The organism is Candidatus Poribacteria bacterium (genome assembly GCA_021162805.1).
Lineage (GTDB): Bacteria > Poribacteria > WGA-4E > B28-G17 > B28-G17 > JAGGXZ01.
The window spans coordinates 1-56809 of sequence record JAGGXZ010000139.1 but is presented as its reverse complement, the minus strand read 5'-3'; the positions used below and the strand labels follow the sequence as shown (position 1 = coordinate 56809).

The window sequence follows — 56809 nt, the reverse complement described above, 5'->3', positions numbered from 1 at the left end:
TTTGAAAACGTCGGCATAGATAACCCTGCTGTCCTTGGGATCAACGGCTATGGTGATCGGCGGAGTTCGATACGGCCATATCTTCACCCAACTCCATCCCCCGTCATCGCTTTTGAAGAGTCCTTTAAACGTTCCGGCATAGATTATCCTCTCATCCTTCGGATCTATCGCTATGGAAATCACGGTGGGAGCCGGTCCTGGGCCGACTCGGATGTTCCGCCAGCTTTTCCCTTCATTCACCGTCTTGTACATCCCTTCGTTAAACACGCCGACGAACATCGTATGTGTCATGGGGTTCAGGGCTATACAATCGGTGTTCTTGTATAGCACCCTCTCCCACGAAGCGCATAAGGGGAAAGCAAACGCAAATAGAAGGAGAAAGCCCGCCACCTTTCGTCTGACCATCAACTTGATATGGCTTGAAACCATTTACCTTCACCTCCTTCCCTTTATCCTCCCCCATGTCACCAATCGCTTGCCTTCGATATCGACCGAATAGGGCTTCACGGGAGGAAGTTTACACCTCCAAGCCCCTTTCTCCGTGCCGATATAAAGATAATCCGGATCTAAAGGATGTATACCATAACATCTGATCGATTTGTCTCCTGGAAATTCATCGAGGAGCCTCCATTCCTCCCCTCCGTTTTCGCTGATGTAGATCTCCGTCGTGGCGTTTAACCCTCCAAGACATTTGCCCACCATGCCATATATCACGTTCGGATTGATCGGATTCACTAACACGTCTGTCCCTACGCCGGGAGGCAATTCCATACCTTTCTTCATCAACTTCCAGCTCTCCCCTCCGTTTGTGCTCTTGTATATCCCCTGCCAGGATGACCCATAGAGTATGTCGGGGTGAAATGGGTCGATGGAGATGCGGAATATACCCTTACCTATCTTCTTCCAGCTTGCCCCTCCATCCGTGCTCTTGTAAAGCTCGGGAGGTTCCAGCCCTATAACCCTTCTGACATAGAGGATACCGGATCGCCTCGGATCTACGAAGAGAAGCGGACCTTTCATTTTTATCTTGGGGGGTATGTTCATCTCCTTCCAGCTTCTACCTCCGTCTGTGCTCTTGTAGGGACCCGCATATATGATCCTGGGGTTTACCGCATCGAAATGAACGGAGAAGATGGAGGTCGTCCCGATCTCTTTGACAGGTGTCCAGCTCTCTCCGCCATCGATGCTCCTGTAAAGCCTCAGCTCGGTGCCGACGAACATCTGATCGGGATCATGTGGGTTTATGGCGATGGAGTATATCCACGCCAGTTGATGGATGCCGTTGTCGGTTCTCTTCCATGTTTCGCCTCTGTCCGTTGTCTTGTATATCCCGTAGTTGATGGTTCCGACGAAAATGATCGGTTTGGTGGGATGCATGGCCATACACTCGATGCGGTAATCGGCCATGATTTGTTTCCACTCCAGGGCTGAAGCGGGGGTTATGATAAAAGCGATAAGGAATAGTAGGCTCATCCATTTCATCAGCATCTTCCTAAGAGACATCAGCGATCGCGAAGGTCTATCACTATGGCTTCGGAGTCGGGAGGTTCCGCCTGTCCTGGCAGGGGGAACCAGTAATAGACCCTCCATTCCGCTCCGAGGGCAAGACCTGGCCCTAAAGCCTCTATCTCCTTCAAAATTCTAACCTTCTCTCTCCCAGGAATGTTAGGGTCCATCAATTTGCGGCACAACTCAGCGTGACGTTGAGATTCCTCCGGCGTGTAGGGGTGAGGGTTAGGATTCCACCTGGAGCCTATGATCAGGTATTTCTTCCCACGCTCCAATCGAAGCTTGTGATTACCAGCCATGATCGTCACAAACCGCCCGGAATCCCCCTCTGATTCCTCGCCGGATGTAGGTGGAGCGGAATTCCCCTCCTCCTGGAGTTCTCTCTGGGATTCCTCCGGCGACGCATCGCCTTCCCTACGGTGTAGATGTGAGATCGATTCAGCCTCACCTACCTGTGTCTCCTCGGAGACCGTCTGGGTTTCCCCATGTTCGGAAAAGGAGACAGATGGCATCTTCGCGTGGGACAATACGGCAGATCTATTTACCTTGGGAGCGTTGGCTTTATAATCGGATCCTACCCGGACAGCCTTAGCGGTCCTATCGTTCTCCCGTCTTGTCACATAACGCACGACGCCGAACCCGATGACGCTTAAGAGCGTAATGATCAGGAGAACAGATAGCTTTTTAGTCATGGGTATCCTCTTTTCCTCACCCATTTCGTCACAAGCGTTCTCATATCTCCTCGCTTCCCTGTTATTATTGGGCTGTCCGTGCAGCTCTCCATTCCTGCACTACCGAATCTCTTATAGATTTGTAGATATCTTCAAAATACGGAAACCACGACTCCGGAATCTGCCCGAAATGAGCTTTTACCCTCACCCAACTTTTGTAAGGTCTGTATAGTTCATCCAGCTCTTTCGTGATCCTGAACATCTCCTTGGCATCCTTCATCTCGACCGCCCTGTTCAACTCCTTCGTTAGCTCTTTGCCTCTCTCCTTAACATACTCAGGTATGGGCTTATTACCCCCTTTCCCGACATATTCCACCCAGATATATACCCCATCGGGATCCCCCTTAGGTTTCTCATAGATTATGGGAACATCTTCCGGTTTATACCATCCATGTGAGTGCATACGGGCGAGCTTGAACTTCTCCCAATCCGTCACGTTCCCGTTCTCATCAATGTATTTCCTCCAATCCGTCCCTACCTCCTCCTCGGCAGACGTCTCTCCCGTCTGTGAGCTTGAACCCTCGCTATATTGCCGCTCACCTTGAGGATATGTTAAATCGGATGTTGATGTCTCCGTCCTGACAAGACCTTGATGCTTAGCCTCCTTCCTTATCCCCCTGCCGACGGGGGTTGAAGATGTGCCCTCGCCCTCAACCCTTTTTATCCTTTCCACCCTCAGCTTCTGAGCTGCCGCTGTCGATTTGGCCTTCATCTGTTGTGTTTTGTGGTGTGTCCAGATCTGAAGGCCAATGAAAGAGGCAAGGGCGATGATTGCGAGGACGATCATTATCTTCGCCGATCTCTCCATCCTTAGAACCCTCCTAAGAGTATTTGAAGTCCTCCCCTCTGATGAATTATCCCCCACCGATTATCAGGGTAGGTTAGCGCAACAATCGTGCCAGTGATGAGCTCCGATTTAATGCGGCCTGCGGATGGGATAAGTGCCCCAAATCGTGCACCTGTACCCTAAAAGTGCCCCATTTCGTGCAGTTAAGTAGGATGAACTGGGAGATCTTCCTCTCTACCTCGGTAGAACCCTTCTGGTCATAGACCCAATACGCGGGGATATCATTCCGGTCTTGCATTTTTTATTATCTCCTCCCTCATCCACTCCGGATATTGGCTCCAATCAATCCATCCGGCGACGAACTTCAACACCGTTCCGTCGGGTTTTCTCACCTGCCTTATCAAAGCTCCGTCTTTTCTCCTATACCAGGTTATCACTGTGCCATCCTTAAGATAATGGCTGACCTCTGTAGTTCCGTAAGTGGCTCTGGCAGATGGTGAGGGACGCAGAGCTTGTTCGTTTATAGCCTCCAGCTCAGCCACTATCTCCTCCAGCCGCATCCTATCTTCCTCATCAACGTTCGGCAACTTTCTAAAATCCTCTATATTATCGACCTCATATTTTTGAAGTATCTCATACCCCTTCTTTTCCAATTCATCCATTCTCCTCTTCTCCTCCGGTGTCGGCTGGAATTCTCTAAGGTCCGCCTGATCTGAAACATCTATCGGGACACCTATCATGTCTAGATTCCACATGATTTTCCTGCCGCCTATCGTTATTTCAATCCCGTAGAACAACTTATCATATTCAGAGTAATCGTATTCCTTCCCTTCATCCCTGGGAGAGGGTATAGTCCCCTGTTCATCCAGCTTTTCTTTCAAGGCCTCTTCAATGGCCTTGGCCAATTCCTCATCGCCGGATACCTTCGCTCTTTCACTGGATCTCGCCTGTCTCCCGCCCTCCTGAGCCCTTTCAGAACGGGGAATCGGATTTGACTGAACTTTCAGAGATCCTTTAACCTCTTTGGATGTCGCCGGGAGGGGTTCTTCAGCTTGAACTGACATTCCCTGTTTTTCATCTGGAGGAGGGTTATATCCTATGTAGATTAAAAGGGATATGACGAAGAAAGTCACAGAGATTACAAGGAAAAAGCTATGAGTAGAGGTCCTATCTTGAATTTAATCCTCATCTGAATCACCTCCTCTAGTGAATGAGACCGCGAGTAAAAGGCTCAAAATTATCGCTGACACATGGATCACTTCCTATGGCGATCTAACAGGAAAATCCGTATGCTACTTTTGAGCCGGTTTTATGATCATCTTGATCGGTGTTCCTTTGGGCGGGATAAGGGCGGAGTTGACCTTATAGACCGTGTCGTCGGCACCGCCGGGCAGAGGGTTGTTTATCAGAGCGTCCGGATCGCGGTAGGTGGCGATGAAGCTCTTCGTCGCCTGTGCCCTCAGAATCCCCCCCATCACCCTCGATCCGGTGAAGACCCAATTTGTCTCCTGCATGGGCTTGCCGGTTGTAACGTCATAGACGAGTTTCTCCGCGCGAGCCGATTTTTTTACGCCGTTCTCCTCCCACTCCACGGTGATCTCGACCTCATCTCCTTTTGGCCTCCGCGGGTCGCCTCTCGTTCTGACGGCATCCCCGGGCTTAAGCCCCAACCTCAGAAGGGCTAAGTAAAGGTGAACCGGTTCGGCGTCCAGGACAAGCACGCTTTCATGAAGCTTCCCGTATCGACCGCAGGCCAGATACTCTATCACCCCGGCAATCTGATTCACCCTGCCGGGGATCTCTATCCTATTTCGATTGGTATCGAGGATCAGGCTCCCGAGCTTGTAAACCCCTTTGGAAATCCTCTTTATCTGTGAACTCACCTTTTGAGCTCTACCCGTGCCCTTGACCTCCATCTCCTGATAATCGATGTTGTTCCACTCGAAGAGCTCATCGAACTCGTTCTTGGGATCGAGCCTGACGAATATGCGGTGATATCCGGGCCTCTCTGCCTTCCAGTTTATGCTGGTCGAGACGAGCGACATCTCCCTTGGCAGGGTGAGCTGAACCAGCTCTATCAGCTTCCCGTTCACGCTCGGATCGCCGTCGTAGATACCGACCGGAATCCTTCCCTCGAACTGTTTTCCCCCTTTGCAGACGGTGATCTTGATGTTAACCGGCTTCCCCTCCTGGGCCACCTTCGGGTTGATCTCGATGCCCTCGGACGAGACGCTGAAATCGGGTTTGACGGGTTGTGGCAGGTATCTCAGCAGAAAGAGCACGGCGAAACAGGTGGTGGGGAAGTACTCCTGGCCTGCCATTCCCGGGGCTTCGACGTCGACCCATCTGCCGTCAGGCTTTTGACTTTGCACTATGAAGCTCGCCGCCTCCTCATACCAGTTATGTCCGGCTAAGGTCTCCTGTTTGGGCGGTATATCCATGGCCCTCATCAGCGAGAGCAGATAGTAATAATGCCATGAAAACGATCCTGGATTGCTTGTGACGGTGTAATGTCTTTCGAGCCATTTTATCCCCTTCTGGACGTGCTCGTCTGTGAAGGGCACGCCCGAGGCTTTCAGCGCCATAAGTCCCGTGGCGGTCATGCTTCCATATGGCCCTTCGGCGAATGGGCTCTGGATCAGGTTGTAGTTCCACCCACCGTTGTTATGCTGGGTGGTTTTAATCCATTTGACCGCCCTGAGCCACGTGCGCTTTGGAATTTTTATCTCCGGCCATTCTTTGGCCGCATATAGGGCATATATCACATACTGCATATGAGCGCCGTCAGCCACCGCCCCGTATCCCCATCCCCCATCATCCCTATCGGAAAATCCTTTCTCAGCGAGCAACTGTCTCGATGCCAAAAAGTCGACGGCGTGTTGGACCATGCTCAGGTATTTCCCTTTATCGCCGGTGGCAACCAGCGCTGGTATGAGCATAGCATATGAGTAGACGTCGTTCACCCTGCTCCAGTCATATTTGATCAGATAATCCAGTCCGCTTTTGACGGCCGGATCGTTCTCATCCAACCCGGCCGCCAACAGGGTCATGACGGCCAAGGCCGTAGCGCCAACGCCTCCGGAGACGGGGTCCCACGCCCTGCTCGGCCTCCTTTCGACCGGCAGCCCCAGAAGCGTTATCCTGTCATATTTACAGATCGGCATCACAATGGGATTTTCAGAACCGTCCAGAGGACATCTCCTGAAGAACTCCCCCTGTTGTGACTTGATCCATCTGACCCCTTTTCTGATCGCCTCATCGATCTGTCCCTTGGAGACGGGTTGGAAGTGGAAGGGTTTGACGTCTATCTCCAGGAAGGCCTGGTTGTTCGTCTCATCCGTTTCGGGTATGAGATTTTCGGGGTCAAGCTTGGCGTAGATCCTTTTGACGCCGTATCGGGCGCGCCATCTGGACCTTATCACCTTGCTCCTGCCCGCTCCCAGGCCGGTTATGGTGTTGAGCGTCTGTATTCTGAGCGAATCCTCATCCTCCGGCGGGCCTTCATAGAGCCATACCTCTATGTCCTCAGCCTGAGAGACCGGCTCGCCGCCGACGTTATGGACTGTGATCGTGATCTGAACGATCTCGCCCTCTCTGGGCGATGGGTTTGAAAGTGAGATGTCCTCCGGGCCGATAGCTATGTCCGTTATTGCGAAGGAGAGGGGAGACAGGAGATAGGAGACAAGAATTAATAAGGGCAACAAAAAACATACCCTCCTGTCTCCTGTCTCTTGCTTCCCTTCTCCTTTGACCCGATCCATCATTTCTTCTCCAGATAGGAAACTGTGACGAAGGATGGGTTTTTGAGTATCTGACGCGGTATCTGTATCTTAGGTGTGCCGTTGGCGTCGAACTTGAGCACCTGTCTGATGATCTGGTCTATCACCCAGATCCCGCCGTCGTTGGGATCGACCGTTACGAATGTGGGGAACATGATCCCTACGCTGCCGCACATCTGTTGAGAGATCTCCTGGATTATCTTGCCGCTGGGATCGACCTTGATGAGACGGCCGTTTTGCGTATCGGCTATCCAGGCGGTTCCATCTCTGGGATTGACGCTGACGGATGAGGGGAAGTTAAGGCCCTGCACCTTCGCCACGATCCTGCCGTTGGCGTCCAGCCTGACCACCTGATTGCCCTGGCTGTCGACCACCCAAGCGCTTCCGTCGGCTGGGTTCACCGCCACGCCCTTGGGCTCGGTGAATCCCTTGTCCACGACCAGAAGCTGGCTTCCATCCGGGGCGAGTTTCAGCACCCTGCCGGGCGGATTCCCGCTTTTCCCGGAATCGGTGACCCAACATGTGCCGTCCTTGGGGTTAACGGCGACATATGCCTCGATAACCCCGCCCATCCTGAAGAGCCTTTTGCCGCCGGCCGAATATTTGGCGACGCTGCTTTCCATACCAACCCATATCGATCCATCCCTGAGATCGATCGATATGCTCGACGGGGTTTTGACGCCCTCTATCATGGCGGCCTGCTTTTTGTCGGCGTCGAACTTTATTATGACCTGTGCGGCCGAGTCGGCGATCCACAGGCTCCAGTCCTTCGGGTTGACCGCTGCTACCACCGGCTGTTTGAAGCCGGATATCGCCTGTGGATCGATCTGATTGCTCGCCATTATCCTGATTATCTGTCCGGCACCCTGGTCCACGAGCCAGGCGTCGCCGATCTGATATTGCGCCCAGAGCGTGCTCGAAAGGGCGAGCATTAAACCTACTAGGATAAGGATATGGGTTTTCATCTCGATCTTCTCCTTCCTTTGCGTTTTGTAAGGGATTACCCGGCCAATCTGCTTCCAGCTCTTTCATCCTTTTCAAGCCTGATGACGTTCTCGGTGATCGAGTCGAAGGAGTCATCGTGGCTGATGATGAAGAGCTGGGAGAAATTCCTCACGGCGGAGGGTATCGCCCTTGCGAGGTTCAACCTCCTATCCTCATCGAGATTGACCGTCGGCTCATCGAATATGCCCAGTCGGGCGTCGGAGAGGAAGCTCAGAAGCGCCAATCTGATCGCCAGGGCGGCGCTCATCTGTTCCCCGCCCGATAGCTGCTTGAAGTTCCTCTCCCTCTCATCCCTCCCCGTCCTGTCGACCAGGGTTATCTCGAAGCTATCATCCCATCTGAGGGTAACCGGCTCACCGGAGATCTCCCTGTAAAGTCTTGAAGCCTCCAGGGCGATGCTCTCCCTGTATTTGGAGGCGATTCTGTCGCCAGCCATGTTAAGCACCCTGTTCCTGAGAAAGCTCAACAGCTCGAGCGCCCTTTCGCTCCCCTCCCTTTGATGGGATGCCTCCTCGATCTGTCTCTTTATCTCCTCCATCTCCTCGATCTGCCCCTCAAGTCTCTCCCTCTCACGCCTCAATCCCCTCACCCTTTCCCTGACGGCGGCCAGGTCTCCGCTCAGTTTGTTCACCTCGTCTTGAAGCCTTGAGAGCAGATCAGGATCGAATTTCGACCTGAGGCTTTCAAGCCTGACGTTGAGAAGCTCGTGATCCTGTTCGAGCTCGCCCAGCTCGAACTCCTTGCTCGCCAATGCTCTTCTGAGCTCGTCGATCTGACGGGCCGTCCGCTCGTTACGGATATACCGTTCATGTCCCTCGCGCACCCGCTCGCGCTCATCCCTGAGCCTGGAGATCTCCTCTTCCAGACCTTCAAACTCTCTCAGCTTCTCCGAGAGACGTTCATAATCCCGCTCCTTGGCTCGTATCTCCTCATTTAGGGATTCGATCTCGGCCCGTGTCTTCTCCAGTTTATCGTGCTGTGATCTGACCTGTCTCAGCCTTTTGAGCCTGGAGTTCCTATCGGCCTTCAGCGCCGAAAGGTGATTGCTCGTCTTCTCCCGATCCTTCCTGATCTCCTTTAATGCGTCTTCCACCTCCCGGCCGACCGATCGGATGATACCGTCCATTTGTGCCGCCAGATCATCCGGCCTTTCGATCTGCGCCCGCGGGTATTCGATCTCCGCTCTTATCCCTACGGCGGCGAGTTTATCCCTCAGATCGGCCAGCTCTCCGTTGATGTGGGATATCGGGATGGAGGAGATCCGTCGATTCAGCCTTTCGGAGATCTCCTTCAGCTCATCCTCAACCTTCCCCAATCTATCCCTATCCCCTTCGAGTTTCATCAGCTCCTGGCGTAGGGTCTTTAGCCTTTGAACCTCCGCCTCCAGCGGCTCCATCTCCGCCTTACATTTTGATATATCCGCCTTGATGGATTCGATCTGGTTTTGGAAGAAGGCCTTGAGATCGCCGCCCTCGATGGCCGGGCAGGGGATGGAGAGCAGGGGACATCTGCCGCCCTTCGCCAGCCGAGCGTTTTTGCGGGCGGCCTTCAATCTCTCCTGAAGCGCCGCTAGCTCCGACCGTTTCAGGTTCAGCTCCTCCTCGATCCTCTCGCCCCGAGCTACCTCATTCTTCAGTTCGTCAAAGCGGCTCACCCTTTCCCTCAGGCTTTCCCTCTCCCCTTTCAGCTCCTCGATCCTCTCCCTCATCTGAGAGACGCTCTGTGATATGCGGTCGAGTTCCCTCTCAGTTTCCCGGAGCTCATTCAGCTTCGCCTCTATCTCGTCGAACCGCTTTATCCGCTCATCGATCTCCTCCAACTTCCGCGAGGCCTCTACCATCTGCGACTCGATTCCCTCGATCTCCTGAGAGAGCGTCTCGATCTCCGCCTCAAGCCGTTGGCTCTCCTCCGAGTAGAACCTCGCAAGCTCGTTTGACTTCGCCCTGAGGGTCGATACGGTATTTTGTAGCCTCTGTGCCTCCTTTTGGAGCGAATCCCTCTCCTTCCGTTGTTCCTCGATCCTCTCAAGCTCCGATTCTATCTGGAGATATCGTTTATGCTCCGGTTCGGTGAGCTTCAGCACCTCGGCGGCCTTCTTGGCCTCTGTGATCTTATCCTCTATCCCCTTCCTCTCAGCCTTCGTCCTCTCGATTCTCTTCTCCAGCCTCGCCATCTCCTCCTCTCGGGACTTTATCTCCTCCTGCAGCTCCTGCTGTATCTCCAACAGTTTTTTCCTTTCAGCTAAGAGGGAGCTTAAGCGCCCCTCGCTCTCCTCGACCGATCTGAGCTCAGATCTGACCTCCTCCAGTTCCTCTTTCATCCCCTCATATCCCTGGCATCTTTCGGAGAGGATCTTGATCCTCTCTGAAAGCAGCTCGATTTCGGATCTGATGAGGCTTTCCGCCTCCCTCGTCCTTTCGAAGGCCTCTCTGTAGCTTTCCAGGTTGAGTATGGAGTTGAAGTATCTCTCCCGCTCTTTGGGTGTGGCGAGGAAGGGGGCGACGAAGGTTCCCTGTCTGACGCCTATGACCGTTTTGAAAAGGCTTTCAGGCTCGACGCCGGACGACAGCCCCAGGTTTTCCCTCAGCCAGTCCTTGACGTCCGTCTCGCCGCTCTCCAGCTCCATCCCCGTCTCCTCGTCGAGTATCAGCCAGGCTTGACCGCTTCGGGAGGTGAACCGTCGTATCACGCGGTATTCCCTTTCATCGTTGGCCTCGATCCATATCTCTATCTCGCCGCGTCGTTGGCCGTGCCGTATGAAATCGCTGAACCTATATTCGGGTTTACATCCGAAGAGGGCGTAACCTATGCTTTCGACGATGGTGCTCTTCCCGGAGCCGTTGGGACCGGAGATAAAGTTGACGCCCTCATGGAATGAGATCGTCTGGTCGAGGTAGCTTTTGACGTTTTTTAGCCTGATCCTTTTGATCTTCATCGAACGATTCCCATCTGCGCGGCGATTCTTCTGAGACGACGTACTCGCTCCTCGGTCGGTGGATGGGTTCTGAACAGCCCTGACAACCCGCCTTTAAGCGGATTGACGATGAACATGTGAGCCGTCGCTTCATTTGCCTTAAGCGGATAGTATCGGGCGCCTTGTTCGATCTTCACAAGGGCGCTTGCCAGAGCAAGCGGCTTACCCGACAGCTTTGCGCTTCCCTCATCGGCGGCATATTCGCGGGACCTGGATATCGCCAACTGGATCAACATCGCCGCTATCGGCGCGACGATCACCATGAAGAGCAGAACCAGGATGTTTGCGCCACCTCCCTCATCGTCATCCCTGCCGCCGAAACCTCCGAAGATGGCCGCCCATCTCGCCCAATGGGCGAGCATCATGATCGCACCGGCGAGCGTGGCGGCTATGGTCGCTATCAGGATATCCCTGTGTCTTATATGCGACAGCTCATGTGCCAAAACGGCCTCCAGCTCATCGTCGTCCAGCATGTGAAGTATGCCCTCTGTCGCCGCCACGGCGGCATGTCTCGGGCTTCTCCCCGTGGCAAATGCGTTGGGGGAGTCTGTCGGAATGACATACACGCGCGGCATCGGCATGCCGGAACGGGCTGCCAGCCGCTCAACTATCCTGTAGAGCCTGTGACTCGGCCCTACCTCCCTGGCCCTGTACATGGCAAGCACGATCTTATCGCTGAGCCAATAGGAGAAGAAGTTCATCCCTCCGGCGAAGATCAGGGCGATTATCGCCCCGTCCCTGCCGCCCAGCATGCCTCCGATGAACATCAACAGAAGCGTAAGCGCTATCATTAAAAACGCCGTCCTGGCGGTGTTCATCCTTCATCCCTCCCTATCTCGGCATGAATTTCAAGATTATCCCGTTATCCCCCGTTATCCAGCCGTGTTTGGGATCGGTGAAGTATATCGAGTTGAGGTTATACCTCGTGCCGCTGAACCTCTTGCTCCAATTTCTCCCTCCGTTTCTTGTAGCAAGTATCGTGCCTTCTCCGCCCACGACCCATCCGACGCGGCTGTTCAGGAAGAAGACATCGCTGAGTGAGTTTTTCACCCCGGAGTATTGTTTAACCCAGTTCCTACCCCCATCGGAGGTATGGATAATGGTTCCGCCGACACCAACGACCCACCCCTCTTTTCTGTTTACAAAGTGCACGCCCAGAAACCACACATCGAAATTCCCCTGTCTGATCCAGGTCTTACCGCCATCCTCGGTGTGCAGTATCACACCGCCATCGCCTACAACCCAGCCGTAGTTCCTGTCGATGAAGTATACATCCATCAGATCCCTATCGACGCCGCTCTTCTGCTTCATCCACGTTTCACCTCCGTTCTCCGTGTGGAGGATCTCACCGGCGTTTCCGACTACCCAGCCGAAGCTCCTATCGACGAAATAGACGCCTAAAAGTGCCTGCTTGGTTCCGCTTTTCTGCAGCTTCCACGTTTTCCCGCCGTCGGTGGTATGGACGATGGTTCCCCATTCCGCCACGCCCCAGCCGTTCTTCTCGTCGACGAAATACACATCCCCGAAGCATTCGCCCGTGGAGCTATCCTGAGGATACCAGGTCCTTCCGCCGTCATCCGTGAAGAGCACCTCACCCCTATCGCCCACGGCCCAGCCGATCTTCCCGTTTATGAAGCAGACCCCTGAGAGCAGATAGGCCTGTCTCGACTGAAACTCCCAGCTCTTCCCGCCGTCGGATGTATGCATTATGGTTCCGAACTCCCCCACCGCCCATCCTTCGAGCGGATTGACGAAGCGGATTCCCTGGAGCACCACGTTTCCTCCAGGGGTTTGAATCGGCCCGCCTGCCTGATGTTTCCACGTTTTTCCGCCGTCATCGGTATGCAGGATCGTCCCCATATCACCGGCGATCCACCCGTGCTCTCGATCGGTAAAGCTCAGGTCATAAAGCATGAAGGTATGGAGCAGCTCCTCACCCGGTTTGCGGACGTGGCCGTACACCTTGACGTGTTTCTCATTTGTCCCCTTAGTCGGATACAACCATGTTTTTCCGCCATCGGTGGTGTGAAGGATCGTCCTGTAGTTTCCTATGACCCATCCCTCATTCGAGGTGACGAACAACACTCGCCTTAGCTCGTACTCCACGCCGCTTTTCTGCCTCGACCATGTCTTACCGCCGTCAGCGGTATGAAGGATCACCCCCTGCCAGCCGACAGCCCATCCCAGCTTCTCGTCCCAGAAGAAAACCCCTCGCAGGGATTCCCTCTTGATCCCCTCTCCGATCCGCTTCCAGCTCTTACCGCCGTCTTCCGTCTTAAGAAGCGTTCCCCAATCCCCTACCGCCCATCCGATATCATGTGAGACGAAGAAGATGTCATAGAGGTTATTCTGGGTGTGAGCCTGTTGTTTTGACCATGTCTCGCCGCCGTCGGAGGTATGCAGTATCGTTCCGAAATCACCGACCGCCCATCCGGTTTCCCCGTCCACGAAGAAGAGCCTGTGGAGCGGATTTAAGGTTCCACTTCTCTGCTGAACCCATGTTCTGCCGCCATCAGTGGTATGGGCGATAACGCTTTCGGAATTGCCCGCTAACGCCGGTCCAACAGCCCATCCGGTTTTATCGTCCACGAAGAAGACCGACTCGAAATGCGTCTCCCAATCCGCCCGACGGATTATCTGCCAGTATCCCCTTCCGACATCCCCACCGCATCCGATCAAGATGAGAACAGGGATGACCAGGATCAACGGCAAAACCGGCCTGAATTTCAATTTCTCCTCCTCTTTAGGATGAAATCCGGCGAAATTATATCACCGGCTCGGTGAAAATTCAACCCGGCCCCCTTCGGGAGGGTTCCTCGCCTCTTTCAGCGGGACAACTTCAGAATGATCGGACTCCATGGGTCTAATCGCATCTCCACCCTGTCGGTTATCCCCAGATCCTTTCCATTCCTCACCTCCTCCACGCGGGCTCGGCGCGGGAGGATAACCTGTATCTGAACGTTCGCCTCAAGCTCAGAGTTATCGGGATATCCCACATCTCGAAGCGAATCGACATCGAACTCGGGGTTTCGCATCAGAGCGATGTAATACGAATCCTCACTCCGATACCGCCATATTTCAACACATGGTACCGGTTGTCCGGTCGTCGCATCGAGCACCTTCACGGGGGCATTTATACCGGACTCGCTCAGCAGCCGCCCGAAGAGAGCGAGGTAATTCTCGCCTTTGGGTGGGGTGAGCCTGAGCTTGCCGTAGTCATGCATGTCCAGGTTGAGATAGATCGTCCGTCCCTTTCCCACCTTGTTCTCTATAACGGCCGGGCTTTCCCCGATTAGGTATAACGCCTTGCCGGTAGTCACGGCTATATTAGGCTCATAAACCTGAAGTGGAGCAGCTTCCGGCACCTCCGATGGCAGTGACCCGCCCTCCGCTTTTGGTCTCCATCTTACCTCCTCGCGTTTGATGCCGAACAGTTCATCCATCTGTCCGTATGGCAGCCGTTTACAATGCTCATCCATCGTAGCGGTCATGTTATCGGCTATCACCGTTCCGCCGGCTCGAACGAACTCCTCTATTCGTCGACATTCCTCCCTCGACATCGCCACCGATTGAGGTAGAAACAGCACCTTATATCCGCCTTTAAGAAGTTCGCCGTTTTCGATCTCCTCGTAGGAGACGAATCTGAACTGCAATCCCAGATCCTCGATGATCCGTACGAAGCTATCGCGCACGCGGGCAAACAGAGAGTGAGCGGCTTCGTAGGACGAGAACCGGCGCGGCCATGAGTCACCGTCCTCCCGTGAGTCAAACATCCAATGCGCTCGGATGCTGGCCTGGGAGTAGTGGATCGCTATGGGATCGATCACGGGTTGAAGCTTGAAGAGCATCGGCGCGATGGATTTCAGCTCCTCGAATATCTCGGCCAATCCTCTGCCGCGTTCGGTGATCGGCATACCGTCCTTGGCCTTCTCGATACAACGGCTTTTCTCGTCGTCCCAGATGATACAGCCCCGATCTCCGTGTAGGAGTAGCCACCAGAGCTTTCGTCTGATCCGGGGCATATCGCTTCCGAACACCGTTGACACCACCGGTGCATCAGATGGCAGGAAGGAGCGGAATATTTCGCGGCTGTTGGCGATATCGTAGGGTTCTACCCAATCGATGACCTGTGACAGTCTCCACAGATCATAACCGCCCCAGGCGCTGGGCATCTGTGTGCCTTCTATCCCAACAGGCGTGGTCGGATCCAGCTCGCGGATGAACTCCCGAAGCCGGGCCAGCGTGCGGGCAAAGGATAGATCCATGAACTCCCTGTGATCAGCCCAGGGAGCGTAGTTTTCCAGTTGTCCCTCGGCCAATGCTTCTCGCTCTCTCCTCTTGATCTGATAGGTGGTCATCGGTTCGACCTCGTCCCACGAGGCGAATTGAGTCTCCCATTCCCGATTCAGCGCCTCAAGCGCCCCATATCTCTCCCTGAGCCATCGGCGGAACTCACGTAGGGTGTGTGGTCCGAAGCAGTAATCCATCGGCGATGCGAATGAACCGATGGAGAGCTCATCCTGGAGGTTATAGAGCAGCGGGTCATGGGATACATAGGGGCGCACTAGCTCCTGAAGCCGTGGTTTTATCTCCTTCCAGAAATCCGGATCATGTAGGCACGGCCTACGCACGAGAAAACGCCTATCTTGAGTGGAGGTGTAGTTACGGAAATCCTCGTCATATAATTTCCGACGGGAATGGAGATACGCCAGTTCGGGGACAAGGTTCTCAACGTAGAATCCGAAACGGTATCGGACAAACGGAGTCGGGTCACGGTCTCGATAACACTCTTCAGCCGTGCATCCCATCTCTTTCAGCCGTTCAAACCAGGTTGATAACTCCTTAGGAGCACCTGTGCTCCACATGATGACCTGGTATTCCTCCCAGCCTTTCCAGATTTTAGATCCCATGGTATCGCTCCATTACATGCGTTAAGTTACTGCCAAGGCGGGCGAAGCCCTTTACATCTCCTCGATGTCATGATGTTATCCCTTCACAGCCCGTATAAACTCATCCTCGTTCAGCTTAAGCCGGAGCGGCAGTGGATCCTTCCACCCCTTACGGAAGGCGAATCCAACGATGATCCACAGCTCGCCGGGGCGGCGTTCGAAAAGATAAGGATAACTCAGCTGTCCCCCTTTCTGTCGGGCGATGACGACAGGTTTCGTCCAGTTTCTTCCGTCATCCTCGGAGAAGGCAATGGACAGCTCCTCCCGATGCCAGGATGCCGGCATCTCCGATGCCGGGCCGGGTTTGGATCTGGGGAAAACGCGCCCTTCGGGATTCAGGCGATTCCAAACCAGCACAAGTCGGCCGCTATGCAGTCGAATCAGATATCCGGGAGAACTACTGGCATCTATCCGGCTCGGCTGGATGATACGCCAATATCTTCCGCCGTCTTCCGATATCGCCTGCCAGAAACGGTCGAGATTTGTTCGGATGAACATGAGCAAGCGCCCGTCACTCAGCTCGGCGACGGTCGGCTCCGTCGCCCCGTCATGATGTCCATGCCCGCCCAGATCGATGAAATTGTTCCGTTTCCACGTCTTGCCCTCGTCATCTGAGATGAAAGAGCACACGACCCATCTGCCCGGATCGCTCACAAGATGTTCGGCGACGACCACGAGCCGGCCCGCACTCGTTTGGATGAAACCGAAGAAGTTAGCGTTGTAACCGTCCAGAAGCCTCTGTTTATCAACCCAGTTTCTTCCACCATCCAGGCTGCGGATAGCCCACAGCTCCAGTCGACAGTCCTCCTTCGGCTCGCCCACCTTATCGTCCCAGCTAAACCTGTAAGTGGTGAAATCCAGGTAGACCATGACGAGAACGCCGTTCTCGGTTCGCAAAAGGTAATGGGAACCCGGTTCCCTATCGTTGATGCCGGGACAGACGGGATGCGGCGGCGACCAGGTCTTTCCGTCATCCGAGCTTATCCGCATTCCCTCACCGCCCACCGTCAGCAGGTTCCCGTCCGGTAATGCCACAAACGGCCCGTTTTCACTCACATCGAGCGGTCGACATAGCGGATACACCCAACGCTCGTCCGAAACGTCTCCGATGTCAACCGTTAACGCCGATGCCAAGAGACAAATCATAGCGCCTCCACCCTCATCTGATTTTTGTCGGGAATAATTATAGGGCAGGTCAATTTCCACGTCAACCACGCAGACTCGACTTGACCTGAGAGGCCTTTCAAGCGATAATTATCCGGACGCTCAAATGATGAGAACGGAGGTGGTGAGGCGTGAAGATAGGGGTTATATCCGATACCCACGACAATATACCTAAGATCGAAAAGGCTGTGGAGCTGTTCAACGACGAGGAGGTCGGAATGGTGTTGCACGCCGGCGATTTCATCTCGCCCTTTACCGCGGGTCCTTTCGGGAAACTTAGATGTAAGCTTATAGGGGTGTTCGGCAATAACGACGGCGAAAAGTTCGGCCTGAGGGCCAGATTCGAGGGGATAGGGGAGATCTCAGAGGATTACGTCGAGGTCGAGGTCTCAGGCAGGAGGATATTCCTGACCCACAAGGATGCCCTCGTCGAGACGATCGCCGAAAGCGGACGGTATGATGTCGTGATCTACGGCCACACACATGTCCCGGAGGTGAGAAGGATCGGCGAGACGCTCCTGATCAACCCGGGTGAGGCGGGCGGATGGCTTAAGGGTCGGTCCACCGTAGCGATCCTCGATCTGGACACGATGGAGGTCGATCTGAGGGAGATATAAGAGGGAGGAGAGGATATGAGGAAGATAAATTCGCCACTCAAATGTCTGCCCAACCGCGTCTGGCGGTCATATCTGGGAGGTAGATTGATAGATGAGCTGCGCGGCAAGCCAAATCCGAAGGATGGGAACTACCCCGAGGAGTGGGCCGCCTCGATCACAAGGGCTATAAACGGCCCTGGACATCCGCCTGACGAAGGGCTGAGCAAGGTCGTTTGGGAAGGGGAAACGGTCACCCTGCTCGATCTAATCCATCGTTTCCCTCAGGACATGCTGGGCGAGAGACACCTGAGCCGGTTCGGCGAGACGACAGCCCTGTTGGTAAAGCTCCTGGATTCGGCCGAGAGGCTCCAGATCCAGGCACATCCCGATAAATCCTTCGCCAGAAGATATCTCAACTCCGATTACGGCAAGACCGAATCGTGGATAATCCTACGCGTTAGAGAGGACATGCCTGAACCCCCATATATCCTGCTCGGATTCAAGCCAAGCGTGAGCGAGGAAGGATTCAAAGAGGCCGTTGTGAGACAAGATGTGCCGGCGATGGAGAGCTATCTACATAGGATCCCCGTTCAACCCGGAGATGTATATCTCGTCAAAAGTAGAGTGCCTCACGCCATCGGTCCCGGCGTTTTTATGGTGGAGGTTCAGGAGCCCACGGACTTCGTCGTGCTGGTTGAAAGGAGGGGGAGCGGCGGAGCGGTGTTAACCGAGGAGGAATGCAGTATGGGGCTGGGGATGGAAACAGCTCTTAAAGTCTTCGAGTATGAAGGGATGAGCGAAGAGGAACTTGAAGGAAAATATAAGCTTGAGCCGAAGGTAACGGAGGAAAGCCCCGGTGGCAGGGTGACGAGGTTGATAGACGAGGAGATAGCTAAGTGCTTCAGCGCTGAAAGCCTCGAGGTGAACGGTGAGCTCTCCCTCGCGAGGGAAACCTTCTACATAGGGGTCATCGTTGAGGGGGAAGGAGTTATCAGAGGCGATTTCGGATCCCTTCCACTCAGGCAGGGTGATTGTATCTTCATACCCGCATCGCTTGAAGAGCATGAATACAGGGGTCGGATGAAACTCATAGCGTGTTATCCGCCTACAAGGGGGATAGAGCGAACTTAGGAGAGGAGAGAGATTGATGGGGAAGGACGTAAAGGCTTTCGACAGGCTCGTCGATGTGGTCGCGGCGCTGAGAGGCGAAAACGGATGTCCCTGGGATAAAGCTCAGACACACGAGACGCTCAAATCAAATCTGCTGGAGGAAACATACGAGGTGCTGGAGGCGATAGACTCCGGCGATCCGGATAAGCTGCGTGAGGAGCTGGGGGATCTGCTTATGCAAGTGATGTTGCACTCCCAGATCGCAAGCGAGAAGAATCTGTTCGACGCATATGACGTCGTTCGGACCATAACCGAGAAACTGATCAGACGCCATCCTCATGTCTTCGGCGACGTGCGCGTCTCCTCACCTCAGGAGGCGCTCTCCAATTGGGAGGCGATCAAGCGCAGGGAGAAGGGATATCAGGACAGACGATCGGTACTTGACGGCATACCGGCAAGCCTTCCCAGCCTTCTGAGAGCTCGAAAACTTCAGGGGAGAGCCTCCAGGGTGGGGTTTGATTGGGGCAAGCCCGAGGAGGTGTTGCCGAAGATAGAGGAGGAGATAGAGGAGCTCAGGGAGGCCATCTCCTCCGGTGAACTTGGGGAAATCGAGGAGGAGCTCGGCGATCTGTTATTCGCCATCGTGAACCTCGCCCGCCTTCTCCAGGTCGAGCCCGAGGAGGCACTCCGAAAGGCTAATGAGAAGTTCATACGACGGTTTAGGGAACTCGAAAAGCGGGCTGAAAGTATGGGCAGAGACCTGAGAGACATGTCGCTGGAGGAGATGGACGAGATATGGGATCAGATTAAGGAGGGGTCAGATGCACCTGAAAACTCTGGTTCTTAGCATCATCTTTTGTCTCCTCTGCTCGGTCATCTTCGCTCAGGCGGAACGGAGCGTGAAAGTGATTAAGGCCATCAGGACGGATCGTCCGCCCAAGATAGATGGGTTTCTCACCGATGATGTTTGGAAGAAAGCAGCGAAAGTCGATGATTTCATACAGGACGAACCTCAGCGCGGTGGAAAGCCTTCCGAGAGAACAGTTGTCCACCTCCTCTATGACGATAAGTTTCTCTACGTCGGTTTCGAATGTTTCATGCATGATATGGAGAAGGTACAGGCAAATGCAACCAGACACGATGAGGAGTTCTGGAATGACGACTATGTCGAGGTGATGCTGGATACCTTTCACGACAGGCGCAACGCTTATATCTTCTCGGTCAACCCCCTTTCAACTAAATCTGAGGAGCGATACACGAGGGCTAGGAGAGGGCCGTTCCGAAGGGGTAAAAGTTGGGATTGCGAGTGGTATGCCCGATCGCAGAGGTTGGAGGATCGATGGACGGCCGAGATAGCCATACCCTTCTGTGAGCTCAGATTCGAAAAGGGACCTGATGAAAGCTGGGGGATAAACTTCCTCAGAAACATCGAGTGGCTGGATGAGGAGGACGTGTGGGCGTATCCGGGCGAGAGCAGCCATGATCCGGCATATTACGGTGACCTGGTTGGGCTTCCCACCGAAAGGCTGGTGACATCAAGACCCATGGAGTTTAAACCGTATCTCACCTCAAGCGGCAACGTCGAGGAGGGATCGGTGGACGCAAATGCGGGCGTGGATGTGAGGATACCGCTCCCAAACATCACGGTCGATCTGACCGTCAACCCTGATTACGCCCAGATCGAAGCGGATCCTGAAAGGATCAATCTCTCGGACATACCGATCCGTTTCCCCGAAAAACGCCCCTTCTTCATGGAGGGAGAGGAGCTTTTCAGAACGCCACTCGATATCTTCTACACCCGTAAGATCCTCCAACCCCTCGTCGGAGCCAAGGCGGTGGGCAAAGTCGGCGGATATAGCTTCGCCCTTTTCGACACACAGGCCGAAAAAGTGGAAAATGAGGAGGGTGAGGAGATCGAACCACCGGCGAACTTCATGGTGGCCAGAATCCAGAGAGATGTAGGACAAAGATCGACGATCGGCCTGCTGGCAGTAAATAAACAATACTCCGGGGGCGCAAACAGGGTGGGAGGCGTGGACTTTTCGCTGAGATTTCCCCATGAACTGAGCCTCTCAGGTCAGATGGCGGCCAGCCAAACCGACAGAGGCGAAAAGGGAAAATCCGATACGGCTTTCACGATAAGGGGCGGCTGGAATAAAGATCCGGTGGGTATATCCATCGGCCTCCAGCAGGTGGGAAAGGATTTCTCCGCAGAGGCGGGATTCCTGCCGGATATCTTCATAGGTAGAAGGGGAATCAGGCTTGAGGGGGGATTTCACAGGAAATTCAAGAGCAGGCTCCTGAGGCATTTGGGATTCGGATCGGGCTATTCCTACGGCGAGACGATCGACGGCATCAGGACAAACGAGAGATGGGAGATCGGGGGAATGATAGGTCTGTGGGATTTCTTCCTGAGAACCGGCCTTTCGAAGGAGTTCAGAACGGACCCGGAGGACATCTCGATCGGATATAACGATCGCAGCATAGACGGCTTTTTCGGCTGGTTCCCACCCAAGTTTGTGACGCTCAATATGGATTTCAAGATCGGCACCAGGGATGAGAGGAACGTGATCTTTCTTGGCCCCGGATTGAGCCTCAGGCCGGTTGAAATGGCCTCCATCAGAATTGAAGGGCAGTGGCTTAGGATGGAGGGCGAGGAGGATCAAAGGATAATCCGATCCGTCCTCGACTACAGGTTCACCCAGGATATGACCTTGAGGGTCACCGCAGAGGGGAAGCTCGACGGCCATAGAAGCCTCTTCGCCCTCTATTCCTGGGAGTTTAAACCCGAAAGCAACCTCTTCCTCGTTTACACCTACAACGAGGAGGGGGATAAAAGGGAACAGGTGGGATATTTCAAAGTGGCCTATAGGATGAGGTGGCAGCCGAAGCTGTAGGAGATCGTCTGATCGAGCTCTATAGATCGCTCTATGAGGCCTACGGCCCACAGAGATGGTGGCCCGCGGAGACACCTTTTGAGATGATCGTAGGCGCGATCCTGACACAGGCCACCGCATGGAGAAATGTAGAGCGTGCCGTCGAAAACCTCAAATCGGCCGGGGATCTCATCCCTCACCTCATCCTTCAGCTCGATGAGAAAAAGCTCGCCGAGCTTATAAGACCGGCGGGATACCCCAATCTGAAAGCCAGAAGGCTTAAATCTTTCGTGGAACATCTCTTCAGGAGGTATAACGGATCGCTTGAGGGAATGCTCTCTCAGGATCTCGATCCTCTGCGCGATGAGCTCCTCGGTATCCACGGTATAGGCCCGGAAACAGCTGACTCTATACTCCTATATGCCGCCGGGAAACCCTCTTTTGTGGTGGATGCCTATACCAGAAGGCTTCTCCGACGTCTGGGATTGATCGAGGATGAGGGGATAGAATACGAGAAACTGAGGGCGCTTTTCATGGAGAACCTCCCGCGCGATGTGGCTCTCTACAACGAATACCACGCTCTTATAGTGAGACACTGTAAAGAGGTATGTAGGAAAAGGCCTCTCTGTCACAGATGCCCTATCAGATATCGCTTCGCCTCTATTTCCCTCTATTCTCCTTGATCCCTGCGCCACTTCCACGTCGTCTCGATCGTCGAAGCAGATCGCATAGGGGAACTCGCTCCTCGAAGATCTCGAATGGCCTTGGCGATATCTCCGCTTTTGAAGATCGCCGTGCCAGATACTATCACGTTCGCTCCCGCCTGGATCACCATATGGACGTTCTGCGGATTGATCCCGCCATCGGCCTGGATGAATCTGGGGGAACCCATCCTGCATGCGGCTTTACTTATCTCTCTTATTCTATCTAGCTCTTCCACCAATAACTTCTGACCGCTGAAGCCGGGGTTGACGGTCATAGGTAGAATAAGATCCATCCTTTTAAAGAAAGGCTCTAGGGGATGCCAGTCGGTTCCGGGTTTCAACGCCACCCCGGCCATAACCCCACGCGATTTAACCTCATCGATAAGATGTTCGATCTCATCACAGGATATGGCTTCCAGATGTATGGTGATCAGATCCGCCCCTGCCTCCACAAACGGATCTATGAAATCCAGGGGGTTATCCACCATAAGATGGACATCGAAGAGGAGATCCGATCGCCCTCTGAGATCCGATACCACCTTCGGGCCGAAGGAGAGGTTCGGCACGAAGTGGCCGTCCATGACATCTATGTGAAGCCAATCCGCCCCCGCCTCCTCCACTCTTCTCACCTCATCTTCGAGTTTACCCGTGTCGGCGGCGAGGATTGAAGGTGATATGAGAATCCTCATCTAAGGACCTCCTCCTTGACCGGTTTTTCCATATCGTCCTCATAGATCCTGACCACAGCCTTACCGACGACAAAGGCCAGCCTTTCGATCTTCTCGCTTGGGGAGAAATACCCATCTACGAGCCTCTCTATCCCCCGCTGATGCTCCACTACGATCCTGACATGCACTTCACCCTCGGCATTGGGATTGACGATATGCCTTATAACCACCGGGCGTGAGGAAAGCCTCTTTTTCACCTGCGGCACGCTCACCACAAGATCCACCTTATCCCCCGCCTTGATCGGGCTTCCAGGCGATGGGTTCTGCGAGATGATCGTCTCCGCCTCACGATCCTTCGCCTGTTGGAAACTCACCTCCCCGATTGAGAGCCCGCTATTCCGGATCGCCTCCTCAGCCTTCTCCAGCTTCATCCCCTTGAGATCGTTCATTATCAAGGGTTCGGGATAGATTCCGTCGCTTATCAACAGATCCACGGGATCTCCCCTGGCAGCCACGCTCTTGGGCGGCGGATTCTGGGCTATGATGATCCCGGATGGCTTTTCCGAATACACACGTGATCTCACCCCCACCCTTAAACCCACCTCGCCTAACATCGATTCGGCCTCGTCTATCATCTTGCCCGTGAGATCGGGCACGGTCACCTTATCCCTGCCGAGGCTGACGACCAGATTCACCTTGCCACCAAGTTTAACCTTCATACCTGCCTGGGGCGATTGGGCTATGATGTGGTTTTCGGGGACGGTGTTGCTGAACCTGCGTGTCTCTACAACGGGACGAAGCCGCAGGCCGATCAGTTTCCTTTCGGCCTCCTCGGCTCTCCTGCCCACGACGTTAGGCACCTCAACCACCTTACCTCTGATCTGGCGGGGAAGGATGATAAAGACGAAGATCATCCCCACAAACAGAATCAGAACCAGAGATATCAGGGATATCTTCACCGCTTTGACGAGCGCTTCCTCACTCATCTTAACCTATCACCGGTTTTGACCCTGTATCCGTTTACAAAATCAGGGCCGCTCATTCTTCTTTTCCCCTCAGGCTGGACGGAAAGGAGCCTAACCCACCCGTCCCCTGTTCTAACGAAGAGATCGTTACGCGGTGAGACGTAGATCTGCCCCGGTTCCAGATCGACCTCCGGTCCCTCATCCGGTTGGGAGGAGATCGCCTCATGGATTTTGATCATCCTGCCGTCCTGGAGGTAAGAGTATGCGCCGGGCCATGGTTTCGTTCCCCTGATCAGGTTACATATCCGAGCGGAATCCGCCGTCCAATCTATATGGCCATCCTCCTTTTTCAGCTTAGGGGCATAGGTGGCCTGGGCATGATCCTGTCTCCGTCGACTCACCTTCCCTCGATCCATATCTCTCAGCACCTCAACCAGAAGCTGCGCACCGATCTGTGAAAGCCGGTCGTGTAGGGTTTCAGCGGTGTCACCTTCACCGATCCTCACCCGTCTCTGTGCGATTATATCGCCCGTGTCCTCCCCCTCATCTAAGAACATCACCGTCACACCCGTCTCCTCCTCCCCGTTGATTATGGCCCACTGGATCGGAGCGGGACCTCGATATCTGGGCAAGAGTGAGGGATGAAGATTCACACATCCTTTGAGGGGAATCTCGAGAACTTCCGGCTTAAGTATCTGTCCATACGCCACGACCACGATCACATCAGGCGCCATCTCTCTGAGTTTCGGGATGAACTTAGGAGAGGAAACCCTTTTCGGCTGATATACCTTTAATCCGAGTTTCTCGGCCGCCGTTTTTATGGGAGGCGGCATATGTCTCATCCCCCGTCCCCTAGGCTCATCCGGCTTCGTTACGACGGAAAGTATCTCGATGAAATCCGATTCATACAGAGCTTTAAGCGAAGGGAGGGCAAATTTCGGGGTTCCCATGAAGATGATCTTCAGCATCGCCCGGTTGCATCCTCCTTTTTCTGGTTGGAATGGCGAAGATACTATACCTTAGAGCGGTGAGCATGTCAAGCGGATATACTTGACCGTCGTTTGCCCAATGTAAGATAATATCTCCGAGTAGGTGAGGCCCTTATAAAGGTGAAAAAATCATGAGGCTCAAACCTAATCCCCAACAACAGGAGGCCATAACACACCCGATCGATTCACCCCTGAAGGTGATCGCCGGGGCTGGGACGGGCAAGACTACCATCCTCACACACCGGTTCGTCCGACTTCTGAAAGACCATCCCGATCTCAAACCGCACAATATCCTCGCGTTGACCTTCACCAACAAAGCCGCCGATGAGATGGCCGGCAGGATCATCAGATTGGCCAGGGAGGAAGGGATCATAAAGAACCCGCTGGATTTCACGGGACTTTGGGTCAGCACCTTCCATTCCTTCTGCGGTAGGGTGCTTAGGGAGAACGCCTTCGAGGCCGGGCTGGATCCCGAGTTCGAGGTTATGGATGAGCTGGAGGCGAGGCTGCTCTTCCACCATGTGGTGGATGATCTCTTTAACCTCCGTATACCCTTCAGCCCAGAGGAATACCCTAATATCGATTTCACCGATACTGATCTATTTTACAGGCACCTCTTCAATTTCATCCTCCACCTCAAGGATAGGTTGATATCCCCGGAGGATTTCAAAAGGATGTCGGCTTCGGGAAGAAGCAACTTCAGGGATAAACTGCACAGACTGCGAGAATCGGACCTGGTAGAGGAAATGCCAGATCGAACCCGAGATGCGCTTTCAAGAAGGCTTAAACCTGTGGAAGATCAGCTGAGATATGAGAGAGAGATGGAAGAGGTGATATACTTGATCTACAGCGAATATCAGCGAAGGCTTGCGGAGGAGGACAGGCTCGACTTCGCCGACCTCATCTTCAGGGCATACGATCTGCTCTCGGAAAACGATCGGATAAGGGAGAAATATAGATCTCAGTTCAGATACATCCTTGTGGATGAGTTTCAGGATACCAACGAGGCACAATTTAAGCTGCTGAAACTGCTGGCGGCCGATGAGAGGATGTCCAACGTGACGGTGGTGGGCGATGACAAACAATCCATCTACGGTTGGCGGGATGCAAGGGTGGAGAACGTCGAGGATTTTCGAGCGGAGGAGTGGGGGGGGAAATCGCTGGATATCACCAAAAACTACAGATCTTACGGCGAAATCCTCGAAGTCGCCCATCATTCCATAACGCTCGACCCGAATTTCGCCCTAAGGGCCGTCAAACTAGAACCCGAGCTTAAAGGTTACGCCAATCAACCACAGGTCCAAATCGTCATAGCACCCGACAGAACCTCTGAGGCGGAGTTCATCGCCCGGTCGATCCGGGATCTGATAGAGAAGGAGGTCAAACCGAACGAGATCGCCATACTCATGCGAAGCGTGAAACATGCCAAAGCCTATGAAGACGCCTTAAGGAGGGAGCAGATCCCATACCTGACCGTCGGAGGCGTGGGATTCTATGACAGGGAGGAGATCAAGGATATAGTCTGTTATCTGAGGCTTTGCCTCGATCCAAACGATGATCAGGCGATGATCAGAGCGTTTAAATCCCCCGCCGTGAGCTTAAATGACGAATCGATATACAGACTCAGAAGGATCGATCCCGAGTCCTTCTTCCGCGCTATCTCCGATCCCGTAAGGTTAAACGAGGAGTTCGGACGGGACATAGCCGAGCGGCTGGTGAGGCTTCGACACACGCTGATCGACCTCAGCCGGCTGATAAAGGAGGAAAATGTCTCGGTATACCGAATCGCCAAATGGGTTATCGAGTTGAGCGGATACAGCTTGTTGTTGGAAAGGCTTTCGGAGAGCGAATCGATCAGGGTGGCCGCTAATCTGCGGAAGATCCTGCATCTGGCAGGGAGATTTGAGGCCAAAAACATCCAACGTCGGACGGCAGTCGGCGGATGGCAGAGGCTTGAGGATTTCATCAGTTACATCCAGTTTTCCGTCGAAAGGGAGATCGGGGAGGAAGAAGCTGAGGTGGAAATGGAGGAGGTGGTGCGGATCATGACCGTTCATCAGGCCAAGGGGCTGGAATTCGACGTGGTCTTCGTGGTCAACGCCAAGGAGAGGATCTTCCCCGCACAGTCCAAGATACCGAAGCTGATGTTCGATGAGGAGGACGGCCTGCTGATAAACACCAAGGTGGATGGCCAAAGACCCTTTAAATTGGATCCATACGTTGATTCCAGGGAAAGACTCCTAAGCGTATACGATGAGATCGGGATAAAGAACCACTGGAGGATCGAGAGGGAAAAGCAACTGAGAGAGGAGAGGCGGATCTGGTACGTGGCGTTGACAAGAGCGAAGGAGAAACTTTATATAACCACTCCATCGCTCAACTTAAAGGAGCGGACCTTCATAAAGGAGATCTTAGAAGGGTTTGAAGGCCGCGGAGAGATCTGCGAGGTGGTGAGGATCGGGGTTTCAAATTAACCTTGCTACCGACGATCTGGTATGGTATACTGAAACTGTAATCTCTTATCAGGATTGTGAGGGGATTTCTCGTGAACAGAAATGCCAGAGGGATGCTTGTTTGGCTCATTCTGGTATCTATTCTCGTCTTCGCATCCTATCAGATACTTAGACCTCAAAAAGCTCAGACATACGATAACCTTCCCTTCAGTGAATTTCATAAGCTCATCGAACAGGGGAAGGTAGCGAGGGTATATATAGGTAAGGAGTGGATCGAGGGGGAGTTCACCGAACCGCAGTATCTCCCCGTTCAGGGAAGGCAGGTCATAGAGTCCAGGCCGTTTGAGAGGTTCAGGATACCGAGGGATCCGTTCTCCAACTATCCGCTTGAGGAGGAGCTGTTGAAATACGGTGTGACCTTCTACATAGAGCCTTCCTCGCACTTCCCTCAGTGGCTGACGATGCTCCTCAGCGGCCTTCTCCCTGTGGTGTTGTTCATAGCCGTCATGATCTTCATCTCCAGACAGATGCAGGGGGCGGGAAACAAAGCCCTCTCCTTCGGCAAGAGCAGAGCCAAAAGGTTCAGCGAATCGCATCCGAAGAAAACCTTCGATGACGTGGCCGGATGCGAGGAGGCGAAGGAGGAGCTACGAGAGGTAGTGGATTTCCTCAGAGATCCGAAGAAATATCAGCGTCTCGGCGGAAGGATACCAAAAGGCGTGCTTCTGGTCGGTCCCCCCGGCACAGGGAAATGCGTCGTAGGTGATACCCTCATTCTTACCAATAAAGGTCTAATTGAGATACAGGATATTCCGAGGTATTTCTGGGTTGATCCCCATACAAATATGGTTGAAGGGGCTTATCTTCCTACGATAGATCTGAATACGTTGAAGCCCAAAGTTAATCGGGCGTCGCATTGGTATCATCTTGGGAAACAACCTACGATCCGGATTACGCTGAAACAGGGGGTGACGATTGAAGGTACTCCGGAACACCCCATCATCATGATGAACGAGGATGGGAGGTTGGAATTCCGACCGCTCTCCGAGCTTAAAGAGGGGGACATCGCAGCGATTAAATTTAACACTCAAATCTTCGGCCATTCGAGCGAAGTGGATGAGGAGCAGGCTTATCTGATGGGATTGCTGACGGGCGATGGCAATATGAGCGTAAGCAACCGAGTTGAGTTAACGACTCAGGATGCGGAGATAGCGGATGACAAATCAGTTCCCGACACCGTTCTACAAGCTCCTAAAGAGGTGCAGATATCGTTCCTTCAGGGATTGTTTGACGCTGACGGTTACTTCCAGCGGTATGCCTTCGGTTACAGCACGACGAGCAAGAGGTTGGCCGATCAAGTAACAGCGATGCTGTTGAACATTGGTATCGTTCCCAAGCTTCGCGTCAAATCCGAGGTTGGCCGAAACCATCCGCACAGGGTTTATGAGATAACCATCTCCGGTGTTTATCTGCCCAAATTCGCCAGAGAGATCGGGTTTAGGCTGAAGCGTAAACAGAAATTGATGGATGAATATCTGCAGAGGGCAAACGTTGGAACCAACACAAATGTGGACCTATTTTACAACATCAGCGATATACTCGTTGAATGCTGGAAGGAGCTTAGCTTATCCGGAAGAAGCACAAGTCGATTGGCAGCGCTTATTGATAAAGTGCGAGATCGAGGCCGCGTTTCCCGCAATACACTAAAGGAATTCGTGCAGGCCTTCGGAGATATAGTTCGCAAGGATGAAGTGGAATATCTCTCGCGATTAGCAAGTATCGATCTGTTCTTCTCCCCGGTTCAATCTATCGAATATGGTTATGCAGATGTCTACGATTTCACCGTTCCCACCGATCATTCCTTTATTTCGAATGGATTTATCTCGCACAACACCCTGCTCGCACGTGCTGTGGCGGGCGAAGCCGGTGTTCCCTTCTTCAGCATAAGCGGCTCCGATTTCGTGGAGATGTTTGTAGGTGTGGGAGCATCCGTCACAGGGGATACCCCCGTGTTGATTCGATCGGAACGGGGTACCAGGTTGATGCCTATAGGCGAGTTCGTAGATCAGTTCTACCGGGATGGCGAAGAGGGATTTATCGTTCCAGTTAAGGGCGTTCAAACTTTAGGTTTCGAGGAGAAAGAATCCAAGTTTAAGGGATCGTCTAAAAGGTTCTTCGGGTGCAGCGCCTGGAAGAGTGTCTATGGGGTATATCGCCACAAGGTAAATGAAATCTATGAAATCCGATATCTCGGAGGTAAGGTGAGAACAACGGGCGATCATAGCGTGTTCGTCCGAACCCGCAACGGTATTATAGCTAAACCCACGCGTGATCTTAAGCCCGGTGATGTATTGGTCTCACTGCCGTTCAAGGTGAGAGGAAAACACTCCCCGGAATATGGTACCCCTCACCATGTTAGAGCTCATAGGTTTGAACCAGCTGAAGAGCCTGTAGTGTTGCTGGTCGCTGAGGAGAAGTTTGAATTTGCTGAGAAGTATAAGTTCGCTTTAGAACATGCTGAGGACATGTCTCAACGCCAAATAGCTCAGATCATAGGCGTATCGCAGGCGACCGTAGGAAATTGGCAGAGGGGAGTTCATATTCCACGCCCCTTGACCTATAGATCCTTTGAGATCGGCCTCCCGGAGAAAGTGACCGTTACACCGGCTCTAATGAAGCTTCTGGGATATTACACCGCTGAGGGGAGGTCCCCGGGCCAATTCGTGGAATTCATCTTCGGCAAACACGAGACGGAACTACATCTCGATTTGATTCACCTGGTGAAAAAGATATTCAATCTGGAGCCGAAGCTTACTGAGACGACGGATAACACGGTACGCATCACCTATCATTCTGCTCCTCTCGGCAGGTTTTTCGCCACGCTTTGTGGAAACGGCAGCAGAAACAAACATATCCCTGAGATACTATGGGATCTACCGTTCGAATATTTCAGGTCGTACCTCGAAGGTTACGTGCTCGGAGATGGCTATACCACCAAAGAGGGGAAACTCTCCGTTACTTCCGCCAGTCGTCAGCTAATTCTCGAGTTAGCATGGTTGTGTTCAATGCATGGTATCGCCGTTGGGATCCAGGAGATGAACCAAAAACCAGGGCGTATCATTAAAAGTAAGCCGCTTCCTGGAGGTAAATACTGGAGGCTTATAATAGGAAAAACGTGTAACCCGCTGGCGGATGAAGAGCCGGATATACCCAACCAATGGAAGAGCCCGATCGTTAGGGAAGTTGTGGCTATGCCGTATGATGGATATGTCTATGACCTATGTGGGTGTGAAAATGAGGCGTTCTTCGGCGGTGAAAAACCCATATTGCTTCACAACAGTCGTGTGAGAGATCTCTTTGAAACCGGCAGGAAGAACGCACCTGCCATAATCTTTATCGATGAGCTCGATGCCGTCGGCAGATACAGGGGAGCAGGTATCGGCGGGGGGCATGATGAGAGGGAACAGACGCTCAACCAATTGCTCGTCGAGATGAGCGGGTTTGACTCCTCCGAAGGCGTGATCGTCATCGCGGCCACGAACAGACCGGATATACTTGATCCGGCGCTCCTGAGGCCGGGAAGATTCGACAGACAGATCGTCGTCGATCTGCCCGATGTGAAGGGTAGGGCTGAGATCTTCAAGATACACCTGAAGAACGTCAGAACGGCACCGGAGGTCTGGGATAATATTGAAATCCTGGCAAAGGGAACACCCTATTTCTCCGGAGCCGACATCGAGAACATGGTCAACGAAGCGGCTCTTATAGCTGCCCGAAAGAACAAGGAGTTCGTGGATATGGAGTGCCTTGAGGAGGCCAAGGATAAGGTGATGATGGGGCCCGAAAGGAGAAGCATGCTGATAAGCGATAAGGAGAAAAGGGTTATCGCCTACCACGAGGCAGGTCACGCCTTGGTCTCACATCTGCTGCCCGAAGGAGACCCGAATTATAAGTGCAGTATTATCCCCCGAGGAAGGGCCCTTGGCATCACCCAGAAGTTACCCTTGGAGGAGAGGCACAACTACGGCAAGAGATATCTGCTGGCCGAGATAACCACACGTCTTGCAGGGCGCGTCGCGGAGGAGCTGATATTCGGCGATCCGACCACAGGCGCAAAGGACGATTTTGAAAGGGCAACGGAGCTGGCGAGAAAGATGGTATGTGAATGGGGGATGAGCGAGAAACTCGGACCGGTTACCTTCGGCAAACGGGAGGAACAGATCTTCTTGGGTAAGGAGTTGGCAAGACATAAGGATTATAGCGAGCGAACGGCACTTGAGATAGATAACGAGGTGAAGCGGATAATAAACGAATGTTATGACAGGGCGAAAGGCATAATCCAAAACAACATGGACAAGCTCAAAAGGCTGGCCGAAGCTTTGCTGGAGAAGGAGGTGCTCGACGCCAAGGAGATCGAGGAGATCCTCGGCCCGAGACCGAGCCTCGAAGAGGCACAGCCTGCGAAGTTCAACGGCCCGACAGAGGTTAGCGATGAGGGCAAGGGTTCTGAAGCTTGAGCGTGAAGATGAGATTAAAAGGGAGATACAAAGGATCGGCGCGACCATCTATGGAACCAGGATAATGACGCCCAAAGGGCTCCATTATCTGGTCAGGGTCGAAGGGGTTAGAACCACGGCCGCCAATATCATGAAACAGGAGATGCTTTCGCTGGGGGGAGAGGTCGCCACCGCAAGGGAGACCCTGACGCTCGAGACGGAAAGAACCACCGTCCTAGTCATGGGAACTAAGAAACAGTTTGAAGGGTTCCTGAAAAAGCTTTCAGTTCAGCCCTTCGGGTTGAAAGGAGCGGCCGAGGAAATCAGAAAGGCGATCGATAACTACGAACTTGAGGGCCGAAGATGTATGGACTGTGCCGGAAGGGAGATAATCCTAGGCCAAAGGACGCTCATAATGGGGGTCCTGAACGTCACACCCGACTCCTTCTCGGACGGCGGCAGATTTCTCAAGCTTGATGATGCTATAGCGCACGCCGAGCGGATGGCCGAGGAAGGAGCCGATATCATAGATGTGGGCGGTGAATCCTCTCGCCCGGGCGCCGATCCGGTCGATGATGATGAAGAGAAAAGAAGGGTGATCCCCGTCATAAAGGAGATCGCCAGAAGAATCGATCTACCTATATCCATCGATACATATAAGCCTTCAGTCGCTGAAGAGGCTATAGATTCCGGCGCTTCGATTATAAACGACATAACAGCCCTTAGAGATCCTAGGATGGTGGATCTGGCCGCAAGGGGGAAGGTCGGCGTGGTGTTGATGCATATGAAGGGCACTCCTAAAACCATGCAGGTATCCCCTGAGTATGATGACCTTATCTCTGAGATCTACTCCTTCCTAGATGAGAGGATCGAAGCAGCCCTTCAAGGCGGCGTCGATCGAGATAGGATCATGATCGATCCTGGAATAGGTTTCGGCAAGAGGTATGAGGACAACATCGAGATACTCCGCAGGCTGAGGGAGTTCAAATCGCTAGGGTCTCCGATTCTCATCGGCACATCACGCAAATCCTTTATAGGCAAAGCGCTGGGAGATCTGCCTGTGGAAGAGCGATTGGAGGGAACGGCGGCCACCGTGGCGATTTCAATAGCGAACGGTGCTGATGTTGTGAGAGTGCATGACGTTAAGCAGATGAAACGGGTCGCCGTTATGACAGATGCTATCTGCCGCCTTAAGTCATGCTGAATATAGTTAAGGACGTAATCCTCATACTGATTGACATCTCTCTCGTCTCCTTTGTGCTTTATCAGTTCTTTATGATGCTCCGAAGCACAAAGGCCGCTCAGGCGATAAAGGGGATAGCCGTATTGGCGATCATCTCCTTCCTGGCGAATCTCATCCATCTGAGAGCCGCATCCTGGCTGCTGGGGAAGTTCTGGACCTGGGGAGTGATAGCCTTTATCATACTCTTTCAGTCCGAACTCAAAGGCGCCCTTTCCAGATTGGGACAGAGATGGACCATCCTGGGGGGGAACACGGATCTGCAAAGGTGCATCTCGGAGATATCGAAGGCCGCCGAACGAATGGTCAAATCGGGCGTCGGGGGAATTATCGTCTTCGAGAGGGAGGATAAGCTCGATTACTTCGTTGAATCGGGGATCAAGATGGATGCCCTTATCACCTGGGAGCTGATCCTGACGATCTTCTCGCCGGAGAGCCCGGTGAGAGATGGGGCGGTGGTGATACGCAACCTTCGCATAGCTGCTTCAAGCGTTATCCTGCCGATATCCAGGGATCTTTTGGGTGAAGAGATCGGCTTCGGCTATAGACATCGAGCTGCTATAGGACTGAGCCGAAGCACAGATGCGATAGCCGTCATCGTCTCAGAGGACAAGGGTATCATCTCGCTGGCTGCCGAGGGCAAACTACATCAGGATCTCAACCCATTGACGCTCGAGAGAATGCTCAGCTCATATCTCCTCCATTCCACCAACGAGAGAGGAGAGGAACGGAGATGAAGGAGAGAAAAATCTTCAGGAACGTGGAGATCAAGGTGGCATGTGTGCTCATAGCGGCGGCACTGTGGCTTTACTCCTGGCAGAGCGAAAGGGAGATACCCTTCAAAGCGTCGGTGCAGCCTCAGACTCGGCGACAATGGTATGTTAATTCGGTCAGGATCGACTCCGTCCCTGTAGAGATAAAGGGGGAAAACGGCAGGTTAAAGCTCGCCCAGGATAAGGTAACCATTACGGTAAAGGTGCCAGATCATCTCTCGCTTGACGAGATCTCATCGATCAAAGCTGAGATCAGAGCGGATAGAATCAAGGAGGGAGATGAATCGGTGGAGATATTAGACACCGATTTCGTCCTGCCCAAAGGCATGGTGCTCCTTTACGTCGAACCCCGTAAGATAGAGATCATCAGGCGATGAATTTACGCCTTCGTTACAGGCTAATGGAGAGGAACGGCTCCGTATTGATCGCCTGGCCCACCCTGAGAAATCCGAAGGTGGTCGGGACCGGTTACTGCTACGGTCAAGCCGGGATCATACTGCCGTTATTGCGATTGGCGGAGGTGTTACCGGAGTTGATACTATGCAGCGTATATCGGGCGCGGGATCAAGCGATATCATGAGGGCGATCTTAGGGATTTCGAGGCGACTGGACAAGGCCGACGCATTTGTCTTCTGGAGAGTTACCTGCAGTTCCGACCGGGTTAGCTATTCTCGGAATTATGAAGACGATCACCTCGCTTCTCTTGGAAGTTGTGTTGTGAGAGGTGAAGAGCCGTTTCAGAAGCGGGATATCGCCCAGGAGAGGGGTTTTCTCCGTCGAACGGATTTTTCTCTCAGATGTCAGCCCTCCTATGACCAACGTCTCACCATCCCGCACCAGCACCTCGGTCTGTGCTTCTCTGGTCGAGATCGTCGGCTCACCCGTCTTGGTCAATTCGCCGAGATCGCTGACCTGTATGTCTATGTCCAGCATGACGGCTTTCCCCTCCTTAACATGAGGTGTGACGGTCAGGACCACGCCGAGGTCCTTGAACTCCGTTTCAACCATCTCTATCCCCTGCTGTATCGTCACCTTCGAAAATCCCACCTGGTCTCCACTATGGAATCTCGCCTGCTGGCCTTCAAGGACGGTGATGCTGGGATTGGAAAGCACTCTCGCCCTGGAACTGGATGAGATCATCCTTAAAACGGCGTTGAACTCGGCGGGAGATAGAGTGCCGTAGCGCAGGTTCAAAAATCCCTTCGATCTCGTATCTTCCGATGATCTGCCGTTGAGGGTAAGTTTCCTTTTCCTATATCCGAAATTCCAGCTAAATCCCATCTGCTCCTCATCGGATATCGTCCTCTCGATGATATATGCCCGTATCTCCACCTGAGGCGCGGGACGATCGAGCTTTTTAAGCTCCTCCACGATCGTCGAGATCACCTCCGGAAGGTCGGAGATTATCAGGTATCCGCCGTTTGCGTTTGAAGGCTGCTTTATTTCGTATCCTCCCTTTGAGGCCGTAATCGCTTCTATTTTACCCTGAGTGGAGAGCAGAGGTGTAAATATACGCTTGAGCTCCTCCGGATCGGAGTAGACGATCTTAAACACCCTCTTGATAGGCTTAGGCTTCTCCTCGATTTCCCTCTTCATTGGCATTTCAGGTGGGGCAGGTCTATCTCCCCTATCAACTTTCTTACCATGGGCTCCAGCCTTTTTATCCCCACCTCATCGCCCGACAGGATTAAGGTTCGACTTGCCTCATCTCCCGTGACCTTGATCCCCTCAGGCAGCGTTCCGCTCAGGGCCCGTATGATATTGGCAGGGGATATGTATTTCAGCCGGAAGGTCTTAACGGCAAACCCAGCAGGAGGTTGGGGGGGCGGTTTGACCTGAGGCTGGCTCCTCCTCGCTGTTACCCTTATTATTCCTCCTTCGGTCTCCTCGAACCGATAGCCGAGCGAACTCAAAAGTTCCCTGAGAGCCACTCTGAGCGGCACATCCCTGAGGTTGAGGGTGACCTTCTGATTGACATCCACCCCCTTCTCGACGATGAAATTTGCCCCATACTGTTCGAAGAGCAGCCTCAACATTTTCCCCAGCGTCTCGCCCTCCGACCTTATGGTCACGATTTTATCCATGATCGGTTGGTCGCCTTTCGGCTCGTTGGGCGGAAAGAAGAGTATCAGCGAACGGCGTTCGCTCCGCACCTCCGGATAGACCTCCTCGCTCAGAAGGAAGACCAACCTCGTCACGGGCGGATTGAAGGTATACTGGGCAAGTAGTACCTTTTCCACTCTTTCATCCGGCGGGTTCAGACTCCTCCATCGTCTCCTACCGTTTACGAAACAATAGGAGTTTGGGATATCACCGAAAAGCACGAGCTTATCGCCTTTATAGTAGCTCGGTCTGAGGAGAAACTCCATCTTGCCGTTTCCCTCCAGCCTTACAACAAGACCCCCGTTCTCCTGACTGAGCTTTATTGAGGTTATCCTGGCTATCAATCCCCAGCAGAAGGTTGAAAACCAGAGGGTTGAAATCAGGATCGCAATGATGATGAGGATCTTTAGCCTCATTGTCCCTTCACCCCCTTGATCTTCAAGGTTTTACTCCCTCCTTTTGTCAGTCTGACGATCACATCGTCGGGATCGATCCTCTCGACCGTAAACCTGCTCGTTGGGTCGCTCTCCCCCTCCTCGAATATCCTGCCGTTTACGACGGCCATCGCTCTGGATCGACTCCAACAGATCGTCGTGAGCTTCAGTTCGATCCCTTCATCCCCTTTCTTTTTCAGGAGATCCGGGGGCTCGAACGGGTCTTTTGAGGGTAAAGGGGTGATCGAAGTGGGACGCAGAATCGATTTGAGCATCTCATTCAGCTTCTCGTTCTCCTTCACCTGATGTGTTAGCCTCAGCATTGGCATAGCGGATATCCTTCTCTCGATCAGCCGATACTCCATCGCTCCGCATATGACCAGCAGAACGGCTATCGCGATGAATATAAGGTTATCGAGTCTCACCATCCGATTTCACCTCCGCCTTAATCGGACAGTAGAGGACGGCGAACATCAGATCGAGCTCCCTTGCCTTTATGGAGAAGGATTCGATCGAGATGAGCCTCTGGGAGCTCTCCAAATCCCGTATGAATCCTACCATTCCTCTGAAATCGCCCTCAGCGATGAGCCTGTATATGGCCTTTGAATACCCCCCCTTTTTATCCGCCACCTTGACCGATCTCACATCGGATAGGGAGTTTATCCGTAGCCCGTGTCTCCGGATCCCCAACTCTCTCACCCTTTCCAGTATATCTGGCAGATCCACCTCGGCTGGTATTCTGGCCAGGAACAGGTCGAGGGATTTCTCAATCATATTGAGCTCCTCCTCGTTGATCTCAGGGGCCTCCTTTATCTGTTTCTGTATCATGCTCAGGCTCTTCCGGTTGATCGAGATCTGCCTTCCAAGCGCCTCGATCTCCTCCACATTTGGCTTCCACACGATGAGGTAGAAGGAGAACATCGTTATGGCCCACATGAGCATGTATATAAGAGACCTCTTCAAAACATTCAGGAACATGACTATACCTACCTTGTAAGTGGAAGCTGGCCTGTTGAATCTTCTTTGAGCGGAAGCTTCAACTCGAAATTATAGAAGCCACCCCCTGAGGTGGTTTGACGATTCACGGAGATGGAGATAACCCCCTTAAAATACGGCGACCTTTTAAGCCGTCGGATGAACTTCTCTATACGTCCAAGGTCGAGGGCGGAAGCCGATATCCTGAGCGATGGTATTCCCTGCGATTCCACCCCGCGCAGATATATGCCTTGAAGCCATATCCCATCCGGTATTGCCCTCCAGATATCGGTGAGCTTATCCGCCCATGTCCTTCTCCTCCCTAAAGCCTCCCTCACCATCTCGAATCTTTTCTCCAGCTCGGATTTCCTTTCGAGAAGGGAGTCCAATTTCCCCTTCTCCTTCTTGAAGGCGTTAATCGCTGTAACCAACCTCACGTTCTCCGCCACGTATCTCTCCTTTAACGCCACAAGTTGCAAGGCGATGAGTATGAGGAAACCGAGTATCAGGAATGAGAGGAGGAGTATGATTATGTTCCTCACACTATATGGGCTTTCAGGCGCATATTCAGGTGGAAGCAGATTTACCTCTACTACCTTCATTCCGCCATCACCTTCAAAGCCAACCCTATCGCCGTGGCGAACAGAGCTTGATTGTCAATCATCTCTTTCACCCCTTCACCCCTTCGATCCAGATCGAACCGGTCAAGATATCTTATCCTCTCCACAGGGAGGGAGAGCTCGGACGAGAGAAGCTCCACCATAAAGGGCAACTGGGAGAGTCCGCCTGTCAGGATCACCCGCTGCGGAGGGGGATAATCGGCCATGTGGTACTCAAACCGGCTTTTTAACGATTGTATCAGTCCATCCGGCCTTTTCATGGCAGATAGAGGCTCAGCAGTATGCCGCCCACTATAGCGCCGATGATCAGAGTCATGATCGGGATCACCATCCCGCTCAACCTTTCAACCGATCTATCTATCTCCTCCTCACATATGCGGGATATCCTCTCGAGCATCTCCGGAAGTCTCGCCGCCTCCTCGCCCGATGAGATCATCTGTATGACCATGGGCGGGAAGATGCCGCTTTCCATGAGCGACTTGGATAGGAGCATTCCCCTGTTAACCTGATCCCTGGCCCGTCGCAGGATCTGGGATAGGAAGACGTTCTTAGAGGCATTGGCGACGATGTCCAGAGCAAGGAGATAATCCACGCCGTTTCCCAAGAGCAATCCCAGGGTCCTGGCGAAATGACCTATGGCGATCTTCCTTATCAGGGGGCCGAAAAGGGGCATCTTGAACTTCATCTCATCCCATATGTATCTTCCTGTCCCGTTCGATATGGCCTTTTTGAGGATGATGGCTGTCGATATAATTCCCAGAAGGAGAATCGCTCCTCCTCGTCCCTGTATGAATCGGCTCACGTCCAGAAGGATCTGAGTCGGTCTGGGCAGATTGACGACGCCGTTATAGAGGTCCACGAATTGAGGGACGACGAACCTTATGAGGCTGAAACAGAGCATTAAGGCGAACCCGAGAGTTGTCAGAGAGGGCATCAGGGATGATTTCACCTTGCCCTTTATCCTCTCCCTTTTCTCGATATCGGTCGCTATATCCATAAGCACGTTCTCGTAGGAGCCGCTGGTTTGAGCCGCCTCCATCATGTGGATGTAGAAACGGTCGAACACCTTCGGGTACATCCCCATCGCCTCCGCAAGCGACCGTCCTCTCTCCACCTCCTCTCTGATTTCACCTATAACCTCCTTCAGCGTCACATGATCCGTCTGTTCCTCTATGATCGAAAGCGATTTGACGATATCTACACCTGCTTCAAGCATCATGGCGAACTGTCTGGTGAAGATCGCCAGATCCTTGGGCTTGACCTTAGATTTGATGAGAACGATCCTCCTCAGGACGGAGCCTGATCCGGGTTTATGTCCTATGGGTGAGACGGACATCACGCGCAGTCCCCTATCCCTAAGCTGTCTCACGAGTGAGGAAACAGTTTCCGCCTCGATGGTTCCCCTCCTCAGCATTCCTTTTTTATCCCTGGCGGAAAATCTAAACCTCGCCATTCCTAATCTCCCCTCACCCTCAGAATCTCTGAGAGGAATATCCCAACAATCCCGGGGTCAAGCTCTTTGCCTGCCATCTCCTCCATTTTATCCACGATCGTCCTCCTCGAGCCGTTCGTCTGAGAGGAATTGAGCAGCAGCTCCTCATACCTCTCGGCCACGGAGACTATCCTGGCACCTATGGGTATCTTCTCGCCCTCCAACCCGTCCGGATAACCGGTTCCGTCGAAGTTCTCGTGATGATGTCTGATTATGGGGGATGAATCGGCCAGGAGTTTGATCTCCCTGATCATGTTCGCACCTGCGACCGGATGGTTTTTAAGGCTCTGCCAGGGCTCCTCCAGCACCGGTTCCCATACCTCATCCCGACATTCGAGTATGCCTATGTCGTGCAGCGCGGCGCCGTAATAGAGTCTGTCGAGCTCTTTCCCGTTTACCCCCAGGAGCTGTCCCATGAAGGTGGATGCCTCGGCGATCCTCCAGCAGTGCCCGGGGAACATTATCCCCCTCCTCACCCCGATCGTTTCGATCGCCTTGACGAATATCTCTATCGAGTTTGAGAAGAAGTTCCGATATCGCTCTAGCCTCTCGGCGAACGTAATTGCGACGGCCACCTGACGGGCCAGCATCTCCAACAGTTCCAGATCCTCTCGGATGAATCCTCCATCTCCGACTTTGTTTATCACCTCTATCACGCCTATGACCTTGTCCCCCTCCTTCAGGGGAACGCATATCAGATTTCGTGTCCTAAGCCCTGTGATCCTGTCCACCTCTCCGGTGAATCTGGAGTCCGATTCCACGTCGTTAACGATTGCCGATTCGCCGGTTTGAGCGACCCACCATGCGATTCCGGAACTCACTTTGATTCTTCTCAGGATGGGTGCCGTTTTGCCTCTGGAGTGCTTGAAATAGAGGTGAGATCTATCATCGCTGAAGATAAGGATCGATGAACCCTCGGCGGATACCAGATCGCTGGCTAAAGTCCCTATCCTCTGCAGAAGCAGATCGATATCCTCCGCCTCATAAAGGACGGATGATATCATCTCTAGAAACTCCTTATCCCTTCTCATGGTTCTCACTCCAGAGTTCTGCTTATCACTTCCTCAAAGGTCGTTATCCCCTTTGCGACCTTTCCGAATCCGTCCTCCCTGAGCGTTCTCATGCCCTTTTCGATCCTGGCGAACTCCTTGATCTCCATAGCGGTTTTTCCCTTGAGGATAAGCTCTTTTATCTCCTCATCCACCACGAGGAGCTCATGTATGGCTGTTCTCCCTTTCAGTCCCGTGAAATTACACCTCTTACATCCTCTTCCCCTGGATATATGCAGATCTTCCAGCGGAATCCTATGTTCTCTCAGCAGATCGAGCATCTCACCGGTGGGCTCGATCTCCTCCCTACAGTTATCGCATATCCTCCGCACCAGCCTCTGGGCTACAACGAGCAACACCGAATCGGCGACGAGAAATGGATCGATGCCGAGGTCTACCAGCCTCGTGACGCTGCTGGAGGCGTCGTTGGTATGGATGGTGCTGAAGACCAGATGTCCGGTCAGGGCTGCCCTTATGGCTATGGAGGCCGTCTCCTGATCCCTCATCTCACCGATCATTATTACGTCGGGGTCCTGTCTGAGGAAGGATCTGAGCACTCTGGCGAAGGTCAGGCCGATCTCCTCCTTGACCTGCACCTGCACTATCCCCTCGAGGTTATACTCAACAGGGTCTTCCACGGTCAGTATCTTCAGCTCCGGCCTCTTTATGGTGTTGAGCGCTGAGAAGAGGGTGGTGGATTTACCGCTTCCGGTCGGGCCGCTGACGAGTATCATTCCATAGGGCTTCCTTATCATTTCCTCGAACGTCCTCAGGTTCTCATCGCTGAATCCGAGCTCCGAAAGCGGCATTATAGCCCTGCTTTTATCCAGTATCCTCATAACAACGCTTTCGCCATAAACGGCGGGTATGACGGATACCCTCAGCTCCACCTTTCTCGGCCCTACCTTGAGCCCTATTCTACCGTCCTGCGGAAGCCTCTTTTCGGCTATATTCATCTTGGAGAGGATCTTGATCCTGGATATGACGGCGTTATGGAGCGGCCTGGGAATAGGACGTTTATATTGCAGGCTGCCATCCACTCTGAACCTGACGGCCGATTCCCTGGGGAAAGGCTCGATGTGTATGTCGCTTGCTCCCTCCTTGATAGCTTGAAGGATTATCTTCCAGACGAGCCTTATCACGTATGACCGTTGTGTCTCCTCTATGGCGGACCCCATAAGATCGATCTCCGCTCCCTGTTCCTCCTCTTCCTCAAGGTACTCCTCGATCTCCCTTATTTCATCAAGCTCATCTTGAAGGAGGAAGTCGTAGACCACTTCCTCGCTTTCCCTTCCATATATCTCCTCCAGTTTTCTCTTTATCTCTGAGGGCAGAGCTAGGTAGGGTTGTATTTTCAGCTTTGAATGTGTTCTGATCTCCATCTCCCTCAGGGCGAAGAGATCGAAGGGATCGGCCATCGCCACCGAAAGCGTCCCATCGTCTCTACCTATGGGTATGCTGATCAACCTTCTGGCCATCGCCTCGGGGAAGAGTTTAACCACATCGGGATCGAGCTCTTCGTCTATGAGCTCCACATATCCTATCCCCCATTCCTCCGAGGCGGCCTGAAGGGCGGTAGTGGCATCGAGCAGGTGCATATCGACAACCACTTGATGTAGATATTCCCCGCGCCTTGTTCCCTCGATTAGAGCCCTCTCTATCTGCTCCTCGGTGAGCAACTTCCTCTTTCTGAGCACCTCCTCATATTTTTTGTTCAGCGCTGCCTTTCCCAACCTATCGCCCCCCGGAGCATCCTCGCCAATTCCTCAGGATTTCTCGCCATTCCCATAGCCGTCTCATAGCTGATCAGTCCCCGCAGATATAGTTTTCTCAACGCTTGATCCAGCGTCTGCATTCCGAACTCCCCTCCGGTCTGTATCTGAGCATTGATCAGGTGGGTTTTACCCTCCCTTATGAGGCTCCTTATGGCTGGGGTGGCCACCATTATCTCCAGAGCCAGCACCCTACCCCTGCCATCCTTCCTGGGCAAGAGAGCGTGAGATAGCACCCCTTGGAGCGTCATTGAGAGCTGAATTCTGATCTGTTCCTGCTGCTGGGCAGGGTACATATCTATGATCCTGTCCACCGTCTGATCTGCCCCGATGGTATGCAGTGTAGTTAGGACGAGATGGCCGGTCTCAGCAGCACTTATAGCTGCCATGGTCGTCTCCAAGTCCCTCAGCTCACCTATCAGGATCACATCGGGATCCTCCCGAAGGGCGTATTTCAGCCCGTCGTAAAAGGAGGCAGTGTCCTGTCCCACCTGTCTCTGGCTGATGTAGCTGAGCTTGTCCTCATGCCAGAATTCTATCGGGTCTTCGATGGTGATGATATGTTTCCGGGCGTTGGAATTGATATGGTCTATCATCGCCGCCAGCGTGGTGGATTTGCCGCTCCCTGTCGGGCCGACCACCAGTATAAGCCCTCTGGGCTTCATGGCCAGATCGGCTACGACCGGGGGCAGGCTGAGCTCTCTTATCCCCCTCACCTTGAACGGTATAAGCCTCAACACGGCCGCCGGAGTTCCTCGCTGACGAAACAGATTGACTCTGAACCGGGCCAGTCCCTCCACGCCGAAGGCAAAGTCGAGCTCCTTCTTCATACACAAACCTAACCCCGGAGTTCGGCTGAAACCCTATAGCTGTGAACCCCGTCCCCCGATCCTGCCATGTCACCGTCTGATTCCCCGCCGTCGCCAGATCGGATACATCCCTAGGAGAGGCAGCACAGTTGATGTAGGTACCGTTCGTCATCTTGTAGGCCTCTTCGGCTGTCCTGATCCCATCCAGGTTAGCGCTTGCCTCGGTGTGTTTGGCGCTGCTGCGCAGCTTCGTATAGACCGGAATACCCACACCGGCCAGTATCGCTACGATGGCCACGGCTATCAGGAGTTCCATAAGTGTGAAGCCTTTCTCCCTTTTGGAAAGCCACCCTGTCATGGCCTTCAACCTCCCTTTCTCGATGTTTTTTAACGAACTGAAGCAACTTCTATGCCAATCCCATTGGCCTTATGGTATGTTTTTTGCTCCTTTCATCGACGGAGGAAGGTTCGCGGGGAGGTCAGAGAAATGGGAAAGGTGAAATTGGGATTCATAGGCGCGGGCGTAAGAGCTCAGCTGCTGCATATGGCCAGCTATAGGGAGATAGAGGGGTGTGAGTTGGTCGCTTTATCGGACGATAGAGTAAGATCGGCTCAAGTGGCCGCTCAAAAATACGGTATCGGGAAGATCTACCGGGATTACAGTGAGATGCTCGATAAGGAGAAACCGGATGGCGTGGTGGTAAGCACGGATTTCAGATCCCATCATATCCTTTTGCCCGATGTGATTAAAAGGGGGATACCGGTGCTGGCCGATATTCCCATAGCCGCATCGGTTGAAACGGCCGAGCGCCTTGTCGAGATGGCGGACAAAGCGGAAGCCCCATGCCATCTCGGATACATCAGGAAATTCGATCCAGCGGTGGAGATGGCTAAAAAAACGGTGGAGGACTGGAGGAGATCGGGGGAATGCGGGAGGATCACATATGTGAGAATCACCATGCCCTTCAGAGAATGGCCCTATGGGAGGATGACGGGGGAGACGTTTGGGATAACGCCTGAGCCGATACCCGATTATGTGTCGCCAGGACTTGAGTCCCTTTATCTCAGATTCATCACCTTCTATATCGGACAGATAAACCTATTGAGATACCTGATAGGTGAGGGGATAAGGGTAGATTACATCGATCCGAACGATGCTTTGGTCGTGATGATCTCAGAAAGCGGGGTCACCTGCTCGCTCGAGATGGCCCAATACGGCCTCAGAAACAGATGGGAGGAGTTCTACAAGATATGTTTTGAGGACGGCAAGATAGACCTGAAACTCGCCGCTCCGCTTTCAAAGGATGCGAGCGACATCCTGATATATAGGGGCAAATCGGGTGAATTCCTAAGGCCGGATCTCCCACGCTATCCTGCCGCCGTGAGGATGGCCGAGCATTTCATAAACTCCATACTCTTCGAAACTCAGCCCCTATCAACTTTTAAGGACGGCCTCAGGGATCTGATAGCGGCCGAGCGGTATATAACGAGAAACAGGAAACGGGATATCGGTACATCTCGACGTAATGCCTTGTAAGTTCTATGTATCCCCTGCCGTGTTCCTTTGTCTCGCATATATCCGTCCCTTCATGTAACTCGTTCCACGTCTCTATCATTACCATTCTAGGCCTTCTCTCCGGATCGATCGCCAGCACCTCCTCCCATGCCCGTCTGTAGAAATCCCCGCCCTCACGATCTACAACGAGCGGTTTTCGGCCTGGAACGGCATGATGATCATACCCCGGGCCGATGGATGCTACGGAATGGATCCTGGGCTTCAGCGCTCCTCCCCATGCATAAACCGCATCCGCATCCCCCTGCCAGGAGATCTCCTTCACCACAAAGGGTTCACAGGCGAAATCCTCCTTGAAACGCCTCTTGAGATAAGGTATCGCCTCAGGGTCCTGTCTCGCGGCGAAAGCTGCGCTGTAGAGAAAGATAACCGGTCCGCCCTTTCTCATCATCCAGCATCGCGGCGGTATAAGGCTGAAGAAATCCCGCACGGTCGCATAGAACCACCTTTTCCCTTCCTCACTCGCCAGATCGGCGTGAACCCCATCGGGATTATGCCTAAGCGTGCTCGTGTCGTAGAAAAGGGCTATCTGAGGGGGCTGCCTACCCTCTGAACGGAGGGAATCCCAGGCTTGAACGAGCGGGGGAAGACCCTTGATACTCCATCCCTCAGGATGCCCCGGAACGCCCCAATAGACGGGCGCTATGAAGTCTATCCCCGCATCCATCACGTCCAGCAGCTCCTTCCTCCACCATCTGCTGGATTTGTAGCTTACCATCTCGGGATACACGGGATGATCGACCAAGGCGTCTGTCCCGTCGGGATTGATGAAATGGGCCTTGGAGGGGTAATCGTACCAGTAGAAGAAGAAGGTGCCCACGACCGGCTCATCATCTCTGAAGGCTCTCGCCGGTTTGATATCATCGGGTTTAAGGTCGATGAATCTCCCCGGCGGCTCCGTCATCCTTTCCAGCCCCGGTTTTGCCACATGGAGTCCGAGGCCCGTCAAAAGCAGAAGGAGCAAGTTCCTCATCTTCGGTACACCCCGAATCCGTCCGGGGTCGGTGCCACATAACCCCGGCTGAAATGTCTGCGGCATACCTCGTGAAAAAGCTCAATTCGAGAACATAGAGGTTCAAGGAACGGTTTTGACAGCCGATTCGCTCCCACCTCCGGAAGATAATCGTTATGCACGATGAGCAATCCGCCTTCTTTCATACGGGGTGCTATGAGCTCCGCCAGGAGCGCATATATCCCCTTCCCTCGATAGATGGAGGGATAGGAATGATCTCCATCAGCGTCCAGCATAGCGAGATCCACATCCGCCGGAAGATCGGGGATCACGTTCTCGGCTTTGTCCCTGATGACGGCGGCTATCTTATCGTAGCCGAGCCGCTTTAGGTTCCGCTCAGCGAGATCGCACACCCCGGGGTTTGGATCTATCAACAGGGCTTCTCCCCTTCCCTCGGACACCCCGGGAAGCGCCCAGATCGCCCAATAGCCATAGTAGGAACCCATCGCCACCATCCGTTTCGGTTTCACCGCCATGGAAAGCATATAAGCCAACTGTGCCTCATCCGGATGGATATAGGTTCTAAGCCCATCATGATCGAAGAGCTCCTCCATACTGGAGCGGAATCGTTTGAACTTATTCCTATCCGGGCGGTCTTGGATGAATCCCTCCCGGAGCAGATCTTCAAAGATAGCCTCAGCATTGGCCTCGAAATCGGGGGGATAGCGGGAGGCCAGAAAGCGGAGAGTTCGTCGGCCGCCGACCGCTCTCTCCAGATCCTCGGCGTTCGCCTCGAGCCAGTTGAGGTAATCCTCATATGGTATCCGGCCCGATCGATAATCCCGGAAGACCTCATATGATGAAAGGGCCGCGATCACGTGCCTAACGATCGGTCCTGAACTCATCTCGATCTCCTCCACGATAGTCTGCCGGATAATAATACCCGAATTCCGTCGTGGAAGCAAGAGAAGGTTCCAATAGTTTCTGGACTTTCCCGTAGGGGTTCTGGTATAATCAAGCGATTGAAATAACGGATTCACAGATGCGGTGGGGAAATGACTACGATTTCGATGCTTAAGAAGGCAGCACTCTTTCATGAGGTGCCGGACGAAGTCCTAGAACATCTCGCCTTCTCCTCTCAGGTATTGGAATATTCGCCGGGTGACGTGCTTATCGAGCAGGGCGATCCCGGCGATGCTCTCTATCTGGTGATCGAGGGCAGCGTGAGAATACTCCGCGATGGGGTGGAGATCACACAGAGAGGTGCCGGCGAGTGCATAGGGGAAATGGCCCTGATAGATAATGCGCCTAGAAGCGCATCGGTGGTTGCTGCTGAGCCCATGAGAGCCATTCGGATCACAAGGGATGATTTCTGGAGGATGATCGAGGAATATCCGAGCGTCGCCCGTCGTCTTTTACGTCTGTTAACCTCCAGGATAAGGCAGGATACGCTTCGCCAGATGGAGGTATTGCAGGAGAAGGCAAAGCGGGAACAGGATCTGAAACGGGCGGCTGAGATCCAGAAAAATATGTTGCCGTCGGGTGAGCTCAGGGTCGGCGATCTGCATCTATGGGGCACCTGCGTGCCTGCTGAGACGGTCGGAGGCGATTACTTCGACTACATCGCTCTGCCCAACGGAAAGGTATGTTGCATAATAGCTGACGGCAGGGGGCACGGGATAGATGCCGCTTTGCTCGTAGCACTTATAAGAAGTGCCCTGCACACGCAGATCAGAATCGACCCGTCTCCGACCGCCGTGATGGAAACCCTCGAACAGGTTGTCATAGATGCCGGTAGAAGAACCCATGCTTACGTGACCTGCTGCTATGTGCTTTTTGAAGATGATGTGTTCCACTACGTCAACGCTGGACATCCATATCCGCTTCTTTGTAGAGGCAAGGAGATCATCGAACTGGAAGCCACAAATATGCCTCTTGGCTTCGGATACCTCGATCCCCACCCCTACGACTTCGTAACTGTGGAGTGGTTGAGCGGCGACGGACTGATGATGTATTCAGACGGTATAGTTGAATCCGAAAGCCCTGAAGGGGATCTCTTCGGGTTTGAGAGGCTCTTCAACCTTGTGGCCAGCTGCCACTGTGATCCACCCCATAGATTGGGACGCAAAATACTCGATGTCCTGAACGAGTTCAGAGGTGGCAAACCTCCGGCCGACGATATAACCATACTCCTGGCTAAGCGCGAGAGGAGATAACCCTTTCCGTCTCCTCGGCGGCGATCTGGGCCCATTCCCAAAGTCTTCGCGGCTCGTATCGAACAGTGGATATGTCCTTCATTATCACCTCGACGGCACATCCCCTTGTCTTCTCCAAGGCCCTGCGCAGTTCCTTACGGGCAAAATCGGGATTCCATTCATCCACAGCTAGAACGGCCGGATTGGGTTTGTATGAGATGACGTAGCTATCACCCACCTCCTCGGCGGCTCTATCGAGATCCGCCCAAGGGCTCATGGATATCTTGCGCAGGTTCGGTATGCTCCTCAAGATCCCCACCTTGTGGTGAAGCGGCTCACAGCAGCCGTAATAGGTCAGACCGAAACGCTCCAGCCATCTCCTCTCATACCTCAGGGCGAACTCCTCGTGCATTTGAGGCGAGACATCGGAGAATATCTGAGCCGTCGCACAGCCCCATAGATCCGCGCTCCGTATGTGATTCGGATCGAAATCCTCCTGAGGCAATTCATCGGTGTAGCCGTATCCACCTGAACCGATCCTTACGTTCCTGTTGTTTAATGACAGCAGATTGAGCTTTTCCAGTTGATCCAGCCTGCTGAGATGGGCGTTTACCAGCCGATCCATGGCCATATGCACGAGTTCCGGCCGGAGGATGAGGTCCATGAAGACCTGTTCCACCCCCCACCATGTGACCAGTTGATCCCATGGGGCAAACCATATTCCGGCCACCCCTCGCTTTTCAACCTCCAGTATGCCGTCGAAGAGATCGACCATCATCTGATAGTTTCGCTCGCTGGCCTCGGCATCATGCGTTATCACAGGCGTTTTTATCTTCTCCAGATCCTTCTCGCTTCCGATCTGAGGGTGAAACCTTCTCGAGGCGACGCCCCTGGCGTCGACCCTGACGATATCCGATACCTCTCTGATCCCGAATCCGGTGTCGCGGATGACCAACGGGGAATAGATCTTCCTCTCGACCACCATATCTCCCGGCATATGTTCCCACTGGTATATGGTTCTTCTGAGCTGCGCTTCCAGCCCACGGGCGAAGGGATGTGTTGATCGGATCTCCAGCTCACCGCTTACATCCATCTCATGCCAGGGGATCTCGTTGATCCAGATCATCGGCTTTACGGGTTCAAGTTGGTTCAGCCGGCGCCACATCTCGGCTTTCTCCCTCTGCACGGGCAGATCGGCTATCTCGGCCACCTTTTCAGCGAGCTGGCGTAGTATCGTTTTGTCCTTCTCCGGTATCTCCATCTATCCTCTCACCTCCCCGGTTGAAAGGGGGCAGCTCGATGTTCGAGCGGCCTCCTGATGAGATCCTCATTTGAGCGGAAGTTTCACCCATCTCTCCTCTCTGGAGGATTTGTATATGGCCAGGATTATTTCGACCGATTTTCTCCCCTCATATCCGTCGACAGCCGGTTGGGCTCCGTATTTGATAACCTGTATGGCGTCCTCTACGATGTTCTTCGGGTGCGGCTCAATCTCTATCTGAGGCTCTTCACCGACAAACTCCCATACCTGGGGACCTTTCCCTATAACCCCCTTCAGCCCATGTATCTCGATCATGGTCGTTTTCCCTTTCGGGCAGGTGGTCGTGGTGAGAATCGTTCCCACCGCTCCGTTTTTGAACTTAACGAGGGCAGCGGTGAGATCTTCGGTCTCACAGTTCTTATGTCCGTATACGCCGTAATGTCCGCATACCGAATCGACCGGCCCCATGAACCATTGCATGAGATCTATCTGGTGAACTCCCTGGTTCATTATGGATCCTCCACCGTCCAGCTCCCAGGTTCCGTGCCATCCCTCATAATACTCCTCCGATCGCCACCATTTCATTCTGACCTCGATTAGTATCGGGTCGCCGATAGCCCCTATCTCGATCGCCTTTTTGATCTTTCGATTCCATCCGTTATATCTTTCGCCGAAGTCGACCATCAGTTTGACGTTTTCCTTTTCGCAGGTCTCTATCAGTGCATCGCACGCCTCAAGGGTGATATCCATGGGTTTAGTGGTTATCACATGCTTGCCGGCCTTGGCGACATCCATACCGATTTTGCCATGAAGCCCGCTGGGCGTCATCACCATAACGACGTCTATATCATCTCTCTCAAGCATCTCATGGTAGTTTTCATATGTGTCACAGCCGAAGCTCTCCGCCGCCTTTTGCCTTCTCTCTTCGATAAGGTCGGAGACGGCGACCAGCTCGGCTTCCTTTGCTTCCATAACCATTCTCGCCCTGGACATCCCGACGCCTAAACCTATCACCCCAAATCTGAGAGGTTCACCCATGATAAACCTCCTCATCCGATTTGATCCTGAATTATAACACAGTTTAAAACTGAAGGAAAGTGTATTCCATGCGAGGTAAACTAACTGCGGCGGGAGATCGTCTAAAGGATCAGTCAATTTTAAACTCTCAGGGGGTAAGGGATGAGAAGAATCAAATTGTATCTCCTGATCATATCAACCCTTATCAGTTTCTCGATGCTTTCAGGCGGGAGCGTTCTTCAGCTTATCCCGGACTCATCGGTGGGGTTTGTGAGGGTTAAGTCGCTCAGAGGGTTGAGCGATAACCTGAAGGAGCTGGTCTCCCAGATGACGCCGATGGGGACGGAGCCGGGCGGTGATCCTCTGGCGGCATTGCTCAGGAGATCCTTCGGCGGAAAATATCAAAACGTCTCAGATCTGGAGAAGCTCGGATTTGACGTGAAAGGCGATTTCGCCGTTGTCTTCACGACACCTGATCTGAAGGAGTTCTTCGTTCTGATAGGCGTAGCGGATAGGGCCAAGCTCGAGGCATCACTGGCCGCTTTGATCCCTAATCCACAGGCCGATATCTACTCCGGGGCCAAATACTACAGGTCCAGCGAGGGGTGTTACACGATATTGCATAACATCTTCGCCTTCAGCAATGACTTCGAGGGACTGAGGGCAGCGATAGATCTTTACAGCCATAGATCAAAACCCATCCTGGAGAACGCCGAATATCAATCCTTATCGCTGAGCATGGATGATGACGTTGCCGCTTTCATAAAGGTGGCCGATATAATGGGCATATATGGTGCTCTCATAGAGCAGCTTCCCCATCAGATCGAACGATCGGGCGAATCGAACCCCGCCGTATCCCTGTTAAGAGCACAAAGCAGAATGGCGGCGGATATGATGGGTCAGATCCAGCTTCTGGGGATAAACGTCGAAATAGAAGGGGTGAAGGTGAGGATAGACAGCGCCGTCAGATTCAAATCCGGATCGGAGTTGGCGGACCTCAGCGGGGGGAAACCCGTCAAACTCGATGAATTCTCGAATCTGCCGCCTTACCAGGTATGCGGGGTGGGAGATCTAAAGGGGATATTTATGCTCACGCGTGAGAAGATGAAGGATCAAATCCAGGTGGACAAGGAGACGGAAAGGCTCGTGAGTGATTTCTGGGCCGGCGTGGGCGATATGATCTCATTTGCCCTCAACATCTCCGGTCCTCCCTTCTATGAAGGGATACAGGTTTTCAAAGTTGTGGACCCCGAAAAGGTGAGGAGGTATCTCGATTCCTCGCCGAGGTTGATCAGGAAGTTAAACGGGATGTTGCCCGGACAACGGATACCTTTCGAGGTCGAATCGGTCGAGCAGGGCGAGACGGAACTGTATAAGGGGGTGGAGATAAAATCGCTGAAGGTAAAATATAAGGTCACTCCCGAAACAGCGCCTCAAGGCGGAGGGATTCAACTTCCTCCGGAGATCAAGATCTTATACGCCACCAAAGGTGATAGGCTTATAATCGCCGGATCGATCTCCTCAAATCCGATCCACGACGTCTTAGACGCCATGGAAGGGGGAAGTTCGGCCGCGGATATGGATGGATTTTACGGGACTACCGGAGAGCTACTACCGAAACCGACAACCGTGGTGCTCATCTCGCCGCTGGGGATAATCAAGTCTATCCTGAAATCCATCTCAGCTTCTCAACCGAATGCCGCTGCCACGTATATGCTGATTCAAAACGTTCCCGAAAGATATAGCATGGCCATATCCAAATCGGGAACGGACGAAAGAGGTGTGGCGCGCGGTAGGATGAGCCTTTCGCTGGAGGATATAAAGCAGATCACATCGATATCGGGCGGCGGAGCGCGTTAAAGCTTGACTTCTCTCACCCCCTTCCCCGCGGGGAAGGGGGCAAAGGATCGGATCAAGGTCGTTAAAACAGGAACTTATACGTGGGTGTTTTGAAAAGCACTCCCCTGAGAGTCCAGAATCCCCCTACGACGAACTCACCCAAGATTAATCCCAGGAAAAACGGGATCAGCTTCCTATGGGTTTTGATCCCCCCATGCTTAAGTATCAGGTATTTTATCAGCCAGCTGACGAAGATCGAAAACCAGAATAGGTTTATGGACCAGCTATTCGAGACGGCGAATCCGGCAGGATGGAACGGGAACCAGAAGAAGCGCATTCTCATCCAATACAGCAGCAGCGTCGATCCGAATCCCACAAAGATGGCAGCCGTAGCCGGGATATCGGCCGGACGAGGCGCTGTAAGCCAGCTTTCAAGCCTGCTGAAGGCCCTCCAGGCATATCCCGTCTTGCCGCCGTATCTGTACGCCGCATCCAGATATCCCCATGCTGAGGCGAAGAAACCCAAAGTCCCGGCGATGATGATGGCCAGGAATAACCTCCGCACGTTCATGCCGGATCTCTCTGCGAGTTTAAACCCTTCAAGCTGATGGGGCATCGGATGGCCTCGATACGCCCTGTTGAAGAAATGGAAGAAGGAGATGGTCGTCAGATCGTACGGGCTGAAGGATCGGGTGGGGAGAGCGGTCGTCAGTATCATGTCCGGCCCTGAAAAGTGCAGATCATGGACGGGTGATCCCAGCTCAGCCCTCATGCGGGTTATCGCCGTCGATAGGGCAAAATACAGGATGAAGAAAATCACCGCCACCCAAAGGCTCATCCCCGCCCTGAGGCAGAAGAGCAGTATATAGGTAAATGCGATACCGCCAAGGATGAAGGCGACCCTGTAACTGACCGGTTCCCCCTGTTTTTCCCTCTCTCCGTGGATTACCCTCCTTATCACCTCGCCCAGATATCGCCTGCTGCCCCACATCGCCACGACGAATAGGCCGAGATAAGCCCCTGATGCCTGCTGATCCAGATACGGAAACCCGGGTAGATTTCTGAATCCCATGGAGGCAGCGGCTATCCGTTCGATCTTCCAGAAGATGTAGAAAAACCAACATGAAAAGGACAGATCAAGCGGAATGAAGAAGGCCATGCCGATGGCGTATGGGAAGAGGGCCACCGGCGTCCATCCGATGGCGTTCCACGGCTTTTCGGTGAAGAATGGGGCGATGTCGTAAAGTTTCCCACCTATGCCCGGCACCGAGGGGTAGAGAAAATGTAATCCGTTTATCACGTCCATCCCGCCGGCGAGCGCAAACCCCAGCCACATCAATCTGTTCCTCCAGAAACCCGAGTGGCTCATCTCCAGCGGGAGCTGTATGATCGGATAGCTCAGTTTCTCCTGCTCGGTCCATCTCCTCCTGAGGATCACGCTTATACAGGCCATGACGATGATCAGCGCCACGACGAGCGAACCCCAAGCGGCTATGGGTTTCACCCAAGCCATTATGTGTCTGCGCAGGTAAAGGGTGGATTCACCCTGTGAGTAGAGAAGCAGGATCTCCTTATCCCTTACCACCATCCAGTCCTTGATATATTTCCCGAAAAGGGACATCCACTCGTTTTCAGGCGTGGCCAGCAGGAAAACCCCGCTTATAAGTGGGATGAGTATCTGAAGCATATCCAACCCGCCCACCGCCGATGCAACTGAGAGCATCACGTATATCAGCAGAAGCTCACTCCGGTTGAGGGAAAAATCCGTTTTTAAATGCCGCACAGCGAGGTTCAACATGGTGATGAGGAAAAGGATGAATATCACGTTGTAAAAGAACGAGACCGTGGTGGGATATCCGGCGTTCCATATGGACGCATGCATCATCCAGAAGGCGTTGAGAAATATGAGGATCGAACCGATGAGTATGGCCCTGTATCTGGTCATAACAGTACCTCCACCGCTAAAAGGATAAACGCCGGCAGGGCAGCATACTGGAATCTCTCCGCATATCTGATAACCCTCCTTTTAGCCCTTCCTCTACCGATCGATGCGATCTGAGGCCAGATGTCTTCGACCGTTGTCGCCCAGATACCCCCTGTAGCTTTGGATACTCCCTCCAACACTCTTGTGTTGAGCTTGGAGATGACCCCTTTTTCGGGGAGAACCGCCCCTTGGACGGTTCCGATTCCGATGCAAAATATCCTGATACCCTCATCGCGGGCTTTTCGAGCGGCTTTCAGGATCTCATCTATCTCCTCATGAGCCTCTCCATCGCTTATAATCACCAGACATTTGGGGGTATCCCTCTCAGGGGAGAACGAGCTGATGGATTCCTCGATGAGCGGGGTAAACTTCGTGCCGGGCGCTGGGACCATATCTATATGGGCGGAATCTACAGCTAATCGCGCCGCCTCCAGATCCTCAGTTACGGGACAGATGGGGAAAGCCCGGCCCGCAAACAGTATGACACCAACCCGATCGCCGGAAATCCTCCTCAGCAGTGAGAAAGCCTCCTCCTTCGCCCTGCTGAACCTATCAGGTTGAACATCCTCACTGGACATGCTGGCCGAAACATCTAAGCCGATGATAAGCTCCATCGATGGAACCTCAACGATCCCCGATTTGAGGCCGTATTGCGGTCTAGCCAGGGATAATATGATCAACAGGAGCGAGCAGATAAGCAGGGAGAGCTTCAAGATCCGCAACCTGATCGAGATCGGGACAACGCATCTGACTCTCCTCAGCCGGAACAGATCCCGAACTCCTATGCCAATGCCGATTATCAGGGTGGGTATGATAAGCCACAGGAGAGAGGGTTGGGCGAACCTAAACGGCAAAGCACATCCTCCATTTCGTGCTTTAAGTGCCGAATAAGATTATCAGATCTCTCGGCGCATTTCAAGAGTTTTTGACGATAGATGACCTTTGTGATATACTAAACCTATCATCACGAGTAATCTTCCCCGTGGAGGTTTGCCATAAGAGGGATATCTAATAGAGCCAAGCAGGTTAAGCCGTCGGCCACTCTGGCCGTAAGCGCCAAAGCGGCCGAGATGAGAAAGGCAGGGATAGACGTTATCAGTTTCGGCGCCGGAGAACCGGATTTCGACACCCCCCTCCCGATAAAGGAGGCGGCGATCGAGTCGATAAGATCGGGATTCACGAAATATACCCCTAGCTCCGGAATCAACGAGCTCAAAGAGGCTGTGGTCGAAAAGCTCAGGCGTGAGAACGGACTCGATTATTCGCCCTCCCAGGTGATCATCTCCTGTGGTGCCAAACACTCGATCTACAACATCCTCATGGCCATATGCGATCCCGGCGACGAGGTCATAATCGGCGCGCCATACTGGGTAAGCTACCCGGAGATGGTAAGATTGGCAGGCGGAACCCCCGTGATCGTCCAAACATCGTCTCAAACCGGATATTGCATGATTCCGGATGATGTGCGTAAGAGGATCTCCTCGAAAACCAAGGCCATCATTCTCAACTCACCTGCTAACCCGACCGGAACCGTTTATCCGGAAGAGCTCCTGAGGGGAATCAGCGAGCTGGCGGTCGAAGCCGATTTTTACATTATATCAGATGAGATCTATGAAAAGCTGATATATGATGGGTTAAAGCACGTAAGCGTGGCAGCTCTGGATGAGACCTTCAAAGAACGGACGATCCTCGTGAACGGTGTCTCCAAGTCGTACGCTATGACCGGCTGGAGGATAGGATATGCCGCCGGTCCTGAAGAGGTGATCAGCGCCATGAGCAGAATACAAAGCCACAGCACCTCTAACCCAACCTCTATCTCGCAGGCGGCTGCTCTGGCGGCGTTGGGAGGGGACCAGGACGAGGTTGAGAGGATGCGAAAGGTTTTCGAAAAACGGCGTGATCTGATCTGCTCGAAGCTGGATGAGATAGAGGGGATCAGCTATGTCAGACCCCAAGGCGCCTTTTATGTCTTCCCGAACGTCTCGTTCTATTTCGGGAAGAGATTGAATGGTAAGATCATAAACGGATCGCTCGATTTCGCCGATGCGATGCTCGAGTCGGCCAATGTGGCCCTTGTGCCCGGAATGGCTTTCGGCGACGATGGATGCGTCAGGCTCTCCTTCGCCACTTCGGAGGAGACGATCGAAGAGGGGCTTGACAGGATAAAAAGGGCTCTGGACGAGGTGGAAGGGTGATCGAGAGAACGCTGATACTGGTGAAACCGGACGGCGTCAGACGCGGTCTGGTTGGTGAGGTGATATCCAGGTTCGAACGCAAAGGATTTAGGATCGTCGGATTGAAGATGCTCAAGCTTTCACGCCAGAAGGCCGAAGAACTTTATGAACCCCATCGAGGGAGGGAATTCTTTGAGGGATTGATCCGGTTTATGACCTCAGGGCCGATCGTCGCCATGGCGATAGAGGGCGAATCGGCGATCTCGATCGCCAGGACGATGATCGGTGCCACAAGCCCAACTGAGGCCAAACCCGGAACGATTCGGGGTGATTTCTCGCTTGACACCAGGGAAAATGTCGTTCATGCATCCGATTCGCCCCGAAGCGCCGAAAGGGAGTTGGAGGTGATCTTCTCGCCGGAGGAGATATGCTGATATGCTGGAGATCAGGCCGTTCAGAGGCGTGCTTTATGACACGTCACGGGTGAGGATCGAGGAGGTGGTTACCCCGCCGTATGATGTGATCTCGGATCGAGAGAAGGAGTTTTATAAAAGCTTAAACCCATATAACATGGTCTACCTGCTGCTCGAGCCCGATTATCCCAAAGCGGCGGAGAGGTTCCGCAGATGGTTGAGGGAAGGAGTTTTGAGGCAGGATGATCGGCCGGCGATATATATATATCGCCAGGAGTTCCCGCATGGCGGACGGAAGATCGCCAGGCTTGGGTTCATCGCCAGAATGAGAATAGCCGATGGGGATGAGCTCATGCCACACGAGAACACCTTCGAAGGG

General features: G+C 53.3%; 48 protein-coding genes and 3 pseudogenes. 19 read left to right on the top strand and 32 right to left on the bottom strand.

Annotated elements, in window-relative coordinates; all coding sequences use genetic code 11:
• The 12 genes from J7M22_10555 to J7M22_10500 all read right to left on the bottom strand — a co-directional run.
• A partial coding sequence (locus J7M22_10555; protein ID MCD6507049.1) for a hypothetical protein occupies positions 1-429 on the bottom strand: 429 nt, incomplete at its 3' end.
• A gap of 6 nt (positions 430-435) precedes the next feature.
• Positions 436-1473, bottom strand: coding sequence for a hypothetical protein (locus J7M22_10550; protein ID MCD6507048.1), 1038 nt, complete (start codon positions 1471-1473; stop codon positions 436-438).
• A 29-nt stretch (positions 1474-1502) separates the two neighbouring features.
• Positions 1503-2201, bottom strand: coding sequence for a hypothetical protein (locus J7M22_10545; GenBank protein ID MCD6507047.1), 699 nt, complete (start codon positions 2199-2201; stop codon positions 1503-1505).
• Between the two features lie 64 nt (positions 2202-2265).
• Positions 2266-3048 carry a hypothetical protein gene (locus J7M22_10540; protein MCD6507046.1) on the bottom strand — a complete coding sequence of 261 codons (783 nt, stop codon included), beginning with the start codon at positions 3046-3048 and terminating at the stop codon, positions 2266-2268.
• A 260-nt stretch (positions 3049-3308) separates the two neighbouring features.
• Complete coding sequence (locus J7M22_10535; GenBank protein MCD6507045.1) at positions 3309-3932, bottom strand: hypothetical protein; 624 nt, start codon at positions 3930-3932, stop codon at positions 3309-3311.
• Positions 3933-4319: 387 nt separating this feature from the next.
• The gene (locus J7M22_10530; protein MCD6507044.1) at positions 4320-6728 is read right to left on the bottom strand and encodes a hypothetical protein; all 2409 of its coding nucleotides are present in this window, start codon (positions 6726-6728) and stop codon (positions 4320-4322) included.
• 59 nt (positions 6729-6787) lie between these two features.
• Positions 6788-7771, bottom strand: a complete 984-nt coding sequence (locus J7M22_10525) for an NHL repeat-containing protein (GenBank protein ID MCD6507043.1) — start codon at positions 7769-7771, stop codon at positions 6788-6790.
• Positions 7772-7806: 35 nt separating this feature from the next.
• Positions 7807-10746, bottom strand: a complete 2940-nt coding sequence (locus J7M22_10520; protein MCD6507042.1) for an AAA family ATPase — start codon at positions 10744-10746, stop codon at positions 7807-7809.
• Positions 10743-11603: a zinc metalloprotease HtpX gene (gene htpX, locus J7M22_10515; GenBank protein ID MCD6507041.1), complete on the bottom strand. Its 861-nt coding sequence runs from the start codon at positions 11601-11603 to the stop codon at positions 10743-10745. Before htpX ends, J7M22_10520 begins: the two co-directional genes overlap by 4 nt.
• A gap of 13 nt (positions 11604-11616) precedes the next feature.
• Positions 11617-13515 carry a hypothetical protein gene (locus tag J7M22_10510; protein ID MCD6507040.1) on the bottom strand — a complete coding sequence of 633 codons (1899 nt, stop codon included), beginning with the start codon at positions 13513-13515 and terminating at the stop codon, positions 11617-11619.
• Between the two features lie 95 nt (positions 13516-13610).
• Positions 13611-15695, bottom strand: a complete 2085-nt coding sequence (locus tag J7M22_10505) for a beta-galactosidase trimerization domain-containing protein (GenBank protein MCD6507039.1) — start codon at positions 15693-15695, stop codon at positions 13611-13613.
• A 75-nt stretch (positions 15696-15770) separates the two neighbouring features.
• Positions 15771-16880 carry an exo-alpha-sialidase gene (locus J7M22_10500; protein ID MCD6507038.1) on the bottom strand — a complete coding sequence of 370 codons (1110 nt, stop codon included), beginning with the start codon at positions 16878-16880 and terminating at the stop codon, positions 15771-15773.
• Between the two features lie 149 nt (positions 16881-17029).
• On the opposite strand from J7M22_10500, the gene J7M22_10495 reads away from it, so the two are divergent.
• The 5 genes from J7M22_10495 (at position 17030) to J7M22_10475 (ending at position 22163) form a co-directional block, all read left to right on the top strand.
• Entirely contained in the window at positions 17030-17515 is a 486-nt protein-coding gene (locus J7M22_10495) for a metallophosphoesterase (protein MCD6507037.1), read from the top strand.
• Positions 17516-17530: 15 nt separating this feature from the next.
• On the top strand, positions 17531-18625 hold the full coding sequence (locus tag J7M22_10490) for a class I mannose-6-phosphate isomerase (GenBank protein MCD6507036.1): 1095 nt from the start codon (positions 17531-17533) through the stop codon (positions 18623-18625).
• A gap of 16 nt (positions 18626-18641) precedes the next feature.
• Positions 18642-19451: a nucleoside triphosphate pyrophosphohydrolase gene (gene mazG / locus J7M22_10485; GenBank protein MCD6507035.1), complete on the top strand. Its 810-nt coding sequence runs from the start codon at positions 18642-18644 to the stop codon at positions 19449-19451.
• Complete coding sequence (locus tag J7M22_10480; GenBank protein MCD6507034.1) at positions 19426-21501, top strand: carbohydrate binding family 9 domain-containing protein; 2076 nt, start codon at positions 19426-19428, stop codon at positions 21499-21501. Before mazG ends, J7M22_10480 begins: the two co-directional genes overlap by 26 nt.
• Positions 21502-21584: 83 nt before the next feature.
• Positions 21585-22163 (top strand): hypothetical protein, encoded by a 579-nt coding sequence (locus J7M22_10475; GenBank protein MCD6507033.1) that lies wholly within the window; start codon positions 21585-21587, stop codon positions 22161-22163.
• Here J7M22_10475 and rpe read toward each other — a convergent pair.
• The 3 genes from rpe to fmt are packed head-to-tail and all read right to left on the bottom strand — an operon-like array spanning position 22151 to position 24782.
• Positions 22151-22873: a ribulose-phosphate 3-epimerase gene (rpe, locus tag J7M22_10470; protein MCD6507032.1), complete on the bottom strand. Its 723-nt coding sequence runs from the start codon at positions 22871-22873 to the stop codon at positions 22151-22153. The two genes, J7M22_10475 and rpe, sit on opposite strands and share 13 nt — an antisense overlap.
• Complete coding sequence (locus J7M22_10465) at positions 22870-23838, bottom strand: PASTA domain-containing protein (protein MCD6507031.1); 969 nt, start codon at positions 23836-23838, stop codon at positions 22870-22872. Before J7M22_10465 ends, rpe begins: the two co-directional genes overlap by 4 nt.
• Positions 23835-24782 (bottom strand): methionyl-tRNA formyltransferase, encoded by a 948-nt coding sequence (gene fmt / locus J7M22_10460; protein MCD6507030.1) that lies wholly within the window; start codon positions 24780-24782, stop codon positions 23835-23837. The genes J7M22_10465 and fmt overlap by 4 nt, the downstream gene beginning before the upstream one ends.
• Positions 24783-24937: 155 nt before the next feature.
• On the opposite strand from fmt, the gene J7M22_10455 reads away from it, so the two are divergent.
• The 8 genes and pseudogenes from J7M22_10455 (at position 24938) to J7M22_10420 (ending at position 34348) form a co-directional block, all read left to right on the top strand.
• Positions 24938-27280 carry an ATP-dependent helicase gene (locus J7M22_10455; GenBank protein ID MCD6507029.1) on the top strand — a complete coding sequence of 781 codons (2343 nt, stop codon included), beginning with the start codon at positions 24938-24940 and terminating at the stop codon, positions 27278-27280.
• Positions 27281-27372: 92 nt separating this feature from the next.
• Positions 27373-29154, top strand: a pseudogene (locus J7M22_10450) (ATP-dependent metallopeptidase FtsH/Yme1/Tma family protein).
• Positions 29152-29250 (top strand): annotated as a pseudogene (locus tag J7M22_10445) (AAA family ATPase). The pseudogenes J7M22_10450 and J7M22_10445 overlap by 3 nt, the downstream one beginning before the upstream one ends.
• Positions 29227-31776 carry an AAA family ATPase gene (locus tag J7M22_10440; GenBank protein MCD6507028.1) on the top strand — a complete coding sequence of 850 codons (2550 nt, stop codon included), beginning with the start codon at positions 29227-29229 and terminating at the stop codon, positions 31774-31776. Before J7M22_10445 ends, J7M22_10440 begins: the two are co-directional and overlap by 24 nt.
• Positions 31751-32959: a dihydropteroate synthase gene (gene folP / locus J7M22_10435; GenBank protein ID MCD6507027.1), complete on the top strand. Its 1209-nt coding sequence runs from the start codon at positions 31751-31753 to the stop codon at positions 32957-32959. Before J7M22_10440 ends, folP begins: the two co-directional genes overlap by 26 nt.
• Positions 32953-33732 carry a diadenylate cyclase CdaA gene (cdaA, locus tag J7M22_10430; protein ID MCD6507026.1) on the top strand — a complete coding sequence of 260 codons (780 nt, stop codon included), beginning with the start codon at positions 32953-32955 and terminating at the stop codon, positions 33730-33732. The genes folP and cdaA overlap by 7 nt, the downstream gene beginning before the upstream one ends.
• Positions 33729-34145 carry a hypothetical protein gene (locus J7M22_10425; protein ID MCD6507025.1) on the top strand — a complete coding sequence of 139 codons (417 nt, stop codon included), beginning with the start codon at positions 33729-33731 and terminating at the stop codon, positions 34143-34145. The genes cdaA and J7M22_10425 overlap by 4 nt, the downstream gene beginning before the upstream one ends.
• Entirely contained in the window at positions 34142-34348 is a 207-nt protein-coding gene (locus J7M22_10420; GenBank protein ID MCD6507024.1) for a hypothetical protein, read from the top strand. The genes J7M22_10425 and J7M22_10420 overlap by 4 nt, the downstream gene beginning before the upstream one ends.
• Before the next feature lie 8 nt (positions 34349-34356).
• Here the strand turns inward: J7M22_10420 and J7M22_10415 are convergent, their stop codons facing one another.
• The 11 genes and pseudogenes from J7M22_10415 to J7M22_10365 all read right to left on the bottom strand — a co-directional run bounded on the left by J7M22_10415 (position 34357) and on the right by J7M22_10365 (position 43380).
• On the bottom strand, positions 34357-35364 hold the full coding sequence (locus tag J7M22_10415) for a hypothetical protein (GenBank protein MCD6507023.1): 1008 nt from the start codon (positions 35362-35364) through the stop codon (positions 34357-34359).
• Complete coding sequence (locus J7M22_10410; GenBank protein MCD6507022.1) at positions 35361-36287, bottom strand: secretin and TonB N-terminal domain-containing protein; 927 nt, start codon at positions 36285-36287, stop codon at positions 35361-35363. The genes J7M22_10415 and J7M22_10410 overlap by 4 nt, the downstream gene beginning before the upstream one ends.
• Positions 36284-36733, bottom strand: a complete 450-nt coding sequence (locus J7M22_10405; GenBank protein ID MCD6507021.1) for a hypothetical protein — start codon at positions 36731-36733, stop codon at positions 36284-36286. The genes J7M22_10410 and J7M22_10405 overlap by 4 nt, the downstream gene beginning before the upstream one ends.
• Positions 36717-37283, bottom strand: a complete 567-nt coding sequence (pilO, locus tag J7M22_10400; GenBank protein MCD6507020.1) for a type 4a pilus biogenesis protein PilO — start codon at positions 37281-37283, stop codon at positions 36717-36719. Before pilO ends, J7M22_10405 begins: the two co-directional genes overlap by 17 nt.
• 8 nt (positions 37284-37291) lie before the next feature.
• Complete coding sequence (locus tag J7M22_10395) at positions 37292-37882, bottom strand: PilN domain-containing protein (GenBank protein MCD6507019.1); 591 nt, start codon at positions 37880-37882, stop codon at positions 37292-37294.
• Positions 37879-38160 carry a hypothetical protein gene (locus tag J7M22_10390; protein MCD6507018.1) on the bottom strand — a complete coding sequence of 94 codons (282 nt, stop codon included), beginning with the start codon at positions 38158-38160 and terminating at the stop codon, positions 37879-37881. The genes J7M22_10395 and J7M22_10390 overlap by 4 nt, the downstream gene beginning before the upstream one ends.
• Positions 38157-39353 carry a type II secretion system F family protein gene (locus J7M22_10385; GenBank protein MCD6507017.1) on the bottom strand — a complete coding sequence of 399 codons (1197 nt, stop codon included), beginning with the start codon at positions 39351-39353 and terminating at the stop codon, positions 38157-38159. Before J7M22_10385 ends, J7M22_10390 begins: the two co-directional genes overlap by 4 nt.
• 2 nt (positions 39354-39355) lie before the next feature.
• A complete protein-coding gene (locus tag J7M22_10380; protein MCD6507016.1) occupies positions 39356-40423 on the bottom strand; it encodes a GAF domain-containing protein in 1068 nt (355 codons plus the stop codon).
• 5 nt (positions 40424-40428) lie between these two features.
• Positions 40429-42174 carry a Flp pilus assembly complex ATPase component TadA gene (gene tadA / locus J7M22_10375; GenBank protein MCD6507015.1) on the bottom strand — a complete coding sequence of 582 codons (1746 nt, stop codon included), beginning with the start codon at positions 42172-42174 and terminating at the stop codon, positions 40429-40431.
• Positions 42156-43043 carry a type IV pilus twitching motility protein PilT gene (locus J7M22_10370; protein ID MCD6507014.1) on the bottom strand — a complete coding sequence of 296 codons (888 nt, stop codon included), beginning with the start codon at positions 43041-43043 and terminating at the stop codon, positions 42156-42158. Before J7M22_10370 ends, tadA begins: the two co-directional genes overlap by 19 nt.
• Before the next feature lie 154 nt (positions 43044-43197).
• Positions 43198-43380: pseudogene (locus J7M22_10365) on the bottom strand (prepilin-type N-terminal cleavage/methylation domain-containing protein).
• Between the two features lie 129 nt (positions 43381-43509).
• On the opposite strand from J7M22_10365, the gene J7M22_10360 reads away from it, so the two are divergent.
• Entirely contained in the window at positions 43510-44559 is a 1050-nt protein-coding gene (locus J7M22_10360; protein MCD6507013.1) for a Gfo/Idh/MocA family oxidoreductase, read from the top strand.
• On the opposite strand, the gene J7M22_10355 is transcribed toward J7M22_10360, so the two are convergent.
• Together J7M22_10355 and J7M22_10350 are read right to left on the bottom strand one after the other, a co-directional pair.
• Positions 44477-45568, bottom strand: coding sequence for a DUF5010 domain-containing protein (locus J7M22_10355; protein MCD6507012.1), 1092 nt, complete (start codon positions 45566-45568; stop codon positions 44477-44479). The two genes, J7M22_10360 and J7M22_10355, sit on opposite strands and share 83 nt — an antisense overlap.
• Positions 45565-46452, bottom strand: coding sequence for a class I SAM-dependent methyltransferase (locus J7M22_10350; GenBank protein ID MCD6507011.1), 888 nt, complete (start codon positions 46450-46452; stop codon positions 45565-45567). Before J7M22_10350 ends, J7M22_10355 begins: the two co-directional genes overlap by 4 nt.
• A gap of 150 nt (positions 46453-46602) precedes the next feature.
• On the opposite strand from J7M22_10350, the gene J7M22_10345 reads away from it, so the two are divergent.
• Positions 46603-47763, top strand: a complete 1161-nt coding sequence (locus J7M22_10345) for a SpoIIE family protein phosphatase (protein ID MCD6507010.1) — start codon at positions 46603-46605, stop codon at positions 47761-47763.
• Here the strand turns inward: J7M22_10345 and J7M22_10340 are convergent.
• Together J7M22_10340 and J7M22_10335 are read right to left on the bottom strand one after the other, a co-directional pair.
• A complete protein-coding gene (locus tag J7M22_10340) occupies positions 47744-49003 on the bottom strand; it encodes a hypothetical protein (protein ID MCD6507009.1) in 1260 nt (419 codons plus the stop codon). The genes J7M22_10345 and J7M22_10340 overlap by 20 nt on opposite strands.
• A 66-nt stretch (positions 49004-49069) precedes the next feature.
• Entirely contained in the window at positions 49070-50041 is a 972-nt protein-coding gene (locus J7M22_10335; protein MCD6507008.1) for a Gfo/Idh/MocA family oxidoreductase, read from the bottom strand.
• A 141-nt stretch (positions 50042-50182) separates the two neighbouring features.
• Here J7M22_10335 and J7M22_10330 point away from each other — a divergent pair, with 141 nt between their 5' ends.
• Positions 50183-51880: a hypothetical protein gene (locus tag J7M22_10330; GenBank protein MCD6507007.1), complete on the top strand. Its 1698-nt coding sequence runs from the start codon at positions 50183-50185 to the stop codon at positions 51878-51880.
• Positions 51881-51941: 61 nt separating this feature from the next.
• On the opposite strand, the gene J7M22_10325 is transcribed toward J7M22_10330, so the two are convergent.
• On the bottom strand, positions 51942-53804 hold the full coding sequence (locus tag J7M22_10325) for a hypothetical protein (GenBank protein ID MCD6507006.1): 1863 nt from the start codon (positions 53802-53804) through the stop codon (positions 51942-51944).
• Positions 53801-54697 carry a VWA domain-containing protein gene (locus tag J7M22_10320; protein ID MCD6507005.1) on the bottom strand — a complete coding sequence of 299 codons (897 nt, stop codon included), beginning with the start codon at positions 54695-54697 and terminating at the stop codon, positions 53801-53803. Before J7M22_10320 ends, J7M22_10325 begins: the two co-directional genes overlap by 4 nt.
• Before the next feature lie 216 nt (positions 54698-54913).
• Between J7M22_10320 and J7M22_10315 the strand changes: the two genes are divergently transcribed.
• From J7M22_10315 to J7M22_10305, 3 genes are all read left to right on the top strand, one after another.
• Positions 54914-56038: a pyridoxal phosphate-dependent aminotransferase gene (locus J7M22_10315; protein MCD6507004.1), complete on the top strand. Its 1125-nt coding sequence runs from the start codon at positions 54914-54916 to the stop codon at positions 56036-56038.
• Positions 56035-56451, top strand: coding sequence for a nucleoside-diphosphate kinase (gene ndk / locus J7M22_10310; GenBank protein MCD6507003.1), 417 nt, complete (start codon positions 56035-56037; stop codon positions 56449-56451). Before J7M22_10315 ends, ndk begins: the two co-directional genes overlap by 4 nt.
• 1 nt (position 56452) lies before the next feature.
• Positions 56453-56809 (top strand): DUF1015 family protein (locus tag J7M22_10305; protein ID MCD6507002.1); only part of this gene is annotated, 357 nt, incomplete at its 3' end.

What these genes read in the sequence shown, in the direction of transcription:
- J7M22_10335 (MCD6507008.1), bottom strand. Translation starts at nt 50,041, where the DNA reads ATGGGTGAACCTCTCAGATTTGGGGTGATAGGTTTAGGCGTCGGGATG.
- J7M22_10500 (MCD6507038.1), bottom strand. Translation starts at nt 16,880, where the DNA reads ATGATTTGTCTCTTGGCATCGGCGTTAACGGTTGACATCGGAGACGTT.
- J7M22_10420 (MCD6507024.1), top strand. Translation starts at nt 34,142, where the DNA reads ATGAATTTACGCCTTCGTTACAGGCTAATGGAGAGGAACGGCTCCGTA.
- cdaA (MCD6507026.1), top strand. Translation starts at nt 32,953, where the DNA reads ATGCTGAATATAGTTAAGGACGTAATCCTCATACTGATTGACATCTCT.
- mazG (MCD6507035.1), top strand. Translation starts at nt 18,642, where the DNA reads ATGGGGAAGGACGTAAAGGCTTTCGACAGGCTCGTCGATGTGGTCGCG.
- htpX (MCD6507041.1), bottom strand. Translation starts at nt 11,603, where the DNA reads ATGAACACCGCCAGGACGGCGTTTTTAATGATAGCGCTTACGCTTCTG.
- J7M22_10345 (MCD6507010.1), top strand. Translation starts at nt 46,603, where the DNA reads ATGACTACGATTTCGATGCTTAAGAAGGCAGCACTCTTTCATGAGGTG.
- J7M22_10350 (MCD6507011.1), bottom strand. Translation starts at nt 46,452, where the DNA reads ATGAGTTCAGGACCGATCGTTAGGCACGTGATCGCGGCCCTTTCATCA.
- J7M22_10340 (MCD6507009.1), bottom strand. Translation starts at nt 49,003, where the DNA reads ATGGAGATACCGGAGAAGGACAAAACGATACTACGCCAGCTCGCTGAA.
- J7M22_10405 (MCD6507021.1), bottom strand. Translation starts at nt 36,733, where the DNA reads ATGGTGAGACTCGATAACCTTATATTCATCGCGATAGCCGTTCTGCTG.
- J7M22_10390 (MCD6507018.1), bottom strand. Translation starts at nt 38,160, where the DNA reads ATGAAAAGGCCGGATGGACTGATACAATCGTTAAAAAGCCGGTTTGAG.
- J7M22_10480 (MCD6507034.1), top strand. Translation starts at nt 19,426, where the DNA reads ATGCACCTGAAAACTCTGGTTCTTAGCATCATCTTTTGTCTCCTCTGC.
- J7M22_10385 (MCD6507017.1), bottom strand. Translation starts at nt 39,353, where the DNA reads ATGGCGAGGTTTAGATTTTCCGCCAGGGATAAAAAAGGAATGCTGAGG.
- J7M22_10525 (MCD6507043.1), bottom strand. Translation starts at nt 7,771, where the DNA reads ATGAAAACCCATATCCTTATCCTAGTAGGTTTAATGCTCGCCCTTTCG.
- rpe (MCD6507032.1), bottom strand. Translation starts at nt 22,873, where the DNA reads ATGAGGATTCTCATATCACCTTCAATCCTCGCCGCCGACACGGGTAAA.
- J7M22_10410 (MCD6507022.1), bottom strand. Translation starts at nt 36,287, where the DNA reads ATGAGGCTAAAGATCCTCATCATCATTGCGATCCTGATTTCAACCCTC.
- J7M22_10380 (MCD6507016.1), bottom strand. Translation starts at nt 40,423, where the DNA reads ATGAGAAGGGATAAGGAGTTTCTAGAGATGATATCATCCGTCCTTTAT.
- J7M22_10475 (MCD6507033.1), top strand. Translation starts at nt 21,585, where the DNA reads ATGATCGTAGGCGCGATCCTGACACAGGCCACCGCATGGAGAAATGTA.
- J7M22_10550 (MCD6507048.1), bottom strand. Translation starts at nt 1,473, where the DNA reads ATGAGCCTACTATTCCTTATCGCTTTTATCATAACCCCCGCTTCAGCC.
- J7M22_10325 (MCD6507006.1), bottom strand. Translation starts at nt 53,804, where the DNA reads ATGACCAGATACAGGGCCATACTCATCGGTTCGATCCTCATATTTCTC.
- J7M22_10425 (MCD6507025.1), top strand. Translation starts at nt 33,729, where the DNA reads ATGAAGGAGAGAAAAATCTTCAGGAACGTGGAGATCAAGGTGGCATGT.
- folP (MCD6507027.1), top strand. Translation starts at nt 31,751, where the DNA reads ATGAGGGCAAGGGTTCTGAAGCTTGAGCGTGAAGATGAGATTAAAAGG.
- J7M22_10330 (MCD6507007.1), top strand. Translation starts at nt 50,183, where the DNA reads ATGAGAAGAATCAAATTGTATCTCCTGATCATATCAACCCTTATCAGT.
- J7M22_10520 (MCD6507042.1), bottom strand. Translation starts at nt 10,746, where the DNA reads ATGAAGATCAAAAGGATCAGGCTAAAAAACGTCAAAAGCTACCTCGAC.
- J7M22_10370 (MCD6507014.1), bottom strand. Translation starts at nt 43,043, where the DNA reads ATGAAGAAGGAGCTCGACTTTGCCTTCGGCGTGGAGGGACTGGCCCGG.
- J7M22_10395 (MCD6507019.1), bottom strand. Translation starts at nt 37,882, where the DNA reads ATGAAGGTAGTAGAGGTAAATCTGCTTCCACCTGAATATGCGCCTGAA.
- J7M22_10440 (MCD6507028.1), top strand. Translation starts at nt 29,227, where the DNA reads ATGTTTGTAGGTGTGGGAGCATCCGTCACAGGGGATACCCCCGTGTTG.
- J7M22_10355 (MCD6507012.1), bottom strand. Translation starts at nt 45,568, where the DNA reads ATGAGGAACTTGCTCCTTCTGCTTTTGACGGGCCTCGGACTCCATGTG.
- J7M22_10455 (MCD6507029.1), top strand. Translation starts at nt 24,938, where the DNA reads ATGAGGCTCAAACCTAATCCCCAACAACAGGAGGCCATAACACACCCG.
- J7M22_10415 (MCD6507023.1), bottom strand. Translation starts at nt 35,364, where the DNA reads ATGAAGAGGGAAATCGAGGAGAAGCCTAAGCCTATCAAGAGGGTGTTT.
- J7M22_10505 (MCD6507039.1), bottom strand. Translation starts at nt 15,695, where the DNA reads ATGGGATCTAAAATCTGGAAAGGCTGGGAGGAATACCAGGTCATCATG.
- J7M22_10545 (MCD6507047.1), bottom strand. Translation starts at nt 2,201, where the DNA reads ATGACTAAAAAGCTATCTGTTCTCCTGATCATTACGCTCTTAAGCGTC.
- J7M22_10490 (MCD6507036.1), top strand. Translation starts at nt 17,531, where the DNA reads ATGAGGAAGATAAATTCGCCACTCAAATGTCTGCCCAACCGCGTCTGG.
- J7M22_10360 (MCD6507013.1), top strand. Translation starts at nt 43,510, where the DNA reads ATGGGAAAGGTGAAATTGGGATTCATAGGCGCGGGCGTAAGAGCTCAG.
- pilO (MCD6507020.1), bottom strand. Translation starts at nt 37,283, where the DNA reads ATGTTCCTGAATGTTTTGAAGAGGTCTCTTATATACATGCTCATGTGG.
- J7M22_10315 (MCD6507004.1), top strand. Translation starts at nt 54,914, where the DNA reads ATGAGAAAGGCAGGGATAGACGTTATCAGTTTCGGCGCCGGAGAACCG.
- J7M22_10540 (MCD6507046.1), bottom strand. Translation starts at nt 3,048, where the DNA reads ATGGAGAGATCGGCGAAGATAATGATCGTCCTCGCAATCATCGCCCTT.
- J7M22_10465 (MCD6507031.1), bottom strand. Translation starts at nt 23,838, where the DNA reads ATGAGTGAGGAAGCGCTCGTCAAAGCGGTGAAGATATCCCTGATATCT.